The organism is Streptomyces sp. Y2F8-2 (assembly GCF_014905555.1).
GTDB lineage: Bacteria > Actinomycetota > Actinomycetes > Streptomycetales > Streptomycetaceae > Streptomyces > Streptomyces cynarae.
Window position 1 is genome coordinate 228509 of the sequence record NZ_BNGS01000004.1, and the last position, 56560, is coordinate 285068.

Here is a 56560-nt window from a genome sequence, read left to right on the forward strand (position 1 = left end):
GCCGCGCCGCGATCTGGCCCGCAGGCACCCCCCTGGAACCCGCGCTCGCCGAGGTCGGCCCCGGCGGTCTCGCCGTGCTGCCGCTGCCCGCCGGCGGGCGCATGGCGGGCGCCTGCCTCGTCGGCTGGGACAGCCCGCACGACTTCGGCCCCGACGAGCGCGCCCTGCTCACCGCCGTCGCCGGTCTCGCCGGGCAGGCGCTGATGCGCGCCCACGCCTTCGACGCCGAGCACGAGCTGATCGGCATGCTCCAGCGCGCCCTCCTGCCGCGTCGCCTGCCCGCGCTGCCCGGAGCCGTCGCCGTCGCACGCTACCTGCCCACCACCGCCGGTCTGGAGCTCGGCGGCGACTGGTACGACGTGATCCCGCTGCCCGACAACCACGTCGCCCTCGTCATCGGCGACGTCCAGGGCCACAGCGCCGGGGCGGCCACCCTGATGGGCCAGATGCGGACGGCGCTGCGCGCGTACGCGGCCGAGGGGCACCCCCCTGACGTCGTCGTCTCGCACGCCAACCGGCTCCTCGTGGACATGGAGTCCGACCTCTTCGCGACCTGCTGCTACGTCGACGTCGACATGGAGCAGGGCACCGCCTGGTGCGTCCGCGCAGGGCACCTCCCGCCCCTGCTGCGCCAGCCGGACGGCAGCACCGAGATCACCGAGTCGGAGGGCGGACCGCCCCTCGGGGTCGTCACCCAGGCCGACTACCCGATGAGCCCGCTCAGGCTGCAGCCCGGCACGGTCATCGCCCTCACCACGGACGGCCTGGTCGAGTCGGCCGAGGTCGACATCGAGGACGGCCTCGCGCGGATCGCCGGCGAGCTGTCCGCCGCCGACCCCGCGCACCTCGGACTCGTCGCGGACGCGCTGCTCGCCGAGGCCAACCGCAGCGACGACGTGGCGCTGCTCCTCGTGCGCTACGACGGCATGGAGATGCTCCCGCTGCGTGAGAGCTGGACGGTGTGGCGCGTTCCCGAAGCGGTCCGGCACGCCCGCCGCTTCACCCGACGCACCCTGCGGTCCTGGGGCGTGCCGGAGGAGGCCGACACGGTGCTCCTCGTCGTCTCCGAACTCGTCACCAACGCCCTCGTCCACACCGACGGCCAGGTCCGGCTCGACCTCACCCTGTCCAACCACCGGCTGCGTGTCGCGGTCGCCGACTCCTCTCCGCGCACGCCCGTCAAGCCGACCAGCATCGGCTGGGAGGCGACGGGCGGCCGTGGCATCCTGCTCGTCGAAGCCATGTCCGACACGTGGGGGACACTCCCGGTCAGCGGCGGCAAGCAGGTGTGGGCGGACATCGTCCTGGAGCACTCACCGGCCGACGCACAGACCTGACCCGGATGACACCCTGGTGTCGTGCGTCTGCTCATGATGTCCGACACCCACCTCCCCAAGCGCGCGAAGGCACTGCCCGCGCCGCTGCTCGCCGAACTCCCGCGCGCCGACGTCGTGATCCACGCCGGCGACTGGGTGGACGTCGCGACGCTCGACCTGCTGCAGAGCAGGTCCGCCCGGCTGATCGGCGTGTACGGCAACAACGACGGCCCGGCCCTGCGCGCCCGGCTCCCGGAAGTGGCCCGCGCCGACCTCGACGGCCTGCGCCTCGGCGTCGTCCACGAGACGGGATCCGCCCAGGGCCGGGAACGCCGCTGCGCCGACCGGTTCCCCGATCTCGACGTGCTGGTGTTCGGCCACAGCCACATCCCCTGGGACACCACCACGGACACCGGCCTGCGCCTGCTCAACCCCGGCTCCCCGACCGACCGCCGCCGCCAGCCCCACTGCACGTACATGACGGCCAGCGTGACCGGCGGCGAACTGACGGACGTCCGGCTGCACCGGCTGCCCCCGCGCGGAAAACCAGTGGAGTCCTGACAGCCCGTTTGGGTGAGATGGGCCGGTGCTGATCGATACCGACCTCGTACGCCGTCTGCTGGCGGCCCAGTTCCCGCAGTGGGCCCACCTCCCGATCACCCCCGTCCCGGCCTCAGGCATGGACAACGCGACGTTCCGCCTCGGTGAGGAGCTGTCCGTACGCCTCCCGCGCTACCCGCACTGGGCCGGTCAGGTCGAGCGGGAGCAGACCTGGCTGCCCCGGCTCGCGCCCCATCTGCCGCTGCCCGTCAGCGAACCCGTCGCCAGAGGAGAGCCCGGCGAGGGGTACCCCCACCCGTGGTCCCTCTACCGCTGGCTGGACGGCGAGACGGCCACCCCGGAAGGCCTCGCCGACCCCCGCCGCACCGCGCTCGAACTGGCGGCGTTCCTGACCGCGCTTCAGGCGATCGACCCGACGGGCGGTCCCACTCCCGAGCAGAGCAACGCCTTCCGGGGCGTGCCGATGGGCGACGAGCGGGACTCGCTCGCGTCCGAGGCACGGGTGCGGCCCAAGATCGAGGCGCTCGAGCGGTCCGGTCTGATCGACGCCGACGCGGTGACGGAGGTCTGGGAGGCGGCCCTCGCCGCACCCGCCTGGCACCGGCCGCCCGTCTGGGTCCACGGCGACCTCGCCGTCGGCAACCTCCTCGCCGTGGACGGCCGGCTGAGCGCGGTCATCGACTTCGGCACCCTCGCCGTGGGCGACCCGGCGGTCGACCTGCTCGCCGCCTGGAAGTTCCTGCCGGACGAGGTGCGCGGCGACTTCCGCAAGGCGCTCGACGTGGATGACGCCACCTGGGCCCGTGGCCGGGGCTGGGCCCTCGCGGGCTCCCTGCCGGTGCCGGACGACCCCTACTTCCGGCAGAACCCGGCCAGGGTGCGCACCGCCCTGCACCATCTGGAGCAGCTCATCGCCGACCACAGGAGTGAGCGCGCCTGAAAATCCGTTGCCGTCACCGCCGCGGTCCTGCTGGACTGCACGGGACAGAGACGTCGAAACCAAGGAGCCCCCATGCGCGCAGCGTTCATGTCCACCCAGCAAGGAACCAGCACCCTCCCTAAGGACATGACGCTCTGTGCCCACGCTGAACCTGGGAATCCTCGCGCACGTAGACGCGGGTAAGACAAGCCTCACCGAGCGGCTGCTGCACGCCGCCGGAGTGATCGACGAGATCGGCAGCGTCGACGACGGCAGCACCCAGACCGACACCCTCGCGCTGGAGAGACAGCGCGGCATCACCATCAAGTCCGCCGTGGTCTCGTTCACGCTCGACGACGTCACCGTCAACCTGATCGACACCCCCGGCCACCCCGACTTCATCGCCGAGGTCGAGCGGGTGCTGGGTGTGCTCGACGGCGCGGTGCTCGTCGTCTCCGCGGTGGAGGGCGTCCAGGCCCAGACACGCATCCTGATGCGCACCCTGCGACGGCTGCGGATCCCCACCCTCGTCTTCGTCAACAAGATCGACCGCGGCGGCGCGCAGGACGGCCGGACCCTCACCGCCCTGGCCGAGCGCCTCACCCCGTCGGTGGTCCCGATGGGACGGCCCTACGGACTCGGCACACGCGACGCGCACGTGGTGCCGTACGACACCCACGACACCGCGTTCACCGCACGGCTGCTCGACGTCCTCGCCGAGCACGACGAGGGGCTGCTGGCCGCGTACGTCGAGGACGCGGTCTCCTACGAAGGGCTGCGCCGCGCCCTCGTGGAGCAGACCCGGCGGGCACTGGTACACCCCGTGTTCTTCGGCTCGGCGATCACGGGAGCGGGTGTGGGCGAGCTGATCGGCGGTCTCACGGAACTGCTGCCGGCCGTCGAGGGCGACACCGAGGGGCCTGCCTCCGGCACCGTCTTCAAGGTCGAGCGGGGACCGGCGGGGGAGAAGATCGCCTACGCGCGGGTGTTCTCCGGGACCCTGCGGACCCGTGACCGGCTGGTCTTCCGGGACGGACGAGAGGGCAAGGTCACCGCGATCAGCGTCTTCGACCGGGGCGGAGCGGACCGCGTGGCATCGGTGACGGCGGGCCGCATCGGCAAGTTGTGGGGCCTGACCGACGTCCGTATCGGCGACACCTTCGGCGAGGCGCCGCGCGCGGAGCCGCCGGGGCACCACTTCTCGCCGCCCACCCTGGAGACCGTCGTCGTCCCCGCCCGCCCGCGCGACAGGGGAGCGCTGCACCTCGCGCTCACCCAGCTCGCCGAACAGGACCCGCTCATCGCGCTGCGGCAGGACGAGCTCCGCCAGGAGATCTCCGTCTCGCTGTACGGCGAGGTCCAGAAGGAGGTCATCCAGGCGACCCTCGCCGAGGAGTACGGACTTGCGGTCACCTTCCGCGAGACGACGCCGCTGTGTGTCGAACGGCCTGTCGGCACGGGCGCGGCGGTCGAGTTCAACAAGAAGGATCCCAACCCCTTCCTGGCCACCGTGGGTCTGCGTATCGACCCCGCCCCGGTCGGCTCGGGCGTCACGTTCCGTCTGGAGGTGGAGCTCGGTTCGATGCCGTACGCCTTCTTCAAGGCGGTGGAGGACACGGTGAACGAGACCCTGAGGCAGGGCCTGCACGGCTGGCAGGTGACCGACTGCACGGTCACCATGACGCACTCGGGCTACTCCGCGCGGCAGAGCCACGCCCACCAGGGCTTCGACAAGAGCATGTCGAGCACGGGTGCGGACTTCCGGGGCCTGACCCCGCTGGTCGTGATGACCGCGCTCAGTCGGGCGGGCACCCGGGTGTACGAGCCGATGCACCGCTTCCGGATCGAGGCCCCGGCGGACACGCTCGGCGCGCTGCTGCCGGCTCTCACCCGGTTGCGCGCGGCCCCGGGGACCACCTCACTGCGCGGGCGTGCCTGTGTTCTCGAGGGCCGGGTGCCGGCCGCCCAGGTGCACGAACTTGAGCAGACGCTGCCGGGGCTGACCCGCGGCGAGGGCGAGCTGGAGTCCGCGTTCGACGACTACGCCCCGGTGACCGGTGGCGCGGTACCGAGCCGCCCGCGCACCGACAACAACCCGCTCGACCGGGAGGAGTACCTGCTGCGGGTGATGCGGAGGGTGCCGGGGCGAGCGGCGGGGGTGCCGTCATGAGACGCGACGAACGCACCGGAGGGCGCACGGGTGTTGACATAGGCGGTAAATCGCCCTGAGTGTAATGTACATGGCAAAGTTACGTGTGCGTCTGTGCGGCGTTCTCGTGGCTCTCACCGGCCTCCTGGCGGCCCCGGGCGCACGGCCCGCGGCCGCCGACTCCCTTCCCGACTCCCTCTGGTTCGACGCCCAGGCGTCCGCCACCCTCACCGTCCAGGGCGGCCGCCTCACCGACGGCCTCGGCCGCGAGGTCGTGCTGCGCGGCTACAACGTCTCCGGCGAGACCAAGCTGGAGGAGAACAGCGGACTGCCGTTCGCCTCCGTCGTCGACGCCCGGAAGTCGGCGACCGCCCTGCGCACCCTCGGCGGCGGCAACACGGTCCGCTTCCTGCTCTCCTGGGCCCACGCCGAGCCGGTGCGCGGCCAGGTCGACACGGCCTACCTGGCCGCCGTCACCGACCAGATGCGCGCGTTCCTCGACGCCGGTATCCGTGTCTACCCCGATTTTCATCAGGACCTCTACTCCCGTCACCTCTTCAACCAGGGCAGTTGGTACACCGGCGACGGCGCGCCCAAGTGGGCGGTGGATGCCGGGAACTACCCCGCCGAGTCCTGCGGGATCTGCCTGTTCTGGGGTCAGAACATCACCCAGAACCAGGCGGTGACGAAGGCGTCGTACGACTTCTGGCACAACGCGAACGGGGTGCAGGACGCCTTCCTCGCCACCGCGCAGAAGACGATGACGTACATCCAGCAGCACCTGGCCGAGGACGAGTTCGTGCGAGTCGTCGGGTTCGACCCCTTCAACGAGCCCTATGCGGGCACCTACGACGGCGGGCAGAGCAGCCGCACCTGGGAACGGGACGTGCTCTGGCCGTTCTACGCGAGGTTCCGCGCGCGAATGGACGCGGCAGGCTGGCGGGACAAGCCCGCCCTCGTGGAGCCCAACCTCTTCTGGAACGCCAACATAGCCGGCCAGAAGCAGGAGGGCGGACTCCTCGACGCCGGCACGATCGGCCCCCGGTACGTCTTCAACACCCACTTCTACGACCAGAAGGCCATCTCCGGCATCCTCATGTGGGGCAAGGCGGGCGACGGGCAGTACGCGACGGACTTCGGCACGGTGCGCGACCGGGCCGGCGCCCTGGGCACGTCCGCGATCGTCAGCGAGTTCGGCCACCTGCTGTCCGGCTCGGTCGCCGACAAGGCGCCGACCGTGCTGAAGGCGATGTACCAGGCGCTCGACTCCCGTGTGAAGGGCGCGAGGTGGTGGTCGGACCCGGCGGACTCCGGCCCGGTGCTCTCCGGCACGCAGTGGCAGTGGGACCTCTACAACGGCCGCCACCACGAGCTGATGAACGGCAACCCCGACAAGGTCCTCACCTCCGGTGACGCCTGGAACGACGAGGACCTCTCCGCCGTCGCCCTCGACGGCTCGGGCACCCCGGTGCTGCGCCAGGACGCCCGGTTGCTGGACCGGCTCTACCCGAGCGCGACCGCCGGTACGACGGTGGCCTTCACCTACGAGGACCGCTCCCGGGACGGCTCGACGACCCTGACCTGGAACCCGGTGCCGAGCTCGCTGCCGAACGTGGCGCGGCTGGTGGGCTCGGGGCAGTACGGCCTGCTGGTGTGGCGCTCGAACGGATCGGCGGCGCCCACGGAACTGCACCTGCCGGCCTCCTTCCCGGCCGCGTCCACCACCGTGGTGTCCGACCTCGGCGCCACCGCGGGGCTGCCCGCCTACACCAGGTCGACCCCGGTCGCCGTGGCGAACGAGGCGGGCGGCACGGGCAGCAAACGGCTCCTGCTGACCGCCTCCGACACGGGTGCCGTGCACTACGCGCTGGTCACGAACGGGGCCACGGCTCCGTCCGCGTCCCTGTTGAGCGCGGCGCGGACGGAGCTCGCGGCGTGGGCGGCGAAGGAGTTCAGCTAGCGGACGGGCCGGTCCAGTCGGCGGGGACGTGCGCGAGGCGCACCCGCTGCGGGTGGTCTCCGACCGGGACGGAGACCACCTTCTGGCCCGTCGCGAAGTCGATCGCGGTGACCTGGTCGGCGCCGCTCTCCGAGATGATGCAGTCCTTGCCGTCACCGCTCACCGTGGCCCAGTAGGGCTTGGAGGCGGTGACGAGCGGGCCCTCCTGGAGGGTGGCGCGGTCCACCACGGTCGCGTAGTCGTCCATCGTGCCCGCGACGCACAGCTTGGTGCCCGCCGGGTTCATCGAAATGCCGTGGTGGCGGGAGTCGTTGACCCAGGTCGTACGGTCCTCGCTGGTCGCCGGGTTCTTCGGCAGGGTCCTCACCCGGGTGATCCTGTCGGTGGCGACGTCGTACTCCAGGAAGCCGTTGAAGAACGACACCTGGAAGTAGAGCTTCGACTCGTCGGGGGTGAAGACGGCGGGCCGGACCGCGTCGGAGAAGTTCTTGAGCCCGATCGCGTCCAGCCGGTCGCGCATGTCGATGATCTTCACCTGTTTGAAGGTGGTGGCGTCCACGACCGTGATGTGTCGGTCGCCCTTCGTCCAGTCCAGGGACGGGTCGTCGAGCGAGGTGTTGACGTCGCCGATCGCCATGTTCCAGATGTACTTGCCGTCCTTGGTGAAGATGTTCTCGTGCGGCTTGTCACCGGTGGTGAACTCGCCCAGCTCCTTACCGGTGTCGATGTCGAGCACCTGCACCTTGTTGGCGGTGGAGGCGGAGACGGCGACCCGTGTGCCGTCGGGGGAGACCGCCATGTGGTCGGCTCGGTAACCCGCCACGGGGAACCGCCAGTTGATCTTCCCGGTGGCGAGGTCGATGGAGACGACGTCCGCGAAGCTCGGCCGGGAGACGACCATCGACCTGCCGTCGGGCGTGGAGTACATGTCGTCCACGAACTGGTCGTGGCCCTCGCCGACGCTGTTGCGGATGGCCATGAAGTAGATCCACTTGATGGGATCGGCGTTGATCTCCTTCAGGCGCGCCTCCTTGTCGGGGATCACGTTGATGCGGCCGATCCTCGCGAAGTCGCCGCTGGACTTGATGACATCGGCGGTGCCGTCCCAGTTGTTGCCCACGAACATCACCTCGCGCAGCGCGGCGGAGGAGTCCTGCGCGGCGGCGGCCGTCGCGGTGCCGCCCGTGGTCAGGGCGAGAGCGGCGGCCAAGGAGAAGAGGTGCCGGGATCTGAGAACAGGCATGGTGGGGTCCCTGTCTTGGGGCGGAAGTCTGAACACGCTTGGGTTCAAAGTGACTTACTGGAAAGTAAGGAAGGGGCGACCCTCTTCACAAGACTCCGCGCACGACAAAATTGAGCGACAGGCGAACGGATCATCGAACGGTGAGGGGGAGCGGGTGGCGGGCAGGCTCAAGCAGCCGACGGGCCGGTACGGCGGCAGGACGGCCGAGGAGCGGCAGGCCGAGCGACGCCGGCGGTTCCTGGAGGCGGGCCTCCAGCTGTTCGGCGCCGGCCCCGGCTACCGGTCCACCACGGTGGCCGCGCTGAGCGAGGCGGCGGGGCTGTCGACACGGCAGTTCTACGAGGAGTTCCACACCTTGGAGGACGTGCTGGCCGCGCTGCACCTCCAGGTCAACGACTGGGCGGAACAGGCCGCGACCGCCGCCCTCGCCGAGGCCGGCGACCTGCCGCTCGCCGAGCGCGCCGCCGCGGTGTTCAGGGCCTACGCGGCCAACGTCACCTCCGACCCGCGCCGGATCCGTATCGCCTTCGTCGAGATCATCGGCGTCAGCCCCCGCCTCGAGGAGCAGCGGCTCGAACGCCGCTCCCGTTGGGTGGACTTCATCCGTGCGGAGGCCGCCCGGGCGGCCGCGCGCGGTGAGGCGGCACCGCGCGACTACCGGCTCGCGGCCACCGCGTTCATCGGCAGCGTCAACGGTCTGCTCCACGACTGGCGAGCCGGCTGGGTGGACGCCACCCTGGACGAGATCGTGGACGAACTGGTCCGCCAACTCCTGGCCATCCTGCGCCCGCCGGACTGGCCGCCGGACGCCTGAACCCACCGCTCCCTCGAGAACCCGCCGGACTCCGGTGCGCGTCCCCGCCGACGCGAAGGGGCTGTGGCCGATCGGCGCGGTCACCGGCCGGATGGGCCGCGCTGTACAGCGCCTGGATGCGGTGATCTCGTCGCTCGTCCAGGCGGACCAGGAGCGGATCGCCGGCCCGCACCCCGACCGCACGCCCCATGCTTCCTGCGCCGCTGTCAGCGACCCGGACGGCAACGGCGGCAACGGCCGGCTGCTGCAGGAGATCACGGAACGTCTGCCCGGCCGGTGACAGGATCGTCCCGGTGGTCGTGTCCTGAGGGGCGGTGCGCCAGGGCTCGGGTCCGTGCGGTGACTTCGTCCGCGGACACCGCGCACCGGCGGACGAGCACGTCCTCCAGGGCGGCCAGCCAGAGGCGGTAGTAGTTGTAGGACTCCTTCGGCGCCGAGGTGGTCTCCCATGCTCTGATGCGGGCGATCAGCGCGGCTTGGAATTCCGGCCAGGTGACAGTGCCCGCCTCGTACAAGCTGACGGCCATGCCGAAGGCGCGGCTCTCCCACGGCTCGGCGAACACCAACTCCCCGTTGGAGCGCGGCGGTGCGGCCGGCCCCTCGATGTCCAGCGGCGCGCTCATGGTGCCGTCACCTTGGCCACCCCGACCATCGCGTCCCGCGTCACCAGGGGTACGAGCTCCTCCTCGGACAGGTTGGCTCCTCCACGTGTTCGCCGCGCAGGTTGCGGGCGCGGGCGTCGATCGCGCCCGCGGCCAGGGTGGCGCTCTCGGTGAGCATCAGCTCCGCGCCGTTGAGCCGGCGTCCGAAGTAGCCCTCGTCCAGGTAGGCGGCTCGGTCCAGGCGCTCGTGCGCGTGCCGGAAGGCGTCCGGGTGGTCCAGCGGGCCATCGTCGCAGCTCCACCGCCGCGCGGCCGCAGGTGGCCGTGATCCGCCTACTCGTCCCAGGCCTGGACGAGAACCTGCTCGGTGATCCTGCCGTTCCGCAGCGACGCCATCGAACTGGCCAGCACCCGCACGCCGTCCGGGTACTCGCAGGACTCGGTGAACGCGACATGGTCGCCCTGGACGACGCACTGGTCCAGGTGGTGGGTCATGTCGCGGCTGTAGACGTCGCTGAGCATCTCGCTGATCTGGTCCCGGCCGTGCAGGACCTTGGGGTGGCTGGGCTGGGTGTTGCGGTCGACGACGCGTATCTCCGCGTCGTCCGCGTACAGCGACAGCAGAGCCGCCGTGTCTTCTCCTTCGATGCCCCGGCGCAGAGCCTCCGTGTCGAAGCCGGCGCCTGCCGCGGTGCCCATGGTGACCTCCTTCGACCTCCTTGGAAGGCCGTGGCCCGGCGAGCGGCGGGCCGCTTGAGGGCCTCTGCTTCGAGCCTCCCCCCGGCGCGCGGCACCGGCAAACGCGCCGGGGCCGGTGCACCTCTCGGGTGAGCGGCGCCGGGGGCCCGTGACCGCGAGCCGCGGGGTGCCGTTGCTGAAGGCATGTTCTCAACACGACGCATCGTCGCAGCGGTCGGTCTCGCCGTGGGCGCAGCCGGTCTCGGCGCGCCGCCGGCCACCGCGGCGACCGCAGGCACCCCGGACGCCGGCAGGCTCAACCCGGTCACCGTGCTCGACTCACTGGCCCGCAGCGGGGTCCCCGCGGAGCACCGGAACGAGATCCCCCGGCTGTCCGGCCAACTGTCGGGCCTGAACCATCTGCACGACCTCAACCAGCTCCACCAGGCCACCGATCTGGCCGCACCCGTCACGGGGCTGCTCCCGGCCGTCCGGTAGCGCGGCGACGGCGCAAGGCCCCCGGTCGTCGACGGCCGGGGGCCTTGACATTCCCCCGGGTCCGCCGGAGCATCGCGGTGATCAGTGAATAGGCTTTCACTATGCGAACAGGGGAAACCGTCGTGCCCGTCTCCCGCGAACTGTTGATCGGCGGCAAGGACGTGCCCGCCGCGTCCGGCCGCACCACGGCCGACGTCAACCCCTACACCGGTGATGTCTACGCCACGGTGGCGGCCGCCGGCCCGGAGGACGTCCGACGCGCGGTGGACGCGGCGGACGCGGCCTTCCCCGCCTGGGCGGCCCTGGCACCCTTCGCCCGTCGCGCGATCTTCCTCAAGGCGGCCGACCTGCTGGACGCCCGTGGCGAACAGGTGGCCGAGATCATGGCGCACGAGGCGGGCGGCACCCGGCCCTGGGCCCACTTCAACGTGGCCCTCGCCGCGAACATCCTGCGCGAGGCGGCAGCCGCGATCACCGCCCCGCGCGGTGAGGTCCTCAGCGCCCAGGAGGTGGGCGCGCTCGGACTCGCGGTGCGTGAACCGCTGGGCGTGGTGGCCGCGTTCGCCCCGTGGAACGCGCCGGTCATCCTCGGCGTACGGGCCGTGGCGGCGCCGCTCGCCGCGGGCAACACGGTGGTCGTCAAGCCCAGCGAGGACGCGCCGATCGCCTGTGGGCTGCTGGTCGCGGACGTGCTGCGCGAGGCCGGGCTGCCGGACGGCGTTCTGAACGTGGTCACCAACGACCGCGAGGACGCGGCCGAGATCGCCGAGGCGCTGATCGGCGACGAGCGGGTGCGGGCGGTCAACTTCACCGGCTCGACGGGCGTGGGCCGGATCATCGGTGAACTGGCCGCGCGCCACCTCAAGCCCGCCGTCCTCGAACTGGGCGGCAAGAACGCGGTCATCGTGCTGGACGACGCCGACGTGGACTACGCCGTCGACGCGGTCACCTTCAGCGTGTTCATGAACGCCGGGCAGATCTGCATGTCCGGGGACCGGATCCTCGTCCACGAGTCCCTCGCCGAGGAGTTCACGGAGAAGTTCACCGCCAAGGCGGCCTCGCTGCGGGCAGGTGATCCGGCGCATCCGCAGACCGTGGTCGGGCCGCTGGTCAGCCCGACGGCCGCGCAGCGGGTGGCCGGCCTGGTGCGGGACGCGGTGGCCAAGGGGGCCGAGGTCCTCGTCGGAGGGGAGCCCGAGGGTGCGGTGCACCCGGCGACCGTCCTCACCGGTGTGGGGAAGGATGCGGAGCTGTACCACGCCGAGTCGTTCGGCCCGGTGTGCGTGCTGCAGACATTCGCCGACGACGACATCGCGGCCGACCTCGCCAACGACACCGAGAACGGGCTGACCTGCGGCATCATCACCGAGAACGCCACCCACGGGCTGGCCGTCGCACGCCGGGTGCGCACCGGCATCGTGCACATCAACGACCAGTCGGTGGCCGACGAACCGCACGCGCCCTTCGGCGGAGTGAAAGCCTCCGGTTACGGCCGCTTCGGCGGACGCTGGGGCATCGAGGCGTTCTCCAACACCCGCTGGGTCACCATCGCCACGCAGCACGCCCACTACCCCTTCTGACCTCGCTCACCTCCGCTTCTCGCCCGCCCCGGCCCGCCATGCACGCCGGGGCGGGCCCCCTGTCCTTCGACGAACGGCTGAATCCCGGCCTTGATCTCCGCAGCTTTTAAGGCAGTCGCTTGACTGGCCCCGGTGGCTGGGATTGCCTGACGGCGTGGGGGCCGCCGGATCGGAGGAGAAGCCGTGACCGTTCCCCAGCAGCCGCTGAGCTACCCCTTGTCGAGCGCCGGCGCACTGGAGCCGCCCGCCGAATGGGCCGCACTGCGGCGTGAGTGCCCCGTCGCCCGGGTGAGGCTGCCCAGCGGCGACGAGGCATCGCTGCTGACGCGCTACGAGGACGTCAAACAGGTCCTGTCCGACGAGCGGTTCACCCGCCGGCTGGACGCCGACGACGCGGCCCGCATCACGGCCACCGAGTCGGGCGGAGTGTTCAGCAACGAGATGGCCCTGGCGATCCCGCAGAGCGGCGAGGCGCACCGGCGCTGGCGCCGGATGGTGACCAAGTGGTTCACCGCCAAGCGGATGGCCGCGCTGCGGCCGGGCATCGAGGCGATGGCCGACCGGCTCGTCGACGCCATGGTCGAGGGCGGCCGGCCCGCGGACCTCAAGGCGAGCCTCGCCTTCCCGCTGCCCGTGTGGGTGATCTGCGACCTGCTCGGCGTCCCCGACTCGGACCGGGACCGGTTCTCGTACTGGTCCGATGCCCTGCTCAACCTCACCCGCTACACCCAGGAGGAGGTCGACGAGGCGGAGGCCGAGTTCAACGCCTACATGACCGAGCACCTCGCCGCCGAGCGGGCCGCGCCCGGGGACGACCTGCTCGGCGAACTGATCGTCGCCACCGGACCCGACGGCTACCGGATGTCCGACGGGGAACTGGTCGCCACGGGCAGGGGCCTGCTGGTCGCCGGGCACGAGACCACCGCCAACATGATCGGGAAGATGGTGGCCATGCTGCTGTCCGACCGGAGCCGCTGGGAGCGGCTGCTGGCGGACCGCTCGCTGGTGCGCTTGGCGGTGGAGGAGGCGCTGCGGTTCGACGCCAACGCCGGGATCGGGATGCCGCGCTACATCGGAGAGGAGGTCGAGGTCGGCGGCACCGTCCTGCCGCGCGGCACGACCGTGATGTGCAGCATGGCCGCCGCCAACCGGGACGAGACCGCCTTCGCGGACGCCGATGAGATGGCACTCGACCGAAGCCCCAACCCGCATCTGGCCTTCGGCGTCGGCGCGCACTCCTGCCTGGGTCAGGCCCTGGCCCGTACCGAACTGCAGACCGTCCTCGACGTGCTGTTGCGTAGGCTTCCCAGCCTGGACCTCGCCGTTGCGGCCGAGGACCTGCGGCGGCTCGAGGGACTGGTCGTCGGAGGGTTGAGCGAAGTCCCCGTACGGTGGTGATCACGGCCGGCAGGGCGGTACGGGCGGAGCAGGCGAGTGCCACCCGGACGCTGATCCTGAGCGTGGCGGAGCGGCTGTTCGCGGAGCGCGGGGTCCACGCCGTGTCCAACCGTCAGGTCAGCGAGGCCGCCGGCCAGGGCAACAACGCGGCGGTCGGCTACCACTTCGGCACCAAGGCCGACCTGGTGCGCGCGATCGTACGGCGGCACGCCGACCGCATCGAGGAGATCCGCCTGCGCCTGCTGGACGACACGCGCGGCTCCACGGACGTACGGGACTGGGCGTCCTGCCTGGTGCGCCCCATGGCCGAGCACCTGGCGGCGCTGGGCGGCCCCACCTGGTTCGCGCGGTTCTGCGCCCAGGTGATGACCGACCCGGCCATGCGCGCCATCGTGATCGAGGAGTCCCTGACCTCCCCGTCGCTGCGCGAGGTGCTCGACGGCCTGGACCGCTGCCTTCCCGACCTCCCCCCGGAGATCAGGGCCGAACGCGGTGACATGACCCGCGAGTTGATCCTGCACATGCCCGCGGAACGGGAACGCGCCCTCGCCGACGGCATGCCCACCTCGCGAGCCACCTGGCACGACGCCGCCACCGGCCTGACCGACGCGATCGTCGGCCTCTGGCTGGCTCCCGCGACCCGGGACGGGTGACTGACCCGCGACGGGTGACGACTCCGGTCGCCGCCTCCCAGTACGCCTGGGTTTCGCCATGAGCGACTCCGGCCCGGCCGCCGGCCGCCGTCGCAGCGTGTCAGCCGTGCCCCTCGCGCTCCCCGTGGTGGTGGTGCTCGCAGCAGATGCGGGGGCCGTGCGACGGCCGGTCGTCCCGCGGGGCGTCAGCCGCTCCGGCCTGTGCCAGGCACTCCGCCCGCTGGGCCGTCTCGACCATCCTGTGGCTGTCCGACGCGGCGTTGGCCAGGCTCGCGCAGCACACCGTCAGCAACAGGGCGCCCGCGACGAACGGCAGGGTCCGTCGTGGGGGAGGCGGCGCGAGCAACGCCCGTACGCGCTGGGGTACCGCGCCCCCGGTCGCGGAGAGTACGGCCGGGCGCGAGGCGTCGGCGGACGCCAGGGCCGCCTGTCCCACCGCACGGGCGACGACCGTACGGCTGCCGATCCGCGCCGCGGCCTCCTCGTCGGCCCACCGCTCGAGCACGAAGCCGCCCGCGTCGGCCAGTGGGCGCAGCAGCGGATTGACGGCCGCGGTGAGCCGCCACACGGTCTGGAACAGATGGTGCCTGCCGCGCAGGTGGGCCCGCTCGTGCGCCAGCAGGGCCTCCCGTTCGCCGTCGCCGAGGCAGCGCAGCATGCCCCGGGACACCACGATCCGTCCGGGCGTGCCCGGCAGTGCGAAGGCCTGCGGCATGTCGTCGTCGAGCACGGCAAGTTCCGTGTCGCCGGGCAGCCGCGCGCACTCCCGCCGGGCCCACGCGACCCGGCGGGCCTGTCGCACGGCGGCGACGGCCAGCGACACGACGCCCGCGGCCAGGGCGAGGGCGCTGACCGCCGCGACGGCCAGCGACACCGGGTCCTCGGCGCGCAGCGCGGACACCGACCAGCGTCCCTCCGCGGCGACCTCGGGGATCTGGGCGAGGCCGGTGAACGCCAGCAGGGCCAGCGACCCCATCCAGCCCGCCGCCGTCACCAACGCCGCGCACGCCAGCGCCCAGGCGGCCGGGCGCGGCGCGAGGGTGCGGGCCGGCCGGGGTGCGAGCACCGTGAGCGCGGCGGTGACCAGGAACGGGACGTAGACGCTGATCAGCACCGGCTCAGCGCCCCTCGGGCTGGTGCCCGTCGTGTCCGGCGAGCAGCCGCTGCAGCAACTGCTCGTCCTCCTCGGACAGTTCGGAGACGAACCGGGTCAGCACCGCCTCGCGGTCGGCGCCGCCCTCCAGCAGCGTGTGCATCCGTTCGGCGGTGTGGGACGCCTCGTCCCGGGCCGGTGCGTACGCATAGCCGCGCCCCTCGCGGTGCCGTACGAGCATGCCCTTGTCGTACAGCCGGGACAGGATCGTCAGCACGGTCGTGTACGCCAGGTCGCCCGGCAGCCGCTCGCGGACCTCACGTGCGGTCAGTGGACCGTCGGCCGCCCAGAGGGCCGCCAGCACACCGCTCTCCAGTTCTCCACGCGCCCGCCTGCCGGATGCCCCGCCGGACTCCGGGTTCCTCCGGTCGTGCACCGTGGTTCACCTCCCCTTTCCGCTCGGCCCACAGACTACCGGGCGAGCTACTACTAGTTGTAGGAAGTATGCTCCGGGCTTCGAACCGTGAACTACTACATGTTGTAGAGTTCCGCCGCTCCCCCTCATGTGCGGAGGAAAGCCCATGCCCCACCCCGGACGTACCGCCCCCGGGCCCGCGCTCGCGGGCGCCACCCCGCGCCCCCGAGCGGCGACGGAGCCCTCGGGGCGGGTCGCGATCGTCTCCGCGAGCGTCGGAGCCGGTCACGACGGTGCCGCCGCCGAACTCGCCCGCCGCCTCACGGCACACGGGCTCCTCGTCGACCGGTTCGACCTGCTGGACCTGCTGCCCGCCGGGCTCGGCCGCGCCGTGCAGGAGGGCTACCACCGGATGCTCGTCCGGGCTCCCTGGGCCTACCAGCGGATCTACTCCAGCACCGAGCGCGCCGGAGGCGGCGGCCCCGCGGCCCGGGCCCTGCTGCGTGCCGCTCAGGACCGGGTGCTGCAAGCCCTGCCCCCGGGCACCGGCGCGGTCGTCTCCACCTACCCGGGGGCCAGCCGGGTCCTGGGCGACCTCCGCCTCGACGGCCGGCTGGGCGTCCCGGTGCTGACGTATCTGACCGACTTCTCGGTGCATCCGTTGTGGGTGGCGGACGGCGTCGACGTCCACCTCGCCGCGCACGCCGTACCCGCCGCCCAGGCGCGCGCCGCCGGGGCCCGGGACGTCCGCGTGTGCGGACCGGTGGTCGACCCGCGGTTCCGCCCCTGCGGCACGGGGGAGCGGAGCCGGGCCCGGGCGCGCTTCCGGCTCCCGGAGCACGCCCCGCTGGCCCTGCTCGTCGCCGGGTCCTGGGGCGTCGGCCCGGTCCGTCAGGTGGCCCGGGAACTGCGCGACTGCGGCGCGGCCGTCCCGGTCGTGGTCTGCGGCCGCAACGAGGCCCTGGCCCGGCAGCTCCGTGCGGACGGCATCGAGCACGCCTACGGCTGGGTCGACGACATGCCCCGCCTGATGCACGCCACCGACGTCCTGGTGCAGAACGCCGGCGGTCTCACCTCGCTGGAGGCGTTCGCCGCGGGCCTGCCCGTCGCCAGCTACCGCTGCATACCGGGCCACGGGCCGGCCAACGCCGCCGCCCTGGACGAGGCCGGCGTCGCCGTCTGGATCCGCGACCCGGCCGACCTCAAGGCCGTGCTGTGCGACCTGATCGACGGCCCGCTGGGGCGTCGGCAGAGCGCGGCGGGCCTCGCCGTGTTCGCCACGGCCCTCGACGCAGGCCCCGCGGCCGAGATCGCACGCGTCCACCGCTTCGGAGTGCGGCACCGCACCCCGCGCGCCCTCACACCGCTCCCCGTCACCCCGCTCCCCGTCACCCGACGGCCGCGTCGGCTCGCCGCGACCGCCGCCGTGGCGTGTGCCGTGTGGGCCTGCGCCGTCGGGACCGGGATCGCGGCGACGTACGACGGCCCGGGGCTGATGCGCGCCATCGGTCACGGCCTGGACCTCGACGACCTCCCCCCGGGCCACGGCCCCCGACCGGAAGGCCACCACGCGTGACCCCCGCGCACCCGATCCGCACCGCGGCTCTGGCCGCCGTGCCCGCCCTCGCCGCCCTGCACGCCGCGCCCGTCGTCTCGACCTTCGGACCGCTGCGCAACCGCGTCATGCCCCGCCTGGCGGGCCGGGGCCGCCCCGACCACGTCGCCCTCACCTTCGACGACGGACCCGACCCCGCCTCCACCCCGCTCTTCCTGCGGCTGCTGGCCGACCGCGGGCTGCACGCCACCTTCTTCCTGCTCGGCGGCCAGGCGGAGCGCGCACCCGGCCTGGTCCGCGAGATCGCCGCGGCGGGCCACGAGATCGGCGTCCACGGCAGGCTGCACCGCCCGCTGCTGCTGCGTGGCCCACGCGCCACCCACGACGACCTCGCCCGCGCCCGCGACTTCGTCACGGACCTCACCGGACGCCGGCCCCGGCTCTTCCGGCCGCCGTACGGTGTCATGTCGACCGCCGCCCATCTGGCCGCCCGCCGCCTCGGCCTGACCCCGGTGCTGTGGACCTGCTGGGGCGAGGACTGGACCGCCCGCGCCACTCCCGAGTCCGTGTACGCGACGGTCACGGCCGACCTGGACGGCGGCGGTACGATCCTGCTCCACGACTCCGACTGCACCTCGGCGCCGGGAGCGTGGCGCTCGGCGCTCGGTGCCCTGCCCCGCATCCTCGACACCTGCGAGCAGCGGGGGCTCACCGTCGGCCCGCTCCGGGAGCACGGCCGGCTCGGCACGGGAAGTTACTTGAGTTAGGCAACGATAGGCTGGGTATGTCCCCTTCGCAGCCCCCCTCCCTCCCCGCCTCCCCGGAAGTGATCGACATCGAGCGCGCGCTCAACCGCATCACCTACCTGAGCACGCGCGCCCGGCAGCACGACCGTCCGATGGCCCTGGCCGGTGTGCCCCTCGACCGCGCCGCCGTCGCGCTGCTGCGGCAGATCGCCGACTCCGAGCCACTGCGCCCGGGGGAGCTGGCCAACCGGCTCGGAGTCGAGGCCTCCCATGTGACCCGGCAGGTGCAGCAGCTGGAGAAGACCGGCTACGTCAGGCGGGTGCCCGACCCCGACGACCGCCGCGCTCAGCGCATCGAGCTCACGCCCCAGGGCCAGGAGGCCATCGACCGTATCCGCGCCGTGGGCGTCCGCGGTATGCAGGCGGCCCTCGCCGCCTGGTCGCCCGACGACCTGAGGCAGTTGGCCACGCTGTTCCACCGCATGGTCGACGACTTCCTGGCCGCCGCCGTCGACGACGAGGCCTTTCAGGAGATCCTCGAGGCCGCGCGCCCCTCGTCCTCCTGACCCCGGCGGCGGGGGAGGAACCGGGGTGCGGCCGACTCGGCCGCGAGTGGCTCCGCCGCCAACCCCCCGGTCGATCCGACTTCCGCCGCGCGGAATACGTGCGGAAGACGTGCTCCCCGCGCAAGGATCATGTGTGTGGGCCGCAGTGGCCCGCACCGGGCGCGCACCACGCCCGCACCACCGACGGAAGGCAGCAGCACCATGGCGCAGGAAGTACGCGGCGTGATCGCCCCTGGCAAGGACGAGCCGGTGCGGGTCGAGACGATCGTCGTACCGGACCCGGGCCCGGGTGAGGCGGTGGTGAAAGTCCAGGCGTGCGGGGTGTGCCACACCGACCTGCACTACAAGCAGGGCGGCATCAGCGACGACTTCCCGTTCCTGCTCGGCCACGAGGCCGCCGGGATCGTCGAGTCGGTCGGCGACGGCGTCACCGAGGTCGCCCCCGGCGACTTCGTCGTCCTCAACTGGCGGGCGGTGTGCGGGAAGTGCCGCGCCTGTCTGCGCGGCCGCCCCTGGTACTGCTTCGACACCCACAACGCCGAGCAGAAGATGACCCTCGCCTCGACCGGGCAGGAACTCTCCCCGGCCCTCGGCATCGGCGCCTTCGCGGACAAGACGCTGGTCGCGGCCGGACAGTGCACCAAGGTCGACCCGTCCGTCTCCCCGGCCGTGGCGGGCCTCCTCGGCTGCGGGGTGATGGCCGGCATCGGCGCCGCCATCAACACCGGAGGCGTCGGCCGGGGAGACTCGGTCGCGGTCATCGGCTGCGGCGGTGTCGGTGACGCGGCGATCGCCGGATCGTACCTGGCGGGCGCCGCGAAGATCATCGCCGTGGACATCGACGACCGTAAGCTCAGCACCGCCAGGGAACTGGGCGCGACCCACACCGTCAACTCCAGGGAGACCGACCCCGTCGAGGCCATCCGCGAGCTGACCGGCGGGTTCGGCGCCGACGTCGTCATCGAGGCGGTCGGCCGTCCGGAGACGTACCGGCAGGCCTTCTACGCCCGCGACCTGGCCGGCACCGTCGTCCTCGTCGGCGTCCCCACCCCCGAGATGAAGCTCGAACTGCCGCTGCTCGACGTCTTCGGACGCGGCGGCGCCCTGAAGTCCTCCTGGTACGGCGACTGCCTGCCCACCCGGGACTTCCCGATGCTGATCGACCTGCACCTGCAGGGACGGCTGCCGCTGGAGAAGTTCGTGACCGAGACCATCGCCCTCGACGAGATCGAGAAGGCCTTCGAGCGGATGCACCACGGCGACGTGCTGCGCTCGGTGGTGATGCTGTGATGACCGCCCGCATCGACGGCCTCGTCACCTCGGGCACCTTCTCCCTGGACGGCGGCACCTGGGACGTCGACAACAACGTGTGGATCGTGGGTGACGACCACGAGGCGGTCGTCATCGACGCCGCCCACGACGCCGACGCGATCGCCGAGGCCGTCGGCGACCGGCGGCTGCGCGCCATCGTGTGCACCCACGCCCACAACGACCACATCGACGCCGCCCCCGCCCTGGCCGAACGGACCGGCGCGCAGATCTGGCTGCACCCCGACGACCTGCCGCTGTGGAAGCTGACCCACCCCCACCGCCTCCCCGACCACTGGCTGGCCGACGGCCAGGTCATCGAGACGGCCGGCATCGACCTGACCGTCCTGCACACCCCCGGCCACGCGCCCGGCGCGGTCTGCCTCTACGACGCGGGCCTCGGCACCGTCTTCACCGGCGACACCCTCTTCCAGGGCGGCCCCGGGGCGACCGGACGCTCCTACTCCCACTTCCCGACGATCATCGACTCGATCCGTGACCGGCTGCTGACCCTCCCGCCCGACACCGTGGTCCGCACGGGACACGGCGAGACGACGACCATCGGCGACGAGGCGCCCCACCTCCAGGAGTGGATCGCCCGCGGCCACTGAGCCGGCGACACCCGGCACCACCCGCACGAGAAAAGGCGACAGAAGATGTCCGGCTTCCGCGAGACCCTCCACAGGCAACGGTCCAACGAACGCGGAGGTCGGACATGCCGGGACCCCTTCAGGGCAAGGTCGCACTCGTCGCCGGGGCGACGCGGGGCGCGGGGCGGGGCATCGCCGTGGAACTCGGCGCGGCCGGGGCCACGGTGTACGCCACCGGGCGCAGCACCCGCCGGCGGCGCTCCGAGTACGACCGGCCCGAGACCATCGAGGACACCGCCGACCTGGTGACCGCGGTCGGTGGGCACGGCATCGCCGTACCCACCGACCACCTCGTCCCCGCCCAGGTGCGCGCCCTGGTGGAGCGCATCGAGCGCGAACAGGGGCGACTCGACGTCCTCGTGAACGACATCTGGGGCGCCGAGAAGCTGTTCGAGTGGGACACCCCCGTATGGGAGCACGACCTCGACAAGGGACTGCACCTGCTGCGGCTCGCCCTCGACACCCACGCCATCACCAGCCACCATGCGCTGCCCCTGCTGCTGCGCACCCCGGGCGGCCTGGTCGTGGAGATGACCGACGGAACCGCCGAGTACAACCGCGACACCTACCGGGTCTCCTTCTTCTACGACATCGCCAAGGCGGCCGTGCTGCGCATGGCGTTCGCCCTCGGCCACGAACTCGGGCCGCGCGGCGCCACCGCGGTCGCCCTGACCCCCGGCTGGCTGCGCTCGGAGCTCATGCTCGAGCTGTACGGGGTGACGGAGGACAACTGGCGCGACGCCCTCGCCCGCGAACCCCACTTCTGCATCTCCGAGAGCCCGTACTACGTCGGCCGCGCCGTCGCCGCTCTGGCCGCCGACCCGGACGTCTCCCGCTGGAACGGCGCGTCGCTCTCCAGCGGGCGGCTCGCCCGGGTCTACGGCTTCACCGACCGGGACGGCAGCCGCCCCGACGCCTGGCGCTACCTCGTCGAGGTGCAGGAGGCGGGCAGGCCGGCGGACGCGGCGGGGTACCGCTGACCCCGGCAGCCACCGTGCGGCGGGGCTGAACGGCGCCCAGGATGGGCAGGGAACACGTCGTCCTGGGCGACGGCGCCCCCCGGAGGCGACGACGGTCGGCTCCGATCGCTCCGCGGCGCCCGGCCCCGCCCCGCTCCGACGAAAGCAGGAGTCGCATGCAGTACGTGAAGCTCGGTTCGACGGGTCTCGAGTTGTCCCGGATCTGTCTGGGCTGTATGAGCTTCGGGCTGCCCGACCGCGGCACCCACACCTGGACCCTCGACGAGGAGGCCTCCCGGCCGTTGATCCGCCGGGCACTCGAGGCCGGCATCACCTTCTTCGACACCGCGAACGTCTACTCGGACGGCACCAGCGAGGAGATCGTCGGCCGGGCGCTCGCCGAGTACGCCCGGCGCGACGAGATCGTCCTGGCGACCAAGGTGCACGGCCGGATGCGGCCCGGACCCAACGGCGGCGGCCTGTCCCGCAAGGCGATCATGACGGAGATCGACCACAGCCTGCGCCGCCTCGGCACCGACTACGTCGACCTCTACCAGATCCACCGCTTCGACCCCACGACCCCCGTGGAGGAGACGATGGAGGCCCTGCACGACGTGGTCAAGGCGGGCAAGGCCCGCTACATCGGTGCCAGTTCGATGTACGCCTGGCAGTTCTCCAAGGCGCAGTACACGGCCCGGCTGAACGGCTGGACACGCTTCGTCTCCATGCAGAACCACTACAACCTCCTCTACCGAGAGGAGGAGCGCGAGATGCTGCCGCTGTGCGCGGACCAGGGCGTCGGCACCCTGCCCTGGAGCCCGCTGGCCCGCGGGCGCCTCGCCCGTGACTGGGACGAGACCAGCGAGCGCAGCCGCACCGACGAGTTCGGCAAGAAGCTCTACCAGGAGGGCGACCGGGAGATCGTCGAGGTGGTGGCCTCGGTCGCCTCCGAACGGGGCATCCCGCGCGCCCGGGTCGCCCTCGCCTGGCTGCTGCACCAGGACACCGTCGCCGCACCCATCGTCGGCGTCACCAAGCCCCAGCACATCGACGACGCCGTCGCGGCGGTCGACGTCGAGCTCACCGACAAGGAGATCCAGGCACTCCAGGAGCCGTACACGCCGCACGCGATCAGCGGCCACTGACATCCGGCCGGACGGAAGGGGCGGTACGCGGCGCGCGTGCCGCCCCTGTTCTCGGGCGGGCTCGGGCGGGCTCTACGCGGAGCCGGCCAGCCACGGCCTCACCTGTCGGCGCGCCTCGTGCAGACGGGACTTCAGCGTGCCCAGCGGGACACCGACGCGTTCGGCGACCTCCGCGTACTCCAGCTGGCAGATGTCCCGGTACACCAGCGGCGCCACCAGGTGCGGGTGTTCACGCTCCAGCCGCTCCAGGGCCTCCAGCAGGTCCACGCGGGACCCGGCGATCACGCTGGTGGTGCGCGGATCCACGTGCTGTGCCGCGTCGATGGTCGCCGGCTGCTCGGCGGCCCGCCGCTTCAGCTCCCGGTACTTCTGCCGGGCGCAGTTGGCGACCACCGTGTACAGCCAGGTGCTGAAGCGGCTGCGGCCCTGGAACGTGGTGATCCGCCGGGCAACCTGCAACAGCACGTCCTGCGCCGCCTCCTCGGCGTCCTCCCGGCACGGCAGGAACCGCCCGCAGCGCCGCACCACGTCCGGCTGGATCCGCTGGAGCAGCGCGTCCAGAGCCGCCCCGTCACCCGCGGCCGCACGCCGGGCGAGCTCCTCGGTGTCGGCGGCATCCCCCACAGGGAGCTCCCCTCGAAGTCGATCTGCGAACAGGCATGATAGTCGTATGCAGCCCCTGGAGCGGATCGACCGCTACCGCTTGGAACGCCGCCTGGGCGGCGGCGCCTTCGGCGTCGTCTGGCTCGCCCACGACGACGTTCTCGAAGCGCCCGTCGCGGTCAAAGTGCTCAGCGAGAACTGGGCCGACCGGCTGGACATCCGGGAGCGCTTCCTCTCCGAGGCCCGCCTGCTGCGCCGGGCCGGCTCCAGCCGGGTCGTCCAGGTCTACGACATCGGCGAACTACCCGACGGCAGGCCGTACTTCGTCATGGAGTACGCCGACTCGGGCACCCTCGCCGACCGGATCGCGACCGGTCCGCTCCCCGTCGCCGAGGCCCTGCGCCTGACCGCGCTCACCGCCCGCGCCGCGGCCGCCCTGCACGACGCCGGCATCGTGCACCGGGACATCAAACCGTCCAACGTGCTGCTGCGGACCGGGCCCGACGGCTCCACCCGGCTGCTGCTGGCGGACCTCGGCCTGGCCAAGAGCCTGGCACAGGCGTCCTGGCTCACCATGGCCGCGGGCTCCGCCGGATACGCCCCACCCGAACAGAGCGAACCCGGCTCCGGCATCGACGCACGCGCCGACGTCTACAGCCTCGGCGCCCTCGGCTATCACCTCCTCACCGGTACGGTCCCCGCCCCGCCCGGCAAGGTCCAGCGCCCCGACCGGCTCCGTCCCGACCTGCCGCCCGAGGTTCAGCGGGCGTTGATGCGGGCCATGGAGCCCGAGCGTGACCGGCGCTGGCCGACCGCGGAGGCCTTCGCCGACGAACTCGACCGGCTCGCCGGAGCGTCGTCCGCGCCGGCCCCACGGCGACCTCGCCGCCGTCGCGGCGGCGCGGTGCTCGCCCTGGCCGCGGTGGCCGTCGCGGGCGCCGCCGGAGCCGCCACCACCCTGCTGCTGCGGCACCCCGCCGCGCCGAACGTGACGGTGCAGGACTCCACCGGGCGCCTGCACGCCGCAGTGCCCGCGGCCTGGGGCCGCCAGCTGCGCGACGCCGGGTGGAACCCCGAGGAACTGGGCCTGCCGGCCGGGCAGGAGCCCGCCCTCGCCGTCGCCGACGACCTCTCACGCTGGCAGAACCTGAGCACCTCCGTGAACGGGGCGTTCATCGGGCTGAGCGAGCACGGGGACCTCTCCGCCAAGGTGCGCGCACTCGACCACACCGGCTGCCACTACCGGGGCAGCCGTGACTACCGCGGCACGCTCTGGCAGGGCCGGATACGCACCTGGGACGACTGCGACAGCGGCAAGGGCTCCGTGACGGAGGCCGCCCTCGCTCCGGCCGGGGGTGCCGACGGACCCCAGGTCTACGTCCAGCTGCGCCAGGACGGCGGCGGCGACCGGACCGACCGGATCCTCGACTCGGTGCGTGTCACGGGCTGACCAGCGAGGGGGTACGACTGCCGGCCACCCTGCGCAACGCCCGGCCCCGCCCATCGGGAAACGCGCCGTGCCGTACATCCCCCGAACGCATTGCCCCACAGCCGCACGCCGCGAACTTTTCCGCCCGAGCGGGCATCGGACAGAAGGACGGAGCATCCCGGCACTGTCGAGAACGCACGCGCCCGGCGCGGGCGGCCCGAGTTTCAAGGAGTAACGGACATGGCGACCTTCCGGCGCGGCACAGCGGGCCCGGACCTCGACGGCACGGCCCCCTTCCTGACGGCGCGACGTGTGGTGTCCGCGCTGGGCGCGGTCGCCGCCCTCACCCTGCTCACCGCTTGCGGAAGCGACCACGGCACCGCCGGTGCTCCGCAGAAGCTGCCCGGCACGGCCCGGCCCGCCTCCGGCGACCAGTCGGCCGGAGAGGGCACCGCGACCGGGACGGGCGGGCCCTCCGCCGCGACCGCCACATCGGGCGGCGCCCACAGCGAGGCCTCCGAGGCGGCCACCGGGAGCGGCACCACGAGCGGCAGCCGGTGTCACACGTCCGAACTGCGCGCGTCCGTCGGGGCGAACAACCCGGGAGCCGGGCAGGAGAACTTCCCCGTGGTCCTGACCAACCGCTCCGGGCGCACCTGCACCATCGACGGCTACCCGGGCGCTGCCTTCGTGGACGCCTCCGGCAAGCAACTGGGCCCGGACCCCAAGCGCAGTTCGGGCAGCCCCACGAAGGTCACGCTGGCGCCGGGCAGGAGCGCCTGGGCCGGACTGACCTTCTCCAACCCGGAGGTCAGCGGCGCCCGCACGGCCACACCCGCGGCTCTCCTGATCACCCCGCCCGACGAGAAGGCTTCCCTGAAGGTGCCGTGGTCGGGCGGCGCGGTGCCCGTGTCGGGCACCTCTTCATCGGTCTTCCTGACGGTCTTCCAGCCCGGCACCGGCGCCTGACCCGCCCTGCCGCCCCCACCCCGCTGTCCGCTCCGAGGCAGCGGGGTTCGTCATGGAACCGCTGCCGTCGTCACAGGACGGCAACACCTCCCCTGCGCCCCGATCTTTTCCGCCGCCCCCGCCCATCGAACCCGTCGACCCACACGGCACGACGGCTCCGTCCGGAGCCGCACGACGAGGAGACGGGGACGAACATGAACGGCATCTCACGCAGGCGTCTGCTGACCGCGGGCGCGACGGCGGGCGCGCTGGGCGCACTGTCCGCCTGCTCGGCCGGCGGCTGGTCCGTGACCGGCGAGAGCCCCTCGGACGGCAAGGGCACCCCTGAAACCCGGCCGCTGAAGCTCATCGGCGACGGCTCCACCGCCGACACCGGCGCCCAGCCGAAACAGCCCAGCGCTCAGAGGCTGAAGCCCGGTCAGCGACCGCCGCAGTTCGTGGTCTTGTCCTGGGACGGCGCGGGCGAGCTGAGCAACAAGCTCTTCTCCCGCTTCCGCAAGGTCGCCGCCGACCACGGCGCGTCGATGACCTTCTTCCTCAGCGGCATCTACACGCTGCCGGAATCCAAGAAGCACCTCTACCGTCCACCGCAGCACCCTGCCGGCGCCTCCGCGATCGGCTACCTCGCCGACCGGCACATCCACGCCACGCTCCAGCAGGTGCGCGCCGCCTGGCTGGAGGGCCACGAGATCGGCACCCACTTCAACGGCCACTTCTGCGGCGCCGGCGGGGTGCGCGACTGGTCGCCGGCCGAGTGGCGGAGCGAGATCGACCAGGCCGTCCGCTTCGTCACCGAGTGGAAGACCAACACCGGCTTCACCGACCTGGACCCGCTGCCCTTCGACTACCGCAAGGAACTCATCGGCGGCCGCACGCCGTGCCTGGAAGGACAGGCACGCCTGCTGCCCACCGCGGCGGCGCTCGGCTGGAAGTACGACGCCAGCTCACCCGGGGGCCTGCAGATCTGGCCCGGGAAGGTGCAGGACGGCCGGATCTGGGACTTCCCCCTGCAGTCCATACCGTTCTCCGGCCACTCCTTCCAGGTCCTGTCGATGGACTACAACATGATGTACAACCAGTCCGGCGGAAACCCCCTGGGCGACCGCTCCCAGTACGGCGCCTGGCGCGCCCAGGCCCGGGACACCTACCTGGCCGGTTTCCGACGTGCCTACGACAGCAACCGGGCGCCCCTCTTCATCGGCAACCACTTCGAACGCTGGAACGGCGGCATCTACATGGACGCCGTCGAGGAGGCCATCGGACGGATGGCCCAGTACGACGACGTTCGGTTCGTGTCCTTCCGTCAGCTGGTGGCATGGCTGGAGGCCCAGGACCCGGCCGTTCTCAGGAAGCTGCGCACCCTCGCCCCCGGACAGTCGCCGCTCGGCGGCTGGGCGGAGTTCCTCGGCACGCCCGCATCAGCTACAGCGACCGCGAACTGACCGGTCCCTCATCGGCTTTGTCCGCACCGGTAGAGCCGGAGCTGGACGGAACCCGTGCCGCCGTACACCGACGGCGGCACCGCCGTGCAGTGCGAGGTGACCCAGCGCGTGATCGCGGTGGTGGTGGGCGATGCGGCGGTGCCGGTGTGCTGCGCGGTCCCGTCGTACCGGGCCTTCCCCTCCTGCTCACCGGCCTTCCGCTGCCGCCCTCCCGTATGCGTGCGCCGGAGGGCGACGTAGTGCAGTTCGCCGGAGTCGACCAGCCGGACGAGTCCGGCGGGGGAGGGGAAGGGGACCTGTCCGGTGAAGCCGCCCATAGGCAGCACGGACGCGTCGGCCGCGATGATGTACGGCGCGGCATCCGCCCAGTCCGGCATGGCCGCGAGGTACTTCGCCCCCTCCCGGTGTGCCGTCAGATAGGCCAGGAGCCGTGCGCGCTGCGGCGTGAGCCGGTTCGGCCCGCCGCTCCCCGGGCGGCTGGCGGGCCCGACCCTGCCCATGCCGCCGGGCTGGTTGTAGCGCGGGGACAGCGCCGAGGCCGACCACGCGGCCGGTATCAGCAGCACGGCGGCGAGACCGGCCGCCAGGCCGGCCACGGCTGTCCGCGACCGGCGGGCCGTCAGAGGGCGGCCTGCGCCCGTGAGCACCAGCGACAGGACGCACAGACCGACGGCGGCGGGAGCCAGCCACCCGAAGAAGTGGCGGTAGTACAGCGTCAGGGCCGCGGCCCACAGGACGTTCGCGGCGGTCACCGCCGGAAGGACCCAGGCCTGGCGGCCGCCGGCTCGGTACGCCCACCAGGCCCGCACCAGCCCGGCACCGCTCAGCGCCGCGAGGGCCACGGCGACCACGCCCATGTAGTACGTGTGGCCGGTGACGCTGCCGAAGCTGAACGCGGCGAAGAAGGTGGCCAGCCACACCCCCCACAGCAGATGTCCGACCAGCGCCGGATCCGTGCGGGGGGCACGGCGGCGCCGCGCGGCGGCGAGCCCCCACACAAGGCCGCACCCGGCCAGCGGGTACAGCCAGCCCGTCTGGGTGGCGAGACCCGGGCTGAACATCTTCAATACGCTGTTGCCCATGCCCGGACCCCTGCGGTGGGCTCGCCCTGCGGTGCGAACGGTGCCGCCGGCCTCCCTCGCTGCACCGCCCTCGCCCGAGCCGCCGTCGGTGGCCGCGTGGGTGGGGCCCGTCTCGCCGGTGACGACACTGCCGGTGTCCGCCGCGTCCACGCCCAGCGAGGTGAACCGGGTCAGGAAGTTGTAGCCCACGACCATGCCCACGGCCGAGTCGTTCGTGGTGCCGTCTATGTAGGGACGCGACTGAGCGGGGACGGCGGTCGCCACGGCCACCCAGGAGGCCGACACCGCCACGGCGACCGCGCCGGTCACCGCGACATGGCCGATCCTGCGCCGCAGGGTGGTGGGGGCGGCCACCAGGTAGGTGACGGCCAGGGCCGGGAGCACGGCCCAGGCCTCCAGCATCTTGCACTGGAACGCCACCCCGACCCAGACGCCGGCCGTCAGCAGGGTGCGCAGCCGGGCCCGCGCGACGGCCCGCCAGGTGGCCTCGGCCGCCAGGAGCAGCAGCAGGACGAACGGCGCGTCCTCCACGATCGACCGGCCCAGCCCCACGACCACCGGGGTGAGCGTCAGGAACGCCGCGGCCAGCAGCCCCGCCGGGACCCCGGCCCAGCGACGCACCAGCAGGTGCAGGAGGAGGACGCAGGCCACACCTTCGATCGCCTGCGGCAGCACCAGTGCCCAGGGGTGGAAGCCGAAGACCATGGCCGACAGCGCCTGCGGCCACAGGAAGCCGGGCTCCTTGTCGAGGGTGATGGAGTTGCCCGGGTCGAACGAACCGAAGAAGAACGCCACCGGGTTGTCGGTCATGCTGCGCACGGCGGCGGCGTAGAACGTGTGGTAGACGCTGTGGTCGATGCCCCACGTGCAGAGAACCGCCGCGAGCGCCGCTATGGCCCCCAGCATCGGGAGTTCGTAGCGCAGCCGTGGCGGCCGTGGGCTCCGGGGAGGCGGCCCTCCGCCCTGCGCGCCTGCCGTGGCGGTCGCGGGCGCCGTACACCTCGCCGGTGTCTCGTCGTGCGCTGCGGTCTGCTCCGAATGAGCGCTGAGCATAGGTGGCCTTCCCGGACTGCCGTTGTCTTCTCACCGTCGCGTCGGCCCATTGCGCGGCACGTGCGACCGGATGATCCGACTATGAAGAAGTAGGCATTCCGTGGCCGTGATGCATGAGGCGTACAGGACGTCGGTAAGAGCCCGTTCCTTTCGGACGGGCGCCCGGCGCGGAGATGGCGCGCCGGTGACCGGAGCATTGCGGAAGGGGTGACAGGCGTCCGGCCCGTCCGACGGCTGCGGACGGGCCGGACGCCGTGGGCCGAACGAGAGCCGGCGGAACGGGTCAGGACCCGGTGTGGTGAAGGGCGGCGAACACCCCGCGGTGCTCACCGCCGTCCGGCGAGCGCCAGCCCGCGGTGACGTGGCCCGTGGTCTCGGCCGATGCCGTCGCCCCGGGTTCCAGGACGCGCGTCACGCGCAGGTTCAGCGACGAGGGGGCCGCGGAGCCGGGCGCATGGACAGTGACCAGGGTGTCGTGGGATCCGTCGGTCACGGTCGTCGTGACGCCTCCGGCCGCCACCGGCGCATCCGCGAACCGGACGGTGACGGACGGGTCGGGGGTGTCGGACCGGTTCTGCGCCTGGGGTTCGGCGCGGCCCTGGAACAGCGCCAGCAACTGGGTGACGAGCACCGGGTCGTGCGTACCGTCGTAGATCCATCGCCGTCCCAGCACGCCGTGCTCGGAGGTGCCGACGAGCGCCTGTTCGGCTCCTTCGAGGGGCGCGCCCCGGTAACTCAGCGGTACGTGGTACGAGATCGGCGCCGGCCCCGACTCGTCGGTGGCCACCAGGAACTCGATCCCGACCTCGCCCTCCGGGTCGTCCAGCCGGAACCCGCCGGTCCTGGACAGCTCCGGCGCGCGGCCCGTGCCGACGTACCAGGGCCGGGTGGGGAGCCAGACGGTGAGGAGTTCCAGCTTGGTGGGGGTCATCGTGGTGTTGTGGATGATCGCCATGCCCGCGAACCTATCCGACCCCTCCCGCCCATGCTGCGGTGAAGGAGTGAAGGAATACGTCCCGTCGGCCGGGAGGACGGTACGGAAGCGGGGCATGGGGAAGAGAACGTTCGATCCCTCCAGGTTGGACCGCACGATGACACACCTCACCGGACAGACGACCGCCCGCGGCACCGCCCTGCTCGCCGACCCGTTGCTCAACAAGGGCACGGCCTTCACCCGCGAGGAACGCGCCCAACTCGGCCTGGACGGACTGCTCCCACCCGCCGTGGAGTCCCTCGACGAGCAGGTCGCCCGCGCCCACCAGGCGTTCCTCGGCTACGACAAGCCGCTCAACCGACACATCTACCTGCGGCAGCTGCAGGACACCAACGAGGTGGTGTTCTACCGCCTGATCACCGAACACCTCGAGGAACTGCTGCCGATCGTCTACACCCCCACCGTCGGGGAGGCGTGCCGCCGCTTCAGCGAGATCTACCGGCGGCCCCGCGGCCTGTTCCTGTCCTGGGAGGACCGCGACCGGTTCCGGGAGATCCTGCGCAACCGACCGCACAAGGGCGCCGTCGACGTCATCGTCGTCACCGACGGCCAGCGCATTCTCGGCCTCGGCGACCAAGGCGTCGGGGGCATGGGCATCCCGATCGGCAAGCTGAGCCTCTACACCGCGATCGGCGGCATCCACCCGGCGCGCACCCTGCCGATCCTGCTCGACGTCGGCACCGACAACGAGCAGCTGCTGTCCGATCCCCGGTATCTGGGGCGACGGGAGCACCGGCTCACGGGGGCGCAGTACGACGAGATGATCGAGGCGTTCGTCTCGGCGGTGGAGGCGGAGCTGCCGGGCACGCTGCTGCAGTGGGAGGACTTCGCCACCGTCCACGCCCGGCCGATCCTGACCCGCTACCGTGACCGGCTGCTCACCTTCAACGACGACATCCAGGGCACCGCGGCGGTGGTGCTCGGCGCCCTGTCCACGGCCTGCCAGGTGGCCGGCACGCCGCTGACCGAGCAGCGGCTGGTCGTCCTGGGAGCGGGTTCCGCCGCCGTGGGCGTCGCCGACATGATCCGCGCCGCCCTCGTGGACGAGGGACTTTCCGAGGAGGACGCGGCGGACCGCTTCTGGTTCGTCGACGTCGACGGACTGCTGGTGGACTCGCGCGACGATCTGACCGACGAGCAGCGGGTGTACGCGCGCGCGGACGACGAGGTGGCCGACTGGGGTCACACCGGGCTCGCCGAGGTGGTGCGCCGGATCGAGCCGACCGCGCTGATCGGGCTGTCGACCGCGCAGGGCGCGTTCACCGAGGAGATCGTGCGGCAGATGGCGTCCACCTGCGAACGGCCGGTGATCTTCCCGCTGTCCAACCCGACCTCGCACGCCGAGGCCGATCCCGCGGACCTCGCCCGCTGGACGGACGGCAGGGCGCTGATCGCCGCCGGGTCGCCGTTCCCGCCGCTGGAGGTGGACGGTCACCGGATTCCGGTGGCACAGGCCAACAACGTGTACATCTTCCCCGCGATGGGGCTCGCGGTGGCGGCCGGCGGGGCCACCCGGGTCACCGACCGGATGCTGGTCGCCGCGGCACGCGCCGTCGCCCGGCGGGCCGCCGAGGCGGCCGCCGGAGTTCCGGGCCCCGCCCCGCTGCTGCCGCCGCTCGGCGGCATGCGGGAGGCCGCCCGGGAGATCGCGGTGGCCGCCGCGCTCGCCGCCGTCGAGGACGGGGTGGCCCCCAAGGCGACCGAGGCGGAGGTGCGCCAGGTGGTCGAGAAGACCCAGTGGATACCGGACTATCCGGCCCGCTGATGCGAGCAGATCACGGACCAGAGCCCTGCCGGCCCGTCCCGTGGCGGGGAGGAGCGGCAGGGTGCCGCCCCGGCCGCAGTGGTCCTACAGACGGCAGGGCCACTGCGGCCGGGCCGGACCCCGGGCATTCCCCCCGTCTGCGGGACGCCTTCCCGGACATCGCCGAACCGCCGCGGTGACGGGGCGGCGGCCGTCCGGAGAGCCGTCGATCCGAGACGAGAGGTGCCGTGCCGATGGATACGCCGGGGTCAGGCGGGGCGGAACCGGACATCAGCGTCGTCGTCATCGTCTACAACGACGCCCCGCGCCTGACGACAGCCGTACGTTCCGCGCTCGACCAGACGCTGCGCAACGTGGAAGTCGTCATCGTGGACGACTGTTCCACCGACGGCTCGTACGACGTCGCGTGCTCCCTCGCCGCCGCCGACCCGAGCCGTGTGCGCGCGATCCGGCTGGCCGAGAACAGCGGCGGCTGCGGCGAGCCGCGCAATCAGGGCCTGGCCGTGGCCCGCGGCCGCTATGTGATGTTCCTGGACAGCGACGACACCCTCGAAGCCAACGCATGCCGCAACCTGCTGGAAGCGGCGGACCGCACCGGCGCCGACCTGGTCTCGGGACGGTGCGTCCGGGTGCACACCGACAGCAGACACGACAAGCGCATCCCCTGGTACCCCTGGCTGTACCGGTCCACGCGAACCGTCGAGTCCATCGCCGAACTGCCGGACCTGTTCGTCTTCGACACCCTGTCGACGAACAAGTGCTACCGGCGCGCATTCCTCCTGGAGAACGGTCTCGCCTTCCCGCGCGGCATCCACTACGAGGACCTGCTCTTCTCCGCTCAGGCCTATCTCGCCGCCGCACGCATCACCCTGATCCCCCACACCGTCTACTTCTGGCACGTCGTCCAGAAGACCACGGCCAAGTCGATCAGCAACCGCCGCCACGAGATCAACAACTTCGCCGACCGGCTGGAGATCCACCGCCGCATCGACGAGGTGCTGAAGCGGCGCGGCCTGGACGAACTCAAACTGCGTAAGGACACCAAGTTCCTCAAGCACGACCTCGCGCTCTACCTCGGCGACCTGCCGTTCCTCGACGACGGCTACCGGCACCGGTTCGCCGGACTGGCCCGCGGTTACATCCAGGACTTCCCCGAGGCGGCGTACGCCGAGCTGGACCGGGTGCACGCCATCTGCGCGCACCTGCTGATGCGTGAGGACTGGGAGAACCTGATGGCGGCCGTCGACACGCTGATCAACCGTTCCAAGATCTCCACGCCGCTCGTCGAGCGGGACGGGCGCATCTACTGGTGCGACCGGTACCTCGATGACCCCGAGGCACGCGACGTCATGGACGTCACCGCCCTCGGCCACCACGGCAGAGAGCTGGACGAGATGTTCCTGCGCAACGTGCTCACCGGATACGCCGTGCGCGGTGATCTGGTGGTCCTCGAGGGCGCCGTGGTCAACCCCCTGCACACCGTCCCCCCGGACGCCCGCCTCACCGCCCAGCTGGAGTTCCGGGCCCGCCGCCGCAGCCTGCGGACCTTCCGGTTCCCGGTGGCGACGGTGCGTCACGCCGGCGACACCCTCACCTGGCGCGCCGCCGTACCGCTGACCGGCCGCCTCCGGCCGGTCGGCGTCGTCGACGAGGTGTGGGACGTCCGGCTGCACCTGACCGCGGACGGCAGGCGCACCACGACCCGGATCACCGCCGGCGACATCGACCTGGAGAACTCCGCGTCCGTGCCCGTACGCCCCCGGCTCGGCCGGTTCGTCGCCGACCGGCTCGAACCGCAGGTCTCCGCCAAGGGACATCTGGCCTTCCGGCTCACCCAGCACGGCCCGGCCGCCCGGCGCGGCCGCGCGCTCGTGGACCGCAATCTGCACGGCCCCGCGGCCCGGACCGTCAAGGGCGCCTACCGCGCCCTGCGAGCCGTGCGCAGAGACCTGTCCTCCCACTCGCGTAAGGCGCAGGCCTACCACCACATGCTCCGGCTCCTGCCGGTCCGCAAGGGCACCGTCGTCTTCGAGAGTCACCTCGGCAAGCAGTACAGCGACAGCCCGCGAGCCATCCACGAGGAACTGCGGCGCCGCCGGGTGCCCGTCACCGCCGTCTGGTCGTACGCGGGGGAGAGGCCCGAGGGGTTCCCCAAGGACGCCGAACTCGTCCGCCGGTGGTCCTGGCGGTACATCAGGGCGCTCGCCCAGGCCGAGTTCTGGATCGACAACCAGGGCTTCCCGCTCATGCTCCGCAAACGCCCGGAGACCACCTACATCCAGACCTGGCACGGCTCGGCCCTGAAGCGGATGGGCTTCGACGAGCCCTCCTACCGGGTGATGTCCGAACACGAACAGCGCGCCTTCCAGCAGGCACTGGACCGCTTCGACCACTTCCTGGTGCGCAGCGAGCACGATGTGCGCACCCTCGCCCGCGCCTACCGCATCCCCGAGGGGAAACTGCTGCGCACCGGTTACCCGCGCAACGACGCACTCGTCCGGGCGGCCCGGCACCCGCAGACGGCCGACCCGGCGGTGCGCAGGCTCGCCGAGCGCCTCGGCATCCGTCCGGGCGGTCGTGTGGTGCTTTACGCGCCCACGTTCCGGGCGCGCCCCGACGGAGGCGTACGCGACTTCCGACTGCCCTTCGACGTCGAACGCTTCGCCGACCGTTTCGGGGACCGGTACACGCTCCTGGTGCGTCCTCACTATCTGAACCGGGCCACCCTGCCGCCCTCGGTGGCCGGCCGGGTGATCGACGTGGCGCGGGAGCCGGACATCACTCCGCTCCTGCTTCTTTCCGACGCCCTGATCACCGACTACTCGTCGGTGATGTTCGACTATGCGCTGCTCCTCCGGCCGCTCGTCTTCCTCGCCCACGACTGGGAGGAGTACTCCCTGGACGTGCGCGGCACCTACTTCGACCTGTTCGAGGAGGCCCCGGGCCCGGTCGTGCGCACCGAGGACGCGCTGTTCTCGGCGCTGTCGGACCTGCGCGCCCTGAGCACCCGGTACGAGGCACGGCTGAAGCAGTTCGTGGACAAGTACGGCGAGTACGACCGCGGGGACGCCGCGGCCCGCATCGTGGAACGCTTCTTCGCACCGACGGGAGAGAGCCGATGACGGGCCGTCAGATCTTCTTCGTCACCAACGAGGTCGACGAACTGGGCGGCGTGGGCGGTGTCTCCCCGCCGCGGATGCCGATGAGCCTCGGTGAGAACCCGCCCTTCGAGACACTCACCCTGTACGAGCGGCGTCCCCCGGCCCATCACCCGCCCCGCCCACTGCTGGACCGGTTCGACCCGGCGGTCCGTGAGCAGGAGGCGGACAGGCGCGCCGCCGCCGAGCGGCTGGCCGGCATCTTCCGCGCCGCCCGCCCCGGCGCCGTCATCCTCGCTGTCGCGGACGATCTCCCGCACGCCGGGTGAGCAGTCGAACGCCATGCACGGCACCCCGCGCGCCATGGCCTCCAGCAGGACGAGCGGAGCGGTTGATGTCCGACGAGAAGCTGCGCGACACGCTGGGGGCGCGGGCGCGGGAGAACGTCCGGCGTTTCGCCCCGGACGTGATCACCCGCCGGTGGGAGGAGCTCTTCGACTTCCTGGAGCGCTGAGCCCGCTCCGGGACGCCGGTGCCGGCCCGCGCCGGGGGCGCGAACCGGCACTCGACGGCTCGGTCAGGTGCTGTCAGTACCCTCCGTAGTCCCCGTAATCGTCGTCGTCGTCACCGTTGCCGTGGCCGACGTAGGCGGCGTGGTCACCGTGGCCACCGTAGTAGCCGCCGTGATCGCAGTCGTCGCCCCAGTTGCCCCAGTCGTCGTCGCAGTAGTTCGTCTGGACGGAGGGGTGTACCACCGGCGGCGTGCTCGCCATCGCGACCCCACTGCTTGCCGCGCCGGCCAGCAGCATCGTGCCGGCGACAAGTGCGACCCTGCGTCGGACGTTCGTCATCGTGTCTCTCCTTGCTCACAGGCACGGAGGCCCTCTTTTATCCTGGTTTGTTCCAGCCTGCGGCGGGCCACCTGAGAAGAGGCTGAGAGCAGCTCGACGCGCGAGCACGGCCACGCCTTCGTACGGTGGAGGGGAGGTCGGCCATGCGAGTGCTGGTGATCGAGGACGTACGGGGACTCGCCGCGGCGATCGCTCACGGGCTCGCCGAGGAGGGCTTCGTCGCCCGTGTCGTCCACGACGGCGTCGACGGCCTGTGGCGGGCCGTCCACGAGCCGTACGACGTGATCCTGCTCGACCTCATGCTGCCCGGGATCTCCGGATACGAGGTGCTGAAGCGGCTGCGGGCCGCCAGTGTGTGGACCCCCGTCCTCGTCCTGACCGCGAAGGACGGCGAGTACGACGAGGCGGACGCCCTCGACCTCGGCGCCGACGACTACCTGAGCAAGCCGTTCTCGTACGTCGTGCTGGTCGCCCGGCTGCGGGCCCTGCTGCGGCGCGGGGCGCCCGCCCGGCCCGCCGTGCTCGCGGCCGGCGACCTCGCCCTGGACCCCGCGCGCCGCCACTGCCGCCGCGCGGGCCGGGAGATCACCCTGACCGCACGCGAGTTCACGCTGCTGGAGTTCCTGCTCCGGCACCCCGACGAAGTGATCAGCAAGACGGACATCCTCGACCACGTCTGGGACGAGAACTTCGACGGCGACACGAACATCGTCGAGGTCTACATCGGCTATCTGCGGCGCAAGATCGACGCCCCCTTCGGCCGCCGGACCATCGAGACGGTCCGCGGGGCCGGCTACCGGCTGCACGCCACCGGGAGGTGACCGTGCGCCTCCCCGTCCCCGCGTGGTGGGCCCGGCGCTCCCTGCGCCTGAGGCTGACCGCCGCGGTGGCCCTGATGATTTCGGCGGCCCTGGTCGGCGCGGCCTGTCTGCTCGTCGTCTGGACGCGCATGAGCCTCCTCACCGGCCTCGACCAGACCGCGCTCCAGCGGGCCCAGGTCGTCGCCGCCGGCGTCGACACCGACAGCCTCGCCCGTGTCCTGCCGGCCTCCGGCAGCGGCGACACCGCCGTGCAGGTCGTCGACGCCCGGCGCGTGGTGCGCTCCAGCTCCGCCAACCTGGAGGGCCGGCCCGCGCTGTTCACCTTCCACGCGTCCTCCTCCGGCACGGCCCACACGGTGCGTGGACTGCCCCTGAGCGGAGACGGAACCTGGCGCGTGGTCGCCCTCGAGGCCGGGCACGACGACCCGCTCACCGTGTACGTCGCGGTGCCCACCGCGGCCGTCGACCGGAACCTCGCCCGGCTCACCGTGGGCCTCGCCATCGCCGTGCCGCCGGCTGTCGCCCTGCTCACCGGTGTCTGCTGGCTGCTCACCGGCCGGGCGCTGCGCCCCGTGGAGGCCCTGTGCGCCCAGACGGCCGGGATCACCGCCTGCGACCTGGGCCGCCGCCTCGACCCGCCCCCGGCGGAGGACGCCCTGGGCCGGCTGGCGCGGACCCTCAACGACCTGCTGGCCCGGCTGGACGTCGCCACCCGGCGGCAACGGCAGTTCGTCGCGGACGCCGCGCACGAGCTGCGCTCCCCGCTGAGCAGTCTGCACACCCAACTGGAGGTGGCCGTCCGGCATCCCGGCTCGGCCGACTGGGCCACCCGCGGACCCGCCCTCGTCGAGGAGAGCGAGCGGCTGTCCCGGCTGGTCGACGACCTGGTACGGCTGGCCCGCCTGGACGCCCTGCCCCGGCTGCGCCTGCGCCCCGTGGACCTGGACGAGATCGTCTTCCGTGAGGTCCGCCACGCCCGCCGACACACCTCTGTGGTCATCGACCAGCGCGCCGTCAGTGCGGCCCGGGTGTACGGCGACGGGGACGCCCTGGCCCGGGTCGTGCGCAATCTGCTCGACAACGCCATCCGGTACGCCGTCCGACGGATCGAGGTCAGCCTGGGCGTCCGCGACCGCGCCGCGCACCTGGTGGTCGCCGACGACGGCCCCGGCATCCCGGTGGCCGACCGCCGACGTGTCTTCGACCGCTTCACCCGCCTGGACGGGGCCCGCGCCCGGGACACCGGAGGAAGCGGCCTCGGCCTCGCGATCGTCCGCGACCTCGTCGTCGTCCACCACGGCCACATCGGCATCGAGGACAACGCCCCCGGAGCCCGCATCGTGGTCCGCATCCCGGCGACCGACCACTGACCGGCCGGCTGGTCCCCGGTCTCAGGCCGCCGCACGCTCCGGTGCCGGGCGAAGCGCCGCCCGCCCGCTGTGCCTTGTAGACCGTCGACACCCTGGCCACCGCACCCGTGCCCGAAGCCTGGGACGGTCCTGCGGTGCCATCGCCGCCTGTACCCGATACTTCACTGTTTCGTCACAGTGTGAGCGCCACCACAACCGAGCGGCCCCCATGCCGGTCTAGCGTGCAAAAGACCGCAGAACACGTGGAAGGGAAGGCCCGGCATGGGGGACATACGCAGGCGGGGGGCCGTCGCGCTCGGAATCACGGGGTTGGTGGCGCCGCTCACGCTCGCGCTCACCAGCGCGCCCGCCGAGGCGGCGAGCTGCACCACGCAGACCGGTCCGTACCAGAAGCAGGTGGAGAAGTTCCTCGGCCGCCCGGTCGACGGCAGGCAGTCGGCCGCCGACTGCAAGGCCGTCCAGGCCTTCCAGAACAAGCACGGCATCACGCCCGCCATCGGCTACGCCGGGCCCGTCACCTGGGGGGTGATGGATCTGATGAACAAGCAGAAGGCCGTCGGCAAGAACCCCAACAAGGACGGCAAGTGCCCGGTCAACAAGGGCCGCATCGCCTGCGTCAACCTGACGCTCCAGCTCAGCTGGATCCAGGACGGCAGCCGCCTCGTCTACGGACCGGTGCCCGTGCGCACAGGGCGCAAGGGATATGCGACCCGCACCGGCCTGAAGAAGATCTACTGGCGGAACCTGCACCACGTCTCGACCATCTACAACGTCCCCATGCCCTACAGCCAGTTCTTCGACGGCGGGCAGGCCTTCCACTCGGTCAACCTGAGCATGTGGAACCCGCCCGGCTCCCACGGCTGCGTCAACATGACCACGGCCGATGCCAAGAAGTACTGGTCGCTGCTGAAGGTCGGCGACGACGTGTTCGTCTACGGCCGCAAGCCGGGCACCTGAGACAGGCACCCGGCTCGGCCGCAGCGGTACGTCACACCGCCGGAGCGTCCCCGAAGTCCGGGATCTCCAGGCGGACCCCGCCCCTCAGCGCCGACTGGTGCGCGATGATCCCGGGCAGGGTGTAGCGTGCCGCGACCCAGGCGTTCACGGACGGCAGGGTGCGGGAGTTGACGGCCGTCACGAAGTCGTCCACCAGGAAGTGGTGGCTGCCCTCGTGGCCGTTGTGCAGGTTGTCGAACTCCCGCGGCAGCCGTGAGCGGTCGTGCACCGGTGCCGACCCGGAGGTGAAGGCGGCCCGCAGCTCCGGCGCGATGTGCTGGAGCGAGGGGTCGTCGGGCGACATGGTCGGCTTGGGCTCGAGGAGCTCAGTGATGTCCTTGACGCCCTTCTTGTCCTGCCACAGGGCCACCGTGGCGAGCTGCTCCATGCTCGCCTCGGTGCCGAAGAACCTGAAACGCGACTCCCGGATGTGCGAGGGGTAGCCGACCCGGCGGAACTCGTTCGTACGGAACGAGCCGCCGCCCGCCACCTCGAACAGCGCGGTGGCGTTGGAGAAGTCGTTGTCGAACTGGCTGATCTCCTTGTCGAAGACCCCGTCCCCGCGCTCGTCGCGCACCCCGATCGCGGACACGCTCACCGCGTGCGTCTGCCAGGCGCCGAGCACACCGCCCACCGAGTGGGTCGGGTAGAGCAGCGGGGGATAGCTGGCGGTCGCCTTCCAGTGCTCGCCGCCGCTGTACTGGTAGGCCTCGTAGAAGCCGAGGTCCATGTCGTGCACGTAGTCGCCCTCGGCGTAGAACAGCCGCCCGAAGGCGCCCTCCGCGATCCGGTTGCGGGCGTGCACGGTCGCCGGGTTGTACTGACTGGTCTCACCCATCATGTAGGTCAGCCCGGTCGCCTTGACCGCGTCGATGATCGCCGCGATCTCCTCCGTGGTGATCGCCATGGGGACGGCGGAGTACACGTGCTTGCCGGCGTTCAGTCCCTGGACCACCAGGGGGCCGTGCGTCCAGCGCTGGGTGAAGATGGCGACCGCGTCGACCGCCTTGGACTCCAGCATGGCCTCGTACGAGGGGAAGGTGCCGGCGAGGCCCTGTGCGGCGGCGAGCTGCTCGGCCCGTTCGGGCAGCAGGTCGGTGACGTAGACGTCGCTGACGCCGGGATGGGCCTGGAACAGCGTGGCGAACTGGCCGGAGAACTGGCCGGCGCCGACGATGCCGAGCGAGAACGTCATGAAATGCGTGCCCTTCACTGGGAGAGGATCAGGTTGATCTGGCTGTTGGTCTTGTCGAGGCCGCTCACCGCGGCGCCGTTGTAGACGTCCTGCATGGCGGGGTGCATGAGCGCGTACACGTCCGCCGCGTAGTTGGTGATCGGGTAGGTGAAGGTGGTGAAGTCCCGCTTGTCGGCGACCGGCTTGGTGAACGCCGTGACGTCGATGCCCTTCTTCTTGTAGGCCGCGACGGCGGCCCGGGTCCCGTCGGGTGTGGCGGGGAAGACGATGCCGTAGCTGCCCACCGTCTTCTGGCATGCGTCGGAGGACAGGTACTTCACCCACTTCAGGGCGCCCTGCTTGTTGTGGGCGTTCTTGGTGACGGAGTCGGCGAGGCCGTTCATCATGGTGGACCGCCTGCCGGTGGGGCCGACGGGGGTGAAGGCGGTGCCGATCTTCAGGTTCTTGTATCCGTAGTACGTCGAGATCATCCAGGCGCCGTCGAAGGCCATCGCGGCCTTGCCGGAGGCCAGTTGCGCGTTGGCCGGGTTGGCGCCCTCGCTGTAGTCCGTCTGCGGCGCCAGGTAGCCCTTCTCCGCCAGGCCGAAGTACCACTTGACGACCGACTGGAAGGTCTTGCTGTCGTACTGGTACTTGGTGCTCCACCGCTCCTTGTCGGTGTAGTGCCAGCCGGCGGAGCCGGTGAAGGGGCTCCATGTCGTCTGGCCGTCGCCGTCGCCGGCGCCTCCACTGGCGAGCCCGTACACCTTGACGTGGTGCTTGTCGAAGCCGGGCTCGTCGCCGCGCTTGCCGTTCCGGTCGATGGTGAGGTGGGCGACGGTCTTCTCGAAGGTGCCGCCGTCCTTCGGGTTCCAGCTCAGATTGTTGATCTGCTCGGGGGTGAGTCCGGCAGCCGTGGCCATCTTCTGGTTGTAGAAGAGGGCGACGGTGTCCCAGTCCTTCGGAGCGCCGTAGCGGTGGCCGTCCTGGGCGATCCAGTTGTCGGCGAGCCCCTTCTGGTAGTCGGCGGGGTTGATGCCGAGGTCGTCGAGCGGCTCCAGCACCTTCAGATCGGCGAACTGGCCGAACTTCTGGATGTGGTCGGTGAACACGTCCGGCTGGGTGCCCGCGATGAAGCTCGCGGTCAGCTTGGTCCAGTAGTCGCCCCAGCCCATCTGCGTGATGCTGACCTTCAGGCCCGGGTTCTCCTTCTCGAAGTCCGTGGCGCAGGCCTGGTAGGCGGGCAGCTGGTTGGCGTCCCACAGCCAGTACGTCACCGTGTTCCCGGGCGACCCGGCGGCGCCGCCCTGGGCGCATCCGCTGACCAGGGACAGGGCCAGCGCACCGGCCAACGCCACGACCGTACGAATTCGCATATCGGTTCCCTCACTTGATCCCGGTGAAGCCGATGGAGCCGACGATGCGGCGTGCGAAGCAGCCGAAGAGCACGAGCATCGGGAGCGCCGCGATGAGGGTCGCCGCCATCAGTCCGGACCAGTCGTAACCCGTCTGCGGGGTCTGCGCCCGGAAGATCGCCAGTGCCACGGTGAGCACACGGGAGCTGTCGCTGTAGGACACCATCAGCGGCCAGAAGTAGTCGTTCCACGAGGTGATGTACGTCAGCACGCCGAGGGTGAGGATGGGGGTGACCGCCATCGGCAGCATCACCCGGAAGAAGATCCTGACCTTGCTCGCGCCGTCCAGCAGGGCGGCCTCCTCCACCTCGCGGGGGACGTTCATGAAGAACTGCCGTAGGAAGAACACCGCGAACGGCGTCATGAACATCGTCGGCAGCGCGATGCCCAACAGGGTGTCCACCAGGTGGAGTTGCTTGATGAGCACGAAGTTCGGCAGCAGCGTGAAGATGGCCGGCACCATCAGCCCCGCGAGGAACAGCCCGAACACCTTGTCCCGGCCGCGCCACCTCAGCCGTGCGAAGGCGTAGGCGGCCATGGCGGAGAAGAACACCTGGCAGACGGTGATCAGGGTGGAGACGATCACCGAGTTGAGCAGATAGCGCCAGAACCTCAGCCCGCCGCCCGCGCCGCCCTGGGCGATGGCCTCCTTCGTCGACTGCAGACCCAGGGCCCGCTCGAAGCCACCGGCCGTCAGGCCGGTGGGCAGGGGGTCGCCGGGGTGCGCGGCGAGTGAGGTGTTGGTGGACAGGGCCGTCCTGAGAATCCAGTAGAACGGCAGCAACGTCACGAGCACGATCGCGCCCATGACCGCCCAGGCGGCGATCCGGCCGAGGGAGAGCCGGCGCCTCGCGGGTATCGCGGTCGTCGTGGTGGCCACGGCAGCCATGTCGGTCACTCCCTTGAAGTCAGCCGAGGTCGGTCTGGCCGGCCCGGGTGAGGCGGTACTGGACGAACGTGATCGCGGTCAGCACGACGAGCAGGGCCACCGACATCGCGGACGCGTAGCCGAACTGGAAGCGGCCGAACGCGGCGCCGTAGATGTAGTACTGGAGCACGTTGGTGGCGTTCGCCGGGCCGCCCTGGGTGGTCACGGCGACCGTGTCGAAGACCTGGAACGAGCCGATCACCGTCATGATCAGGACGACCGCCAGTACCGGTCGCAGCAGCGGCAGCGTGATCCGCCAGAACATCCGCCACTCGCCGGCGCCGTCCACCCTGGCCGCCTCGTACATGTCGCCCGGGATCGCCTGGAGGCCCGCGAACAGCAGCAGCGCCGTGTAGCCGACGTGCCGCCACACGTTGATCAGCGCGATCGTGGGGATGGCCCACGACTTGTCGGCGAGGAACGGGATGTGGTCGAAGCCGAGCGCCCCGATGATCTGGTTGCCGATGCCGAGCTGGGTGTCGAGGACCCACAGCCAGACGACGCCCGCGACGACGTTGGACATCAGATACGGCGTCAGCACGATCCCGCGCAGCAGCGCCGACTGCGACAGCCGTTGCAGCAGCACGGCGATGGCGAGCGCGGAGACGGTCTGCACCCCGATGTTGATCACCACGTACTCGACGGTGACCTTCAGCGAGCCCCAGAAGATCGGGTCGTGCACCATGCGGACGTAGTTGTCCAGGCCGACCCACTCGGCCGGGGTGAGCAGGTTGAAGCGGGTGAAGCTCAGATAGACGCCCCGCAGCGTGGGCCACAGCAGGAAGACCAGGAACCCCAGCAAGGCCGGGGCCAGGAAGAGGGCGGCGAGCGGCCCGTCGCCGCTGCCCTCACGTGCTCGGGCGGTACGGACCCCTGTGGCGGTCCCCCTTCCCGCGGCGCCGCGCAGCGGCAGTCGCGAGGGAGGGCTGCTGGAGGCGACGGTCATCGGTGACCCTCCTCGTCGGCGGCTCGTCCTCGATGGGCACTTACTTTTGGTGCGAAACAATCCTCGCGTCAAGACCCGCGCACGGATCCTTTGAGATGGCACTGCGCGGCGTAGAGTGCCTGTAATTAATTCCACTGCAAAAGAAATCTTGTGGGAGTCTGGTCGCATGACCGCACGTGCCGCCAGCTGGCTGCCGCTGAGTGCCGGCGAGCGTGCCGTGGCGATCGAGGTTCTCGTCCACGGGCCGCTCTCGCGCGCCGACCTCGCGCGACGGCTCGACCTCTCGGCCGGCAGCCTCACCCGGCTCACCAAGCCGCTCATCGAGTCGGGTCTGCTGATCGAGGTCGCCGACGGGGGCGGTTCGGCCGAGGGCCGCCAGGGCCGCCCCTCGCAGCCCCTCGACGTCGTCGCCGAGTCCCGGACGTTCCTCGGATTCAAGATCACCGAAGAGATGGTCTACGGCGTGGTCACCACGCTCAGAAGCGACATCGTGGCCCGCCTGGACCGCCCGCTCACCAGCCACGACCCCGTCCATGTGGCTGCGCTGCTGGCGGAGATGACCGGCGTGCTCACCGCCGAGTTCCCGACGGCGGCGGGCATCGGCATCGGCGTCGGCGGACTCGTCCAGGATCGCGCCGTGGTCGGCGAGTCCGCCTTCCTGCACTGGCGCGAGGTGCCGCTGGCCCGGCTGGTGGAGGAGTGCACCGGGCTCCCGGTGGTCGTCGAGAACGACGTCGCCGCGTTCGTCGAGGCCGAGACCTGGTTCGGGGCGGGTCGCGGTCTGGAGCGCTTCGTCGTCCTCACCATCGGCGCCGGCATCGGTTACGGCCTCGTCCTGGGCGGCAAGCGGGTGCCCTACGCCGAGGAGGACCGCGGCTTCGGGCGGCACTGGATCATCAACCCGAACGGGCCGCTCACCCCGTCCGGCGAGCGCGGCAGCGCGGTCTCGCTGCTCACCATCCCCAGCATCCGCTACCAGATCCGGGCCGCCACCGGCAGCGACAAGACGTACGAGGAGATCCTCGGGCTCGCCGCCGCCGGCGAGCCGATGTGCTCCCGCGTCGTCGACGAGGCCGCGCGGGCCCTCGGCACGCTGGTCGCCCAGATCTCCAACTTCGCGATGCCGCAGAAGATCCTGCTGGCCGGGGAGGGGGTGGGGTTGATGGACGTGGCGGGGAAGACGGTGGAGGAGACCATCCGCGCCCAGCGGCACCCGCTGGCCGCTCCGGTGGGACTGGAGACCAAGGTCTCCGACTTCCACGACTGGGCGCGCGGAGCGGCGGTGCTGGCGATCCAGGTGCTCGTGCTGGGTGTCATCGACGGATGACGTGTCCGGCAGGGCCGGACGTGATCAGCTTCACGGTCCGGAATGCCGGGAGGTGCCTGATTGCTCACATCACCTTCACGTCGAGGCCCGTATGCTTCACGGCATGTCCACCACTCCTGAACCCGTAGCGGAGCGTTCCGCCGACGAGGTCAACGAGGAGATCCGGGCACTGTGGTTCCGCAGCGGCGGGATCCTCAGCCTCGAGGAGCGGCGGGAGTACCAGCGGCTCGTCCTGGAATGGGCGGCGGCCTCCTCGCCGCGCCCGACGAAGGCGGCTTGACCGCCCGCCCGGCCACCTCCCGCGTTGCGACCACCGCCGGCGGCGGCCGGTTCGGCATACCCGCGGCAGGCCCGGCTTCCTCCGGCACCCGCAGCACCCTGGAGGGGACCCCGACCCGGCCGCTCAGCCCCAGGTCCCCGCGTACGCCCGGCGATAGGCGTTCCGCTCCTGTTCCGACCGGATGTAGCGCGTGGCCACCAGCGCGACCAGGCTGCCCGCGATGACCAGCAGGCCGGGCCCGACGGTCCGCGGGTCGGTGAGCCGTGACAGGAATCCGTCCGCCGTGCCGGTGGCACCGACCTCCTGGACCGCGCCCGGTGCCGCCGACCCGGGCGCGATCGCCGCGCCCTGGGGCGCCGAGAGGGACGGCGCGGGAGCGGCGGAGGCCCCGGCGCCCGCACCGCCCGGCGCCTGGCCCTGCCCCGTCAGCTGGACCCCGAGCGCGGCCATCGCCTTCGTCACCGGCTGGAAGAACGTCGTACCGCCCGCCTGGCAGTCCCCGCTGCCGCCCGAGGTCACCCCGAGCGCGATGCCTTCCGAGAACAACGGGCCGCCGCTGTCGCCCGGTTCGGCGCACACCGTGGTCTGGATGAGACCGGTGACCGAGCCCTCCGGGTAGTTCACCGTCGCGTTCAGTGCGGTGACCTCGCCGTCGTGCAGACCGCTGGTGCTGCCGCTGCGGAACACCTTCTCACCCACCACCGGGTCCCCGGCCGCCGTGATGCGCACCCCGCGCCCGCCCCCGATGGCCACGACGTTCTCTCCGGGCGTCGCCTGCCCGTTCTCGTACCGGATGAGGGAGAAGTCGCCGTCCCCGGGGAACTCCGAGGTGACGGTCCGGCCCAGTTGCGTCCGGCCCGTGTTGTCGGAGAACCAGAGCGTGCCGCCCGGACCGCAGTGCCCGGCGGTGAGGATGAACTGGCCCTGCCCGTTGGTCACGTTGAAGCCCGCGGAACAGCGGCCGCTGGTCGAGAAGATCGGCTGGGCGCCGGCGACCCGGGTCGTGAACCGTCCCTGGCTGCGCTCCATCCGGACGAAGTCCCCGATGCCATGGGCGAGTTTCGTCAAGCGCGACCAGTCGGACGCGGAGACCGTGCGGTCGGCCTGTACCACCACCTGGTTGGTGCGGTAGTCCACGGACCAGGCGGTGCCCGCCACCCTGGGGGCGGAACTCAGCGTCTTCGTGGCCGACTTCAGCTGGTCCATGCTGTGCCGCACCATCTTGGCACGGGCCCCGGCCGCCGTCACCGCGTCCGCCGCGGCCCTGTCCGTCACCGCGACCACGGGCTTCCCGTCGGAGGCGACCCAGCTGCCCGCCGTTCGGGAGGTGCCGAGCCGGGACACCAGTTGGGAGCCCGTCTGTGAGGCGGTCATGGCGGACGTGCCCGTACTGAAGGGGGTCTGCGCGCCGGACGGTTCGCTCGCCAGGGCCTGGGTGACCATCAGACCACCCAGGAGCAGTCCGCCGACGGCCGCGATGCGAGCCCCCCGCCGGACGATCCGTCGTCGTGCATGCCTCATCCATGGCTCCCGAACCCGAACAGCACGGCGTCACCACCGCGGGGCACTCCGGTCGTCGCGCGCCCTCACTCCATACGTGCGCACGCGCCCGGGTGTTCACCGACGCGCCGCTGAAGTCACGCCGTCGGCAGGGCGTCGCCGGGCAGGCGCGAGTGGACGAAAGACCCTAGGAGCGCCGCAGCGAGACACCGCTGCGCTCGTCCCCCCACAGCGAGTCACCGTCCACGTACGGGCGCAGCAGCGCGGTCAGACCCGGGTCACCGCGCCCGTTCAGCTCGTCGGAGGCGATCTTGCGGGCGATCCCCGCGAGGAAGTCGGCGAGCTGCACCCGCGGATCGAGCCGGGAGTCGACGAGCCGGAACCCGAAGAGCCCTGTGGTCTCCTTGAGCCAGGCGATGCGCTGCGCTGTGAGCACGTTCTGCTCGTCGTGCACGAGCGTGACCTGGTGCCCGCCCGCTCCCCAGTACGCCGCGGTGCGCACGAGGGCCGGCAACAGGGGGTTGAGCGCCGGAACGACCGCCGGCCCGTCGATGATCCGCGCCCGGTATGCCCGCGCCTTCTCCTGCGCCCCGGCCAGCAGCGTGAGGGTCTCGCCCGCGTCGCCCCGCGGACGGGCCCGGAGCAGGTCCTCGACGACGAGGAAGAAGGAGTCGACGGGAGCCTCCGGCTGCCCGTTGCTCCTTGCCCGCATCAGATCGTTGGACGCCTCCAGAAAGCGCTGCCACGGCTCGTCCCCGAAGCGCTCACGCCCGGTGCGGAAGAGGGCCAGGGCGGGTGCCGGATCGCCGAGCAGCAGGTCCACCACGCGGTCGACCACGAAGAACGACTTCTCCACGAGCAGCACATGGGCGTGCCCGTGCAGCGGCCCCGAGGCGCCGAGAAACCACTCCAGCACCGCGCGGTGCTTCTCCCGCAGCAGATGGGCGGCCTTGTACTCCTCCGCGGGCGAGCGGATGCGGTCGCGGACCTCCTGGACGTGCGCGGCCGCCGAGGAGAGAGGCAGATGCACACTGGCGTGCGCGAAGACGTCGGTGTTCCCGCTGGTGAGGTTCTCGCCGTCCGATCCCGACTCGTCGCAGGCCACCTCCAGCAGTCCTCCCGCGGTTCGCGCGCGGACCGTACTGTCACGATGCCGGCTCACCGTCTCGCCCCCTGCCCTCGTACCGCATGAGGATCATCCCGCACCCGGCGCACGGCGAACCGTCCCACGCCGCCGGTGAAGTCCAGCCAATCCCCGGCTACTCAGAAGTAACTGTCTACGCGTCAGTAACTCTTGCGTCGTCTGGTGTCCATCATTGGGCGTGAGCATGACCAACGCGGTCGTGGCGGAGATGTCACCGCCGCACGGACGCGATGTGGACGCGAGGGAAGGGACGGGCATGACAAGACGTGGTGCGGTGCGCCGCATCGGCGCGGTGTCGGCGGTCGTGGCGCTGGGCATCGGAGGCACTGTGACCGCCGCGGGAACCGCCTCCGCGGCTCCTGCGGCAACCACCGTGAGCGTGGCGGCGGCGCAGGCCGCCGGTGTCGACTACGCCACCTGGCAGGCGGATGTGAAGGCGGTCATCGACCAGGCGCTGCCGTACGTCCGGCAGCGCACCGCGACCGCGACCGGGCAGAAGCTCGCGATCGTCTTCGACATCGACAACACCACCCTCGAGACGTACTTCCACCCCTGGTACCAGCTGCCCACCCCGGCGGTGCAGCCGTCCCTGGAGCTCGCGAAGTACGCGAAGTCCCGAGGGGTGTCCGTCTTCTTCGTCACCGCGCGCCCCGGCATCATCGAGGCCGAGACCAAGTGGAACCTCAAGACGGTGGGCTACCCGGTCGACGGCCTCTCCGTGCGGGATCTGCCGGACCTGTTCGACGAGGTGAGCGCGTACAAGACGAGCAAGCGCGCGGAGATCGAGGCGCAGGGCTACACGATCATCGCCAATGTCGGCAACAACGCCTCCGACCTGGTTGGCGGCCACGCCGAGCGCACGTTCAAGCTGCCCGACTACGACGGCACGTTGTCCTGACGGCCCTTTCCTCGGGAACGGGCGCCGGTACGGCCGTACCGGCGCCTTTCTGCGTGTGGCACCTACACTGCGCTCATGCACGCGCTCCTGGATCGGCTCGGAACGGGCAAGTACCTGTTGGTCACCAGCTACCGCCGGAACGGCACCCCGGTCGCCACCCCGGTCTGGGTGGTGCGGGACGGCGACGCGCTCGGTGTGTGGACCACCGCGGACTCCTGGAAGGTGAAGCGGATCCGGGCCCGCTCCGACGTCTTCGTCGGCCCCTGCGACCTGCGCGGCAAGCCGACTGGCGACCAGATCCCCGCCACCGCCGAGATCTGCGACGCGGCCACCACCGCCCGCTACCGGCAGCTGATCGCGGGCAAGTGCGGCCTCGTCGGCCGCCTCACCCTTCTCGGCAGCCGGCTGCGGCGCGGGGAGAAAGGCACGGTCGGCATCCAGGTGACGCCCGCTCAGCCGTAGAACGGCCCCTGCGTGCTGCACACCGCGTCGCCGAAGACGTTCCGGTCCTCGTAGTCGACGCCGGACAGTTGCTGCTGTCTGCGGCACGCCAGGTTGTCTCCCTATGTAGACGCCGTCTTGGACAGGGGACGGGGTCAAGGGAGTATGGGCCGCGTCGACTTCGAGAGGGAGACCGTGTGGACGTCGGCGCCGCTGTGCTGCTCGCGGGGGCGGGGGTCGCCTCCGGGCTCGCCGGTTCGATCGCCGGTCTGGCCTCTCTGTTCAGCTATCCCGCGTTGCTGGCCGCCGGGCTCCCGCCGGTGGCCGCCAATGTGACCAACACCGTGGCGCTGTTCTCCAACACGGTGGGCACCGCCGTCGGCTCCCGGGAGGAACTCCGTGGCCAGCGCCGGCGTCTCGTGCGGCTCGCCCTGCTCGCGGCCGCGGGAGGCTCGGCCGGTGCGGCCCTGCTTCTGGGCACCCCGTCCTCGGCGTTCGAGAGTGTCGTGCCGTGGCTGATCGCCCTGGGGTCCGTACTCATCCTGGCTCGGGAGCCGTTGCGCCGGCTGGTGGCGAAACATCCGTCGAGCGGCGACGGCGTCCGCGCCAAGCTGCCGTCGGCCTGCGCGGTCCTCGTGGTGGGGCTCTACGGCGGCTATTTCGGCGCCGCGGCGGGTGTGCTGATGCTGGCCGTGCTGTCGCTGTCCGCGAGTGAGCCCCTGCCCGTGACCAATGCCGTGAAGAACATCGCCACGGGCGCCGCCAACGTCACCGCGGCCGTCGCCTACGCCTTCCTGGCCCCGGTCGACTGGACGGCCGCGACCGCGCTCGGGCTCGGCTGCCTCGTCGGCAGCCGGATGGGCCCGGTGATCGTACGGCGCCTGCCCGAGACCCCGCTGCGGATCGCCATCGCCCTGGCGGGCCTCGGCCTGGCCTTCTCCCTCTGGCGCCACGCGGGCGGACGGTGAGTCGGATTCCATCGCCTCATCAGATTCCGTCTCTGCCTACCCATTGACCTGCGGCGTCCACAACCCTAGCCTCCATCCTCATGTGTAGACGGCGTCCCTGTATGAGGACATCGTTCAAGTAGGCGACCGCGGTTCAAAGGGGAACTGACCCATGCCACTTGTTGTCGTAGCGATCAGCGTGCTGGTCCTGCTCTTCTTGATGACGAAGCTCAGACTCAACGGCTTCGCCGCCCTGTTGCTGGTGGCCGTGGGCGTCGCCCTCGTCCGGGGCATCCCGCTGGAGAAGATCCCCGACGTCCTCTCCGACGGCATCGGAGGGCAGATCGGCGACACCATGCTCACCATCGGGCTCGGCGCCATGGTCGGCCGGGTGATGGGGGACTCCGGCGCCGCCCAGCGGATCGCCGGAAAGCTGCTCGACGTCTGCGGCCCGCGCTGGGTCCAGGTCGCCATGGTGCTGACCGCCATGCTGATCGGCGTCACCATGTTCTACGAGGTCGCGTTCGTCATCATCGTGCCCATCGCGTTCACGCTGGTACGGGTCACGAGGGCCAACCTGCTGTGGGTCGGTCTGCCGATGTCGATCGCCCTGTCCACCATGCACAGCTTCCTGCCGCCGCACCCCGGCCCCACCGCCGTCGCCGCGACCTTCCACGCCTCGGTCGGACTCACCCTGTTCTACGGCCTGTTCATCGCCGTCCCGGTCGGTGCCCTGATCGCCCTGGTGTGGCCACGTCTTCCGTTCGTCCGGCGCATGAACCCGTCCATACCCACCGGCCTGGTCAGCGACCGTGTCTTCACCGAGGAGGAGATGCCCGGCATGGGCTGGTCGCTGTCGGTCGCCCTCCTGCCCGTGGTGCTGATCGCCGGCGCGGCGGTGACCGACCTGGCCACCTCCGCCTCCGGCCCCGTCCTGCACTTCGTCGCCTTCATCGGCTCCGCGCCCATCGCCCTGCTGCTCACCCTGTGCGTCGCGATCTGGGCGTTCGGACCGCGGATCGGCCGCAGTCTGGAGGAGGTCGGCGCCTCGTGCCGGTCGGCCGCCCAGGCGATGGCGATGATCCTGCTGGTGATCGGTGCGGGCGGGGCGTTCAAGCAGGTCCTCGTCGACGGCGGGATCTCCGACTACATCAAGAACGCCACGGACGGGTGGTCCCTGTCGCCGATCATCCTCGCCTGGCTCATCGCGGCCATCCTCCGGGTGGCCCTCGGCTCGGCGACCGTCGCCGTCGTCACCGCGTCCGCCGTGGCCCTCCCGCTGCTGGCGGGCAGCGGCGTGCACCCGGAGATCATGGTCCTCGCCGTCTCCTGCGGTTCGATCGCGTTCTCCCATGTGAACGACCCGGGCTTCTGGATGTTCAAGGAGTACTTCAACCTCTCCGTCCTCGACGCGATCAAGGCACGCACCACCTACACGACGGTCCTCGCGATCCTGGGCCTCGCCGGGGTCCTCGCCATGGAGTCGATCCTGGACGGCATCGGCGTGTGATCCGCGTCCCCCTCCCGCCCCACCACCTCAGCACCTGACCGAGGAGTCCTGCTCATGGGCCAGCCCACCGTCACCTCCTACTCCGTGTATCCGGTCGCCGGCCGGGACTCCATGGCGCTCAACCTCTCCGGCGCGCACGGCCCGTGGTTCACCCGCAACGTGGTCGTCATCGAGGACTCCGAGGGACGCACCGGGCTTGGTGAGGTGCCCGGCGGGGAGCGGATCACACGGACCCTGCGCGAGGCCGAGCCGCTCGTCGTCGGCGCACGCGTCGGCGACTACAAGCGGGTCCTGCGCGCCATGGGCGAGCGGTTCGCCGACCGGGACGCGGGCGGACGCGGCGAGCAGACCTTCGACCTCCGCACCACCGTGCACGCGGTCACCGCAGTCGAGTCGGCGCTCCTCGACCTGCTCGGGCAGCATCTCGAGGTGCCCGTCGCCGCCCTGCTGGGCGAGGGCAAACAGCGCGACTCCGTCTGCTTCCTCGGCTACCTCTTCTACGTCGGCGACCCCGACCGGACCGACCTGGACTACGTCCGCGAACCCGGCGCGAGGTCCGACTGGTACCGCATCCGCCACGAGGAGGCCCTCACCCCCGAGGCGATCGTCCGGCAGGCCGAGGCCACGCACGAGCTCTACGGCTTCCGCGACTTCAAGCTCAAGGGCGGTGTGCTGCCGGGCCCTGAGGAGGTCGCGGCGGTGCGCGCCCTGAAGGAGCGCTTCCCGGACGCCCGTATCACGCTCGACCCGAACGGCTGCTGGTCGCTGCGCGAAGCCGTCGAACTGTGCCGGCCCCTCGTCGGCACCCTCGCCTACGCCGAGGACCCCTGCGGAGCCGAGGGCGGCTACTCAGGGCGGGAGATCCTCGCCGAGTTCCGCCGGGCCACCGGGCTGCCCACCGCGACCAACATGATCGCCACTGACTGGCGTCAGCTCACCCACGCGCTGGCGCTGCAGTCCGTTTCCATCCCGCTCGCGGACCCGCACTTCTGGACCATGCAGGGGTCGGTCCGTGTCGCCCAGCTGTGCCACGACCTGGGGCTGACCTGGGGCTGCCACTCCAACAACCACTTCGACATCTCCCTGGCCATGATGGCCCACTGCGGAGCCGCCGCCCCCGGTGAGTACAACGCGCTGGACACCCACTGGATCTGGCAGGAGGGACTGGAGCGCCTGACCGTCGAGCCGCCGCGGATCACCGGCGGGGAGGTCGCCGTACCGGACACCCCCGGCCTCGGCGTCCGGCTCGACCGCGACCGGCTCCTCGCCGCCCACGAGCTCTACCTGAGCAAGGCCCTGTCGGACCGCGACGACGCCGCCGGCATGCGGTACCTCATCGAGGGCTGGACGTTCGACGCCAAGCGGCCCTGCACGGTGCGCGACTGACGCCGCCGAGCGCCCGTCATGCGTGCATGGCACTTGCCTAATAGATTTAGGAAAGTGCATAATCGCTTAAGGCTTACGAGCGAAGGGACGGTCGATGGCGCGCGCAGGGCTGACCACCGGACGCCTGGTCCGGGCAGGGGCGGAACTGGCCGACGAGGTCGGCTTCGACCAGGTCACCGTCTCCGCGCTCGCCAGGCGGTTCGACGTCAAGGTCGCGAGCCTGTACTCGCACCTGAAGAGCTCCCACGACCTCAAGACCCGGATCGCCCTGCTGGCCCTTGAGGAACTCGCCGACCGGGCCGCCGAGGCGCTGGCCGGGCGGGCCGGCAGGGACGCCCTGACGGCCTTCGCGAACGTCTACCGCGACTACGCCCGTGAACACCCCGGCCGCTACGCGGCGGCGCGGTTCCGGCTCGACCCGGAGACGGCGGCCGCAAGCGCCGGGGGCAGGCACGCGCAGATGACGCGCGCGATCCTGCGCGGCTACGACCTGACGGAACCGGACCAGACGCACGCGGTCCGGCTGCTGGGCAGCGTCTTCCACGGCTACGTCAGCCTGGAGGCGGCCGGAGGCTTCAGCCACAGCGCTCCCGACTCGCAGGAGTCCTGGACATGGATCCTGGACCGCCTCGACGCCCTGCTGCGCAACTGGCCCGCGGACGCGGACACTCGAACATGTTGATCAACAGGTTGAAGGCGATGAACACCCACTGGATCACCACACCCGTCACCGCGGACCTCCTGCGCGGCGCCCTCGACCTGGAGCACACCGCGCACGGCGTCCTGCCGCACCGGCTGCCCGCCCGGGCCCGCGCCCAGTGCGCCGACCCGCAACTCGCCCTGGCCGAGTCCCAGCCCTCCGGTGTCCGGCTGGCCTTCCGCACCCGGGCCACCGCCGTGGAACTGGACGCGCTGCCGACCAAGCGGGTCTACGCGGGCGCCCCGCCCCGCCCGGACGGCGTCTACGACCTGCTCGTCGACGGCCGCCTGGCGGGCCGGGCCAGTGTGCCGGGCGGCCACACCCTCACCATCGACATGGCCGCCGGAACAGCGGAACACCGGCCCGGGCACGCCGGCACCCTGAGCTTCACCGACCTGCCCGACCGGCTCAAGGACGTGGAGATCTGGCTCCCGCACAACGAGACCACCGAGCTCGTCGCCCTGCGCACCGACGCGCCCGTGGAGCCCGTACCGGACCGGGGCCGCAAGGTGTGGCTGCACCACGGCAGTTCGATCAGCCACGGCTCCGACGCCGCGAGCCCCACCACCACCTGGCCCGCGCTCGCCGCCGCCCTCGCCGGCGTGGAACTGATCAACCTGGGTCTGGGCGGCAGCGCCCTGCTCGACCCGTTCACCGCCCGCGCCCTGCGCGACACCCCCGCCGACCTGATCAGCATCAAGATCGGCATCAATCTGGTCAACACCGATCTGATGCGTCTGCGCGCCTTCACCGCCGCCGTGCACGGCTTCCTCGACACCGTCCGCGAAGGCCACCCCACCACACCGCTGCTGGTCGTCTCGCCCCTGCTGTGCCCCATCCACGAGGACACCCCCGGACCCAGCGCCCCGGACTTCACCGCCCTCGCCGCAGGGCGACTGAGCTTCCGGGCCGCCGGGGATCCGGCGGAGGTGGCACAGGGCAAGCTGACCCTCGCCGTCATCCGTGACGAGCTGGCCCGGATCGTACGGCAGCGGGCGGCCGACGACCCGCACCTGCACCATCTCGACGGCCGCGACCTCTACGGCGAGGCCGACGCCGCGGAACTGCCGCTGCCCGACGAACTCCACCCGGACGCCGCCACACACCGCCGCATCGGCGAACGCTTCGCCAAGCTGGCCTTCACGGCCGACGGCCCCTTCAGGCCCTAATAGCCGACGGAGAACGTGGCGTCGGCCCGGTCGGTGGCCGTCGAGATCGGGTCGATGCGCAGCACGTAGTCGGAGTGCCTGATGTAGCGGGTCGGGTAGTTGTACGAGCGGAAGGACGTCGACGAGGAGTCGGCGAGCCCCGCGGTGGAGTAGAACGTGGCGTCCTGTGCGAACGTCCAGGTGCCGTCGTTCACGTCCAGCCGCAGCTGGTAGTCGTAGTGCCGCAGATGGCGGGTCGGGTAGTTGACCGACTGGAAGGACACTCCCGAGCTGTCCGCGAGACCAGGCACGAGCTCACATAGGCCGAGTCCGCGGCGCGCGCGGGCCGGGCGCGGACGGTCAGGTCCGCGGACAGGGCCAGTGGCACGGTCGCGGCCATACCGAGGAACAGCCGGCGTGACGGCCGTGCACCGGGGCGGGGGTGGACGCTCATGCGCTCTCCAAAGGCGTTGCAGGTGACGGGATTTCGAACAAGGTTCGGTGAATCGGTCAGAAGGGAGAGGCGAGGTGAGCGAGCGTCAATGGTGAAGGCGGTGCTTGCCGATCCCTGTCCGGCAATGGCCCCTCAGGGCGTCGTGCCTCCCCGGGCGTCGCGCGAACGCCCCGTGGCCGCGGTGACTGTGGAGTCCCGGTGAACCGGTCGGCATGCCCGCACGTATCTCTTCCCGGGGACGGCGGGAGACCGCGGGCACGGAAGGAGAGCAGTGTGTCGACACCGACCGGGCAGGGTCAGCCGCTGCGGCGCCGGGTGCTGGAACCCACCTACGTCGTGCGCAGGCGCCGCACCGAGGCCCTGGCCGAACTGGTCAGAGAACTGCAAGAAGGGGAGAGGCGCCCGCCACAGCCCGTCTACGAGCCGATCGTCGTCCACGTGGCGCCGGCGACCGCCGAGGACGCGACGGAGGAACTGCCTCCCGTACCGTCCGCCCGGGGCCGGCGCGAGCGGCCCGTCGACGACGGACTCACCCTGCGCCGCGCGGCGATCACGGTCGGGGTGACCGCGGCCGCCCTCATCGGCTTCGGCGCCGCCCTCCTCCTGCCCGGCCCGCAGGGCGACGGCGCCGAGCAGCACGCCGCGGCTCCGCCGCCCCGGTCACCCGCCACCAGCGCCCCCGCTCAGCGGACGGGCACCGACCCCGACGGCCCCGGGACCCTGCGCGAGGGCGACAGGGGCCCACAGGTGACCGAGCTGCAAAAACGCCTGCTGCGCATCCCCGACGTCTACGAGCACGGGTCCACCGACGGCCGCTACGACGCCACGCTCGCCGCCGCCGTGGCCCGCTTCCAGCTCTGGTACGGCATCCGCGGCGACGAGACCGGCGTCTACGGCAACGACACCCGCCGCGACCTCGAGTCCCGCACCACGCTCTAGCGAGGTGCGGCAGCGGGCACGGGTCCGCGTACGGCGGCCGCTCACCCTCGATCCGTACGCTCCCGTGCCCGCCCAGCGGTACGGGCGTGTCGCGCATTCCCCCCGGCGCGACACGCCCGTCACCGTTCGGTCACCCGCTACC

Annotated in this window: 54 protein-coding genes and 2 pseudogenes (2 of these 56 cut by a window edge); 37 read left to right on the top strand and 19 right to left on the bottom strand. The window is 71.7% G+C overall.

Annotated features, from left to right (window positions below):
- The 5 genes from SY2F82_RS15400 to SY2F82_RS15420 form a co-directional block, all read left to right on the top strand.
- Nucleotides 1–1337 carry the 3' portion of a SpoIIE family protein phosphatase gene (locus SY2F82_RS15400; protein WP_200419639.1) on the top strand. The gene continues 1117 nt to the left of window position 1, outside the view, so the window shows 1337 of its 2454 coding nt (coding positions 1118–2454); its start codon lies beyond the left edge, outside the window; its stop codon occupies nt 1335–1337.
- A 21-nt stretch (nt 1338–1358) separates the two neighbouring features.
- The gene (locus SY2F82_RS15405; RefSeq protein WP_200419640.1) at nt 1359–1877 is read left to right on the top strand and encodes a metallophosphoesterase; all 519 of its coding nucleotides are present in this window, start codon (nt 1359–1361) and stop codon (nt 1875–1877) included.
- A 25-nt stretch (nt 1878–1902) separates the two neighbouring features.
- A complete protein-coding gene (locus SY2F82_RS15410; protein ID WP_200419641.1) occupies nt 1903–2817 on the top strand; it encodes an aminoglycoside phosphotransferase family protein in 915 nt (304 codons plus the stop codon).
- Between the two features lie 136 nt (nt 2818–2953).
- Nucleotides 2954–4966, top strand: coding sequence for a translation factor GTPase family protein (locus tag SY2F82_RS15415; protein WP_200419642.1), 2013 nt, complete (start codon nt 2954–2956; stop codon nt 4964–4966).
- Between the two features lie 70 nt (nt 4967–5036).
- Nucleotides 5037–6905, top strand: a complete 1869-nt coding sequence (locus SY2F82_RS15420; RefSeq protein WP_200419643.1) for a cellulase family glycosylhydrolase — start codon at nt 5037–5039, stop codon at nt 6903–6905.
- On the opposite strand, the gene SY2F82_RS15425 is transcribed toward SY2F82_RS15420, so the two are convergent.
- Nucleotides 6898–8148 (bottom strand): YncE family protein, encoded by a 1251-nt coding sequence (locus SY2F82_RS15425; RefSeq protein ID WP_200419644.1) that lies wholly within the window; start codon nt 8146–8148, stop codon nt 6898–6900. The genes SY2F82_RS15420 and SY2F82_RS15425 overlap by 8 nt on opposite strands.
- A gap of 154 nt (nt 8149–8302) precedes the next feature.
- Here SY2F82_RS15425 and SY2F82_RS15430 point away from each other — a divergent pair, with 154 nt between their 5' ends.
- The gene (locus tag SY2F82_RS15430; protein WP_200419645.1) at nt 8303–8962 is read left to right on the top strand and encodes a TetR/AcrR family transcriptional regulator; all 660 of its coding nucleotides are present in this window, start codon (nt 8303–8305) and stop codon (nt 8960–8962) included.
- A 34-nt stretch (nt 8963–8996) separates the two neighbouring features.
- On the top strand, nt 8997–9242 hold the full coding sequence (locus SY2F82_RS15435) for a hypothetical protein (RefSeq protein WP_200419646.1): 246 nt from the start codon (nt 8997–8999) through the stop codon (nt 9240–9242).
- Here the strand turns inward: SY2F82_RS15435 and SY2F82_RS15440 are convergent.
- The 3 genes from SY2F82_RS15440 to SY2F82_RS15450 are packed head-to-tail and all read right to left on the bottom strand — an operon-like array spanning nt 9217 to nt 10263.
- Nucleotides 9217–9585, bottom strand: coding sequence for a nitrile hydratase accessory protein (locus tag SY2F82_RS15440; RefSeq protein WP_200419647.1), 369 nt, complete (start codon nt 9583–9585; stop codon nt 9217–9219). The two genes, SY2F82_RS15435 and SY2F82_RS15440, sit on opposite strands and share 26 nt — an antisense overlap.
- 40 nt (nt 9586–9625) lie before the next feature.
- On the bottom strand, nt 9626–10000 hold the full coding sequence (locus SY2F82_RS39880; RefSeq protein ID WP_374707169.1) for a hypothetical protein: 375 nt from the start codon (nt 9998–10000) through the stop codon (nt 9626–9628).
- Nucleotides 9898–10263 (bottom strand): nuclear transport factor 2 family protein, encoded by a 366-nt coding sequence (locus SY2F82_RS15450; RefSeq protein ID WP_200419648.1) that lies wholly within the window; start codon nt 10261–10263, stop codon nt 9898–9900. Before SY2F82_RS15450 ends, SY2F82_RS39880 begins: the two co-directional genes overlap by 103 nt.
- Before the next feature lie 183 nt (nt 10264–10446).
- On the opposite strand from SY2F82_RS15450, the gene SY2F82_RS15455 reads away from it, so the two are divergent.
- From SY2F82_RS15455 to SY2F82_RS15470, 4 genes are all read left to right on the top strand, one after another.
- Complete coding sequence (locus SY2F82_RS15455; RefSeq protein ID WP_200419649.1) at nt 10447–10740, top strand: hypothetical protein; 294 nt, start codon at nt 10447–10449, stop codon at nt 10738–10740.
- 101 nt (nt 10741–10841) lie between these two features.
- Nucleotides 10842–12320, top strand: coding sequence for an aldehyde dehydrogenase family protein (locus tag SY2F82_RS15460; protein WP_374707164.1), 1479 nt, complete (start codon nt 10842–10844; stop codon nt 12318–12320).
- Nucleotides 12321–12503: 183 nt separating this feature from the next.
- A complete protein-coding gene (locus SY2F82_RS15465; RefSeq protein ID WP_200419650.1) occupies nt 12504–13718 on the top strand; it encodes a cytochrome P450 in 1215 nt (404 codons plus the stop codon).
- Nucleotides 13712–14371, top strand: a complete 660-nt coding sequence (locus tag SY2F82_RS15470; RefSeq protein WP_200419651.1) for a TetR/AcrR family transcriptional regulator — start codon at nt 13712–13714, stop codon at nt 14369–14371. Before SY2F82_RS15465 ends, SY2F82_RS15470 begins: the two co-directional genes overlap by 7 nt.
- Nucleotides 14372–14471: 100 nt before the next feature.
- Here SY2F82_RS15470 and SY2F82_RS15475 read toward each other — a convergent pair whose 3' ends face one another.
- Nucleotides 14472–15485, bottom strand: a complete 1014-nt coding sequence (locus tag SY2F82_RS15475; RefSeq protein WP_200419652.1) for a M56 family metallopeptidase — start codon at nt 15483–15485, stop codon at nt 14472–14474.
- 4 nt (nt 15486–15489) lie between these two features.
- Nucleotides 15490–15900 carry a BlaI/MecI/CopY family transcriptional regulator gene (locus SY2F82_RS15480; RefSeq protein ID WP_200419653.1) on the bottom strand — a complete coding sequence of 137 codons (411 nt, stop codon included), beginning with the start codon at nt 15898–15900 and terminating at the stop codon, nt 15490–15492.
- 145 nt (nt 15901–16045) lie between these two features.
- On the opposite strand from SY2F82_RS15480, the gene SY2F82_RS15485 reads away from it, so the two are divergent.
- From SY2F82_RS15485 to SY2F82_RS15515, 7 genes are all read left to right on the top strand, one after another.
- Nucleotides 16046–17455, top strand: coding sequence for a glycosyltransferase (locus SY2F82_RS15485; RefSeq protein WP_200419654.1), 1410 nt, complete (start codon nt 16046–16048; stop codon nt 17453–17455).
- Nucleotides 17452–18201, top strand: a complete 750-nt coding sequence (locus tag SY2F82_RS15490) for a polysaccharide deacetylase family protein (RefSeq protein WP_200419655.1) — start codon at nt 17452–17454, stop codon at nt 18199–18201. Before SY2F82_RS15485 ends, SY2F82_RS15490 begins: the two co-directional genes overlap by 4 nt.
- A 17-nt stretch (nt 18202–18218) precedes the next feature.
- Entirely contained in the window at nt 18219–18746 is a 528-nt protein-coding gene (locus tag SY2F82_RS15495) for a MarR family winged helix-turn-helix transcriptional regulator (protein WP_200419656.1), read from the top strand.
- 201 nt (nt 18747–18947) lie between these two features.
- A complete protein-coding gene (locus SY2F82_RS15500) occupies nt 18948–20036 on the top strand; it encodes an S-(hydroxymethyl)mycothiol dehydrogenase (protein ID WP_200420020.1) in 1089 nt (362 codons plus the stop codon).
- Nucleotides 20036–20665, top strand: a complete 630-nt coding sequence (locus tag SY2F82_RS15505) for an MBL fold metallo-hydrolase (RefSeq protein WP_200419657.1) — start codon at nt 20036–20038, stop codon at nt 20663–20665. The genes SY2F82_RS15500 and SY2F82_RS15505 overlap by 1 nt, the downstream gene beginning before the upstream one ends.
- A gap of 104 nt (nt 20666–20769) precedes the next feature.
- Nucleotides 20770–21684 (top strand): SDR family oxidoreductase, encoded by a 915-nt coding sequence (locus SY2F82_RS15510; protein WP_200419658.1) that lies wholly within the window; start codon nt 20770–20772, stop codon nt 21682–21684.
- Nucleotides 21685–21839: 155 nt separating this feature from the next.
- A complete protein-coding gene (locus tag SY2F82_RS15515; RefSeq protein WP_200419659.1) occupies nt 21840–22808 on the top strand; it encodes an aldo/keto reductase in 969 nt (322 codons plus the stop codon).
- A gap of 72 nt (nt 22809–22880) precedes the next feature.
- Here the strand turns inward: SY2F82_RS15515 and SY2F82_RS15520 are convergent, their stop codons facing one another.
- A complete protein-coding gene (locus SY2F82_RS15520; RefSeq protein ID WP_200419660.1) occupies nt 22881–23432 on the bottom strand; it encodes an RNA polymerase sigma factor in 552 nt (183 codons plus the stop codon).
- Between the two features lie 46 nt (nt 23433–23478).
- Between SY2F82_RS15520 and SY2F82_RS15525 the strand changes: the two genes are divergently transcribed.
- The 3 genes from SY2F82_RS15525 to SY2F82_RS15535 all read left to right on the top strand — a co-directional run bounded on the left by SY2F82_RS15525 (nt 23479) and on the right by SY2F82_RS15535 (nt 27251).
- A complete protein-coding gene (locus tag SY2F82_RS15525; RefSeq protein WP_200419661.1) occupies nt 23479–24861 on the top strand; it encodes a serine/threonine-protein kinase in 1383 nt (460 codons plus the stop codon).
- Nucleotides 24862–25080: 219 nt separating this feature from the next.
- The gene (locus SY2F82_RS15530) at nt 25081–25809 is read left to right on the top strand and encodes a DUF4232 domain-containing protein (protein WP_200419662.1); all 729 of its coding nucleotides are present in this window, start codon (nt 25081–25083) and stop codon (nt 25807–25809) included.
- Between the two features lie 194 nt (nt 25810–26003).
- On the top strand, nt 26004–27251 hold the full coding sequence (locus SY2F82_RS15535) for a hypothetical protein (protein ID WP_200419663.1): 1248 nt from the start codon (nt 26004–26006) through the stop codon (nt 27249–27251).
- Nucleotides 27252–27259: 8 nt separating this feature from the next.
- Here SY2F82_RS15535 and SY2F82_RS15540 read toward each other — a convergent pair whose 3' ends face one another.
- Entirely contained in the window at nt 27260–29239 is a 1980-nt protein-coding gene (locus SY2F82_RS15540; protein WP_200419664.1) for a glycosyltransferase family 39 protein, read from the bottom strand.
- Nucleotides 29240–29669: 430 nt separating this feature from the next.
- Nucleotides 29670–30341, bottom strand: a complete 672-nt coding sequence (locus tag SY2F82_RS15545; RefSeq protein ID WP_200419665.1) for a 1,4-alpha-glucan branching protein — start codon at nt 30339–30341, stop codon at nt 29670–29672.
- 136 nt (nt 30342–30477) lie between these two features.
- Between SY2F82_RS15545 and SY2F82_RS15550 the strand changes: the two genes are divergently transcribed.
- From SY2F82_RS15550 to SY2F82_RS15560, 3 genes are all read left to right on the top strand, one after another.
- The gene (locus tag SY2F82_RS15550; RefSeq protein ID WP_200419666.1) at nt 30478–32145 is read left to right on the top strand and encodes an NAD-dependent malic enzyme; all 1668 of its coding nucleotides are present in this window, start codon (nt 30478–30480) and stop codon (nt 32143–32145) included.
- A gap of 233 nt (nt 32146–32378) precedes the next feature.
- A complete protein-coding gene (locus SY2F82_RS15555) occupies nt 32379–35267 on the top strand; it encodes a CDP-glycerol glycerophosphotransferase family protein (RefSeq protein WP_200419667.1) in 2889 nt (962 codons plus the stop codon).
- Nucleotides 35264–35572 carry a hypothetical protein gene (locus SY2F82_RS15560; protein ID WP_200419668.1) on the top strand — a complete coding sequence of 103 codons (309 nt, stop codon included), beginning with the start codon at nt 35264–35266 and terminating at the stop codon, nt 35570–35572. Before SY2F82_RS15555 ends, SY2F82_RS15560 begins: the two co-directional genes overlap by 4 nt.
- Here SY2F82_RS15560 and SY2F82_RS15565 read toward each other — a convergent pair.
- Nucleotides 35534–35629, bottom strand: a pseudogene (locus SY2F82_RS15565) (glycosyltransferase); the annotation flags it as partial. The gene SY2F82_RS15560 and the pseudogene SY2F82_RS15565 sit on opposite strands and share 39 nt — an antisense overlap.
- 201 nt (nt 35630–35830) lie before the next feature.
- Nucleotides 35831–36094: a hypothetical protein gene (locus SY2F82_RS15570; RefSeq protein ID WP_200419669.1), complete on the bottom strand. Its 264-nt coding sequence runs from the start codon at nt 36092–36094 to the stop codon at nt 35831–35833.
- Nucleotides 36095–36237: 143 nt separating this feature from the next.
- Here SY2F82_RS15570 and SY2F82_RS15575 point away from each other — a divergent pair, with 143 nt between their 5' ends.
- The 3 genes from SY2F82_RS15575 (at nt 36238) to SY2F82_RS15585 (ending at nt 39242) form a co-directional block, all read left to right on the top strand.
- The gene (locus tag SY2F82_RS15575) at nt 36238–36915 is read left to right on the top strand and encodes a response regulator transcription factor (protein ID WP_200419670.1); all 678 of its coding nucleotides are present in this window, start codon (nt 36238–36240) and stop codon (nt 36913–36915) included.
- Between the two features lie 2 nt (nt 36916–36917).
- A complete protein-coding gene (locus SY2F82_RS15580) occupies nt 36918–38285 on the top strand; it encodes an ATP-binding protein (RefSeq protein ID WP_200419671.1) in 1368 nt (455 codons plus the stop codon).
- Nucleotides 38286–38546: 261 nt separating this feature from the next.
- Nucleotides 38547–39242, top strand: a complete 696-nt coding sequence (locus tag SY2F82_RS15585) for a L,D-transpeptidase family protein (protein ID WP_200419672.1) — start codon at nt 38547–38549, stop codon at nt 39240–39242.
- Between the two features lie 31 nt (nt 39243–39273).
- On the opposite strand, the gene SY2F82_RS15590 is transcribed toward SY2F82_RS15585, so the two are convergent.
- The 4 genes from SY2F82_RS15590 to SY2F82_RS15605 are packed head-to-tail and all read right to left on the bottom strand — an operon-like array spanning nt 39274 to nt 43744.
- On the bottom strand, nt 39274–40476 hold the full coding sequence (locus SY2F82_RS15590) for a Gfo/Idh/MocA family protein (protein ID WP_200420021.1): 1203 nt from the start codon (nt 40474–40476) through the stop codon (nt 39274–39276).
- A gap of 14 nt (nt 40477–40490) precedes the next feature.
- Complete coding sequence (locus tag SY2F82_RS15595) at nt 40491–41831, bottom strand: sugar ABC transporter substrate-binding protein (RefSeq protein ID WP_200419673.1); 1341 nt, start codon at nt 41829–41831, stop codon at nt 40491–40493.
- A gap of 10 nt (nt 41832–41841) precedes the next feature.
- Nucleotides 41842–42759: a carbohydrate ABC transporter permease gene (locus SY2F82_RS15600; RefSeq protein WP_200419674.1), complete on the bottom strand. Its 918-nt coding sequence runs from the start codon at nt 42757–42759 to the stop codon at nt 41842–41844.
- 19 nt (nt 42760–42778) lie between these two features.
- Nucleotides 42779–43744, bottom strand: a complete 966-nt coding sequence (locus SY2F82_RS15605) for a carbohydrate ABC transporter permease (protein ID WP_200419675.1) — start codon at nt 43742–43744, stop codon at nt 42779–42781.
- 166 nt (nt 43745–43910) lie between these two features.
- Between SY2F82_RS15605 and SY2F82_RS15610 the strand changes: the two genes are divergently transcribed.
- Nucleotides 43911–45071, top strand: coding sequence for an ROK family transcriptional regulator (locus tag SY2F82_RS15610; protein ID WP_200419676.1), 1161 nt, complete (start codon nt 43911–43913; stop codon nt 45069–45071).
- Nucleotides 45072–45162: 91 nt separating this feature from the next.
- A complete protein-coding gene (locus tag SY2F82_RS15615) occupies nt 45163–45351 on the top strand; it encodes a hypothetical protein (RefSeq protein ID WP_200419677.1) in 189 nt (62 codons plus the stop codon).
- 123 nt (nt 45352–45474) lie between these two features.
- On the opposite strand, the gene SY2F82_RS15620 is transcribed toward SY2F82_RS15615, so the two are convergent.
- Nucleotides 45475–46872: a S1 family peptidase gene (locus SY2F82_RS15620; protein WP_200419678.1), complete on the bottom strand. Its 1398-nt coding sequence runs from the start codon at nt 46870–46872 to the stop codon at nt 45475–45477.
- A 166-nt stretch (nt 46873–47038) separates the two neighbouring features.
- Entirely contained in the window at nt 47039–48013 is a 975-nt protein-coding gene (locus SY2F82_RS15625; RefSeq protein ID WP_200419679.1) for a DUF3800 domain-containing protein, read from the bottom strand.
- Nucleotides 48014–48251: 238 nt separating this feature from the next.
- Here SY2F82_RS15625 and SY2F82_RS15630 point away from each other — a divergent pair, with 238 nt between their 5' ends.
- The 7 genes from SY2F82_RS15630 (at nt 48252) to SY2F82_RS15660 (ending at nt 55046) form a co-directional block, all read left to right on the top strand.
- Nucleotides 48252–48893: an HAD family acid phosphatase gene (locus tag SY2F82_RS15630; protein ID WP_200419680.1), complete on the top strand. Its 642-nt coding sequence runs from the start codon at nt 48252–48254 to the stop codon at nt 48891–48893.
- A 75-nt stretch (nt 48894–48968) separates the two neighbouring features.
- Entirely contained in the window at nt 48969–49355 is a 387-nt protein-coding gene (locus SY2F82_RS15635) for a PPOX class F420-dependent oxidoreductase (RefSeq protein ID WP_200419681.1), read from the top strand.
- Between the two features lie 176 nt (nt 49356–49531).
- Nucleotides 49532–50302, top strand: coding sequence for a sulfite exporter TauE/SafE family protein (locus tag SY2F82_RS15640; RefSeq protein WP_200419682.1), 771 nt, complete (start codon nt 49532–49534; stop codon nt 50300–50302).
- Nucleotides 50303–50453: 151 nt separating this feature from the next.
- Entirely contained in the window at nt 50454–51791 is a 1338-nt protein-coding gene (locus tag SY2F82_RS15645) for a gluconate:H+ symporter (protein ID WP_200419683.1), read from the top strand.
- Between the two features lie 54 nt (nt 51792–51845).
- Nucleotides 51846–53177, top strand: coding sequence for an enolase C-terminal domain-like protein (locus SY2F82_RS15650; RefSeq protein ID WP_200419684.1), 1332 nt, complete (start codon nt 51846–51848; stop codon nt 53175–53177).
- A 94-nt stretch (nt 53178–53271) separates the two neighbouring features.
- On the top strand, nt 53272–53859 hold the full coding sequence (locus SY2F82_RS15655) for a TetR/AcrR family transcriptional regulator (protein ID WP_200419685.1): 588 nt from the start codon (nt 53272–53274) through the stop codon (nt 53857–53859).
- Nucleotides 53853–55046, top strand: a complete 1194-nt coding sequence (locus tag SY2F82_RS15660; RefSeq protein ID WP_374707165.1) for a GDSL-type esterase/lipase family protein — start codon at nt 53853–53855, stop codon at nt 55044–55046. The genes SY2F82_RS15655 and SY2F82_RS15660 overlap by 7 nt, the downstream gene beginning before the upstream one ends.
- Here SY2F82_RS15660 and SY2F82_RS15665 read toward each other — a convergent pair.
- Nucleotides 55043–55342 (bottom strand): annotated as a pseudogene (locus SY2F82_RS15665) (AbfB domain-containing protein); the annotation flags it as partial. The gene SY2F82_RS15660 and the pseudogene SY2F82_RS15665 overlap by 4 nt on opposite strands.
- Before the next feature lie 410 nt (nt 55343–55752).
- Between SY2F82_RS15665 and SY2F82_RS15670 the strand changes: the two are divergent.
- Nucleotides 55753–56418, top strand: a complete 666-nt coding sequence (locus SY2F82_RS15670) for a peptidoglycan-binding protein (protein WP_200419686.1) — start codon at nt 55753–55755, stop codon at nt 56416–56418.
- Between the two features lie 137 nt (nt 56419–56555).
- On the opposite strand, the gene SY2F82_RS15675 is transcribed toward SY2F82_RS15670, so the two are convergent.
- Nucleotides 56556–56560 carry the end of a phosphatase PAP2 family protein gene (locus SY2F82_RS15675; RefSeq protein WP_200419687.1) on the bottom strand. The gene runs 1918 nt beyond the window's last position, so 5 of the gene's 1923 nt are visible here — the last part of the coding sequence; its start codon lies beyond the right edge, outside the window; the stop codon is at nt 56556–56558.

Coding starts and splice junctions, on each gene's coding strand:
- SY2F82_RS15420 (WP_200419643.1), top strand. CDS start 5,037: ATGGCAAAGTTACGTGTGCGTCTGTGCGGCGTTCTCGTGGCTCTCACC.
- SY2F82_RS15425 (WP_200419644.1), bottom strand. CDS start 8,148: ATGCCTGTTCTCAGATCCCGGCACCTCTTCTCCTTGGCCGCCGCTCTC.
- SY2F82_RS15440 (WP_200419647.1), bottom strand. CDS start 9,585: ATGAGCGCGCCGCTGGACATCGAGGGGCCGGCCGCACCGCCGCGCTCC.
- SY2F82_RS15450 (WP_200419648.1), bottom strand. CDS start 10,263: ATGGGCACCGCGGCAGGCGCCGGCTTCGACACGGAGGCTCTGCGCCGG.
- SY2F82_RS15455 (WP_200419649.1), top strand. CDS start 10,447: ATGTTCTCAACACGACGCATCGTCGCAGCGGTCGGTCTCGCCGTGGGC.
- SY2F82_RS15460 (WP_374707164.1), top strand. CDS start 10,842: ATGCGAACAGGGGAAACCGTCGTGCCCGTCTCCCGCGAACTGTTGATC.
- SY2F82_RS15485 (WP_200419654.1), top strand. CDS start 16,046: ATGCCCCACCCCGGACGTACCGCCCCCGGGCCCGCGCTCGCGGGCGCC.
- SY2F82_RS15495 (WP_200419656.1), top strand. CDS start 18,219: ATGTCCCCTTCGCAGCCCCCCTCCCTCCCCGCCTCCCCGGAAGTGATC.
- SY2F82_RS15500 (WP_200420020.1), top strand. CDS start 18,948: ATGGCGCAGGAAGTACGCGGCGTGATCGCCCCTGGCAAGGACGAGCCG.
- SY2F82_RS15505 (WP_200419657.1), top strand. CDS start 20,036: ATGACCGCCCGCATCGACGGCCTCGTCACCTCGGGCACCTTCTCCCTG.
- SY2F82_RS15510 (WP_200419658.1), top strand. CDS start 20,770: ATGCCGGGACCCCTTCAGGGCAAGGTCGCACTCGTCGCCGGGGCGACG.
- SY2F82_RS15515 (WP_200419659.1), top strand. CDS start 21,840: ATGCAGTACGTGAAGCTCGGTTCGACGGGTCTCGAGTTGTCCCGGATC.
- SY2F82_RS15525 (WP_200419661.1), top strand. CDS start 23,479: ATGCAGCCCCTGGAGCGGATCGACCGCTACCGCTTGGAACGCCGCCTG.
- SY2F82_RS15530 (WP_200419662.1), top strand. CDS start 25,081: ATGGCGACCTTCCGGCGCGGCACAGCGGGCCCGGACCTCGACGGCACG.
- SY2F82_RS15535 (WP_200419663.1), top strand. CDS start 26,004: ATGAACGGCATCTCACGCAGGCGTCTGCTGACCGCGGGCGCGACGGCG.
- SY2F82_RS15540 (WP_200419664.1), bottom strand. CDS start 29,239: ATGCTGGGGGCCATAGCGGCGCTCGCGGCGGTTCTCTGCACGTGGGGC.
- SY2F82_RS15545 (WP_200419665.1), bottom strand. CDS start 30,341: ATGGCGATCATCCACAACACCACGATGACCCCCACCAAGCTGGAACTC.
- SY2F82_RS15550 (WP_200419666.1), top strand. CDS start 30,478: ATGACACACCTCACCGGACAGACGACCGCCCGCGGCACCGCCCTGCTC.
- SY2F82_RS15555 (WP_200419667.1), top strand. CDS start 32,379: ATGGATACGCCGGGGTCAGGCGGGGCGGAACCGGACATCAGCGTCGTC.
- SY2F82_RS15560 (WP_200419668.1), top strand. CDS start 35,264: ATGACGGGCCGTCAGATCTTCTTCGTCACCAACGAGGTCGACGAACTG.
- SY2F82_RS15570 (WP_200419669.1), bottom strand. CDS start 36,094: ATGACGAACGTCCGACGCAGGGTCGCACTTGTCGCCGGCACGATGCTG.
- SY2F82_RS15575 (WP_200419670.1), top strand. CDS start 36,238: ATGCGAGTGCTGGTGATCGAGGACGTACGGGGACTCGCCGCGGCGATC.
- SY2F82_RS15585 (WP_200419672.1), top strand. CDS start 38,547: ATGGGGGACATACGCAGGCGGGGGGCCGTCGCGCTCGGAATCACGGGG.
- SY2F82_RS15590 (WP_200420021.1), bottom strand. CDS start 40,476: ATGACGTTCTCGCTCGGCATCGTCGGCGCCGGCCAGTTCTCCGGCCAG.
- SY2F82_RS15595 (WP_200419673.1), bottom strand. CDS start 41,831: ATGCGAATTCGTACGGTCGTGGCGTTGGCCGGTGCGCTGGCCCTGTCC.
- SY2F82_RS15600 (WP_200419674.1), bottom strand. CDS start 42,759: ATGGCTGCCGTGGCCACCACGACGACCGCGATACCCGCGAGGCGCCGG.
- SY2F82_RS15605 (WP_200419675.1), bottom strand. CDS start 43,744: ATGACCGTCGCCTCCAGCAGCCCTCCCTCGCGACTGCCGCTGCGCGGC.
- SY2F82_RS15610 (WP_200419676.1), top strand. CDS start 43,911: ATGACCGCACGTGCCGCCAGCTGGCTGCCGCTGAGTGCCGGCGAGCGT.
- SY2F82_RS15615 (WP_200419677.1), top strand. CDS start 45,163: ATGCTTCACGGCATGTCCACCACTCCTGAACCCGTAGCGGAGCGTTCC.
- SY2F82_RS15620 (WP_200419678.1), bottom strand. CDS start 46,872: ATGAGGCATGCACGACGACGGATCGTCCGGCGGGGGGCTCGCATCGCG.
- SY2F82_RS15630 (WP_200419680.1), top strand. CDS start 48,252: ATGACAAGACGTGGTGCGGTGCGCCGCATCGGCGCGGTGTCGGCGGTC.
- SY2F82_RS15635 (WP_200419681.1), top strand. CDS start 48,969: ATGCACGCGCTCCTGGATCGGCTCGGAACGGGCAAGTACCTGTTGGTC.
- SY2F82_RS15645 (WP_200419683.1), top strand. CDS start 50,454: ATGCCACTTGTTGTCGTAGCGATCAGCGTGCTGGTCCTGCTCTTCTTG.
- SY2F82_RS15650 (WP_200419684.1), top strand. CDS start 51,846: ATGGGCCAGCCCACCGTCACCTCCTACTCCGTGTATCCGGTCGCCGGC.
- SY2F82_RS15655 (WP_200419685.1), top strand. CDS start 53,272: ATGGCGCGCGCAGGGCTGACCACCGGACGCCTGGTCCGGGCAGGGGCG.
- SY2F82_RS15660 (WP_374707165.1), top strand. CDS start 53,853: ATGTTGATCAACAGGTTGAAGGCGATGAACACCCACTGGATCACCACA.